This window comes from Paenibacillus sp. PDC88, assembly GCF_900106725.1.
GTDB lineage: Bacteria > Bacillota > Bacilli > Paenibacillales > Paenibacillaceae > Paenibacillus > Paenibacillus shunpengii.
Genome location: NZ_FNNT01000019.1, coordinates 1 through 48,370, shown reverse-complemented (window position 1 = coordinate 48,370; position 48,370 = coordinate 1). Strand labels below are relative to the sequence as shown.

The window sequence follows — 48,370 nt, the reverse complement described above, 5'->3', positions numbered from 1 at the left end:
CTAAGCTAGGTGAAACAAGTTTCACCTTACTCCGCTCGACTTGCATGTATTAGGCACGCCGCCAGCGTTCGTCCTGAGCCAGGATCAAACTCTCCGAAAAAGAGAGCGATTAAGCTCATTTAGAAAAACTGACGAGAACGTAATGTTCTCTTTATTTTGCTCAACCATTCATACGGTCTTGCGACACGTACCGAATGATCTCGCTAAACATTTTCTTCGAAAATGCTGCTCACTCGTTGTTCAGTTTTCAAAGATCAAATTTCTTTTTTGTTTAATCGCTTTGTTTCAGCGACCTTTATAATATATCATGTTCAGCACCTTGTCGTCAAGAGTTTTTTTAAATTATTTTTTTCGTGTGTTATGCACACGAATTAATTTAGTTAGCTCTTAAAAGGGCCGAGATATAATGTACCACATATCTTCAATTTAAGTCAACACTAAAATAAAGTAATTTTTAGTCCATACAGCAATGCCACTCCCGGCAGTCCAAGCACCGTAACCGTACCTATTGTAGCAGGGTTTATCGGAATACTCACCTCACCAACTAATCCAGAGTAGTTAACTACATATATACCTAGAGCTGCAAGCACTAAATGAACCCCAAAGGTACTGATCCATTTAAAACCGATTCTTCTTCTAAATAGAATGACGAGAATTAGCAGCAAGGATACGGTAAGCACTCCCCATAGAATGATACTCTTCATTATACCCCTCCTACTTCTTTGGTAAGACTTATTGCATTCATCTCTTTCACAGCATAATGACTTTTTCCATTCAAACCGGCCTGCTTCGCTCTTTTTAAGTGCATCTGGTATTTTCTCTCCGCAGCCTCAAGTGTAAAAATCGCATAATCGATCTGATCCTGCCCTACCGCCTCTTCAAACATATGATGCGCCTGCATCCATTCTTCATGTGCAGTCCGTATATCATCCAAAATTTCCGTGCCTGCCCGCTTCTCTTGCAATACCATTTTGCTATCCTTTGCACCGAATGCTTTGATCCAACCCGTCACCATTATGTATCCCCTCCCGAAAATTAGCTCTTAACCTCTTTTGAATCCAGAAAGAACCATTTGAAACAGCTCAGTTTATTTAATAGGTAACTCAAAGGCTTGCAAAAAAAGCACAAGCACAGCTGAGCCGTCAGTGCAGTAAATCTTCTGCCTTCTGACTCTGCGCGGTCCATATTAAACTCACTGCGTTATTTCATACATATCGCGAGAGGGACAAACTTAGAACATACAAAAAAAGAAGCCCTGAGAGACTCAGAGCTTCTTACATTTGTACAGTTCGCTTATAAAATGATCTAGTGCAATTGCCGGCGGCCTTCCAGCGCCTTAGATAACGTTACTTCATCCGCATATTCGAGATCCCCGCCTACAGGCAGACCATGGGCAATCCGGCTCACAACCATCTCAAATGGTTTAACCAGTCTCGAGATATACATTGCCGTTGCTTCTCCTTCAATATTCGGATTCGTCGCCAGTATAAGCTCCTTCACCCGCTCATCACTCAAGCGAGTAAGCAGCTCCTTCAGCCGAATATCATCCGGTCCAATTCCTTCCATAGGAGAAATCGCACCTTGGAGAACATGATAATAGCCGTTGAATTCTTTGGTTCGCTCCATAGCCACGAGGTCCTTAGGATCCTGTACAACACAGATCACGGATGCATCCCTCGTCTTATCCTGACAAATGCGGCACGGATCTGTATCTGTAATGTTACAGCACACCGAACAATAGTGAAGATTTCGTTTCACACTTACCAGCGCTTTGGCAAAATCAATCACATCATCTTCTTTCATGTTCAGTACATGGAAGGCAAGGCGAGCGGCCGTTTTGGGACCGATGCCGGGCAGACGTGTGAAAGCATCTATAAGCTTCGCAATCGGTTCCGGATAATACAAGTTAAGAATTCTCCTTCTATTGGCTTAGAACAAGCCAGGGATTTTCATGCCATTCGTAAATTTACCCATGTCCTGGTTCGCCAGTTCATCAGCTTTGCTCATCGCATCGTTCACTGCAGTCATAACAAGATCTTGCAGCATTTCAACATCTTCAGGATCTACCGCTTCAGGCTTAATTGTAATGGAAATCAGTTTCTTGTGACCATTCACTTCAGCCGTTACAACACCGCCGCCAGAAGAACCTTCTACAGTCTTCGTGCCAAGCTCCTCTTGTGCCTTGAGCATTTGCTCCTGCATTTTTTTGACCTGCTTCATCATTTGATTCATATTGTTCATCTGTGTCATCTCCTTAAATTAATATAATGTTAATGTTAAACACGCTTATTCCTTAATGATAACCAAATTCTCGCCAAAAAGCTCGATTGCCTCATCAATCCAAGGCTCCTTCTGATTCCCATCCTGCTCAGGCTCCAGCTTGAACTCCTCTTCCTTCTTCGTCTCCTGCGTACCTTCTATTGCAGTTAACCAATCCCGCTGAAGCATCGTCACCAGTCTTACCGGTCTGCCGAGCTGCTGCTCTAGCACACCCTCAATCACTTCTCTGTTTGCCGGTTTCTCTGTCGTTTCACGGTGAATACTGTTCTTAAAGGCGACAAGCACAGCATCCTCTAAGGCAGATACAGGTTCTCCATCAACAAACCAGGCATGTACCGTCACTTTCTCTTCCTTGACTCGTTGAAGGATCTGTCCCCATTTGCTCGCAATATCGGTAAATTCCTTGCTACCCCTCCGATTAACGTATTGCTCCATGTTAGGAGGGAGCTTGGCAGGTCCAGATATTCTTGGCGCAGCTGTACGCTGATTAGACCTTGCAGAACCACTACCTGAGCCCTGACCTGCACTCGCAGCCCCAACACCGCCGTTCTTCATTGCCTTTTCCAGCTTTTTCTCAAGATCAGCAATTTGACGTTTCATCGCTGCGATCTCAGAGGAGTCAACACTGGACCCTTGGCCCTCGGAAGCTATTGCGGCAGCACCGCCCTGAGGTAGACTGCACAATTTGAGCAATGCGACTTCGAATAAGGTTTGGGGCTGAGCCGCATATTTCATTTCACTTTGATATCGATTGAGCGTATCAATTACGTAAAACAACTGCTCTTTGGAGAAGGCGTCTGCAATTGGCTTAAATGACGCAGGATCAAGGACCCGATCCGTCATCCGATCTGCATTCGGCACCATCTTGATCAGAAGCAGATCACGGAAGTAGTACAGCAGATTCTCCATACTCTTATCCGCACTCTTGCCTTCCTGCATGAATTCTTCAACCGTCTGCAGGACCTCGCCCACTTCTCCTTTAAGGAGGAATCCAGCCAGCTTGCCAAACTTCTCTGACGGAAGCCCGCCTGTCATATCCAATGTCTGCTGATAGGAGACATGTCCTCCTGTAAAGGAAGAGACTTGATCAAGAATGCTCAGCGCATCCCTCATCCCTCCATCAGACAAACGCGCAATATATTGAAGAGCTTCGTCTTCTGCTGTAATACCTTCTTCTTTACAAATCGCTGCAAGCCGTCCTGTCTGCTCTTCCAGGGATACCCTGCGAAAATCAAACCGCTGGCAACGAGAAATAATCGTAGCAGGAAGCCGATGCGGCTCTGTTGTTGCGAGTATAAACATTACGTGCGGCGGCGGTTCTTCCAGTGTCTTCAGCAAGGCGTTAAACGCTTCTGTCGTCAGCATGTGAACTTCATCAATGATGTACACTTTATGACGGACTTCGGTAGGGGCATACTTCACTTTTTCGCGTAAATCCCGAATCTCTTCTACCCCGCGATTGGATGCAGCATCAATCTCCTGGACATCCATAACCGAACCAGACGTAATACGCCGGCATGCTTCACACTCGTTGCAAGGCTCTACCTGAGGACCCCGTTCACAGTTGACAGCCTTCGCAAGTATCTTGGCAGCGCTTGTCTTCCCTGTTCCACGCGGACCACTAAACAGATACGCATGCGAAATCCGCTCTTCACGTATGGCATTCTGCAAAGTCTGAATGATATGCTGTTGCCCAACCATGTCTTGAAACGACTGAGGCCGCCAAGCACGGTACAACGCAATATGTTCCACTGTGCTTTACCCTCTTTCCACATGTCTCATGACCTTTGTTTGTGGCTTCATTATACTATATTCCCTCTTGAATCAAAACTTTAAAAGTACATGAGCCGTATTTTCATCCCTATTTATGATTGAGTTCCATTTTGTGAGGTCAAAAGAAATATCCTGTTGAATTGTTCTGTTTTGACCGAGATATAACCAAAGGATCGTTACTTCTGAATTTGATCCTAAAAACCTCTTTAAAACCTCTCGTAAATACAAAAAAATCTTTGCATTTCTAATGCAAAGATATCTGTATGTCATCTATTTATTTAGAGTAAGAACCGTGCACCTGTTATTGATAATTGCGATCCAAGCGGCACCCCTGCATAACAACTCGGGTTAGGCCACCCTCCGGCACAAGAGTGGTCTTGCTTATGGCTGCTTCCTTCCGGACCTGACCAGATTCACAAGTACTCATTGCGGAGGACCCAACCGTCAACATTGCATGCAGGGACCAGCCTCACATCGACAAAACCTCTAACAGGAATTCAACCTCGCTATAGCGGATTGCGAGTTACAGGGCACCGCTACCTCCCCATCTAGCACGGTGAAAATAAGTATATCGCATGCAGTATTAAAATGCAACCGGACTGCAATACTTTCCAGCTGCACCTGTTTAACTAGCTATTCGGATCCACATTTAATTCAAGAACGTCCTGCAAAAAAATAAAACCCTCTGCCACTCAGGCAGAAGGTCAAAAACAAATGAAGCTGACGAAAGCTCGTCAGCTTCATATAAATTACATTCCGTATTTTTTCTTAAATCTATCAACACGGCCACCAGCATCCAGGAATTTCTGTTTACCAGTGAAGAACGGGTGACATGCAGAGCATACCTCTACACGCAGAGATTCTTTAACAGAACCCGTTTCGAACGTGTTACCACATGCACAAGTCGCTGTAGTTACGTGATATTTTGGTTGAATCGCTTCATTCATGACTTTCACCTCTTCTTGCCCTGAGCCGGCTAATGGACCCAGAGTTATTAAGAACACAAAGTTGATTATAACACGCTCTTCTACTCTGCGCAATGCCTATGCAAATAAATGGTAGCCGCAGAAATGAGGAGACTTGTGTTGTTTATAACCTGCTTTTTATACAGATTAGCATTCCAATTCACAATAAGCTGTGATTAGGTTGTCGTAGCGGACGCCGCTGAAGTTCTGTTCGTACGTCTTGCAGGCGCAGAGCTTGAGCCTGATCCAGAAGTACTGCCAGATTGTGTCTGACCCGTATTGCCTGCCACATCCAGTGATGCGAGGAACTCCGCATTCGTCTTGGTATTGCGCAGCTTCTTAAGGAAGCCTTCCACAAAGTCATGACTTTCATTCATATTCTTACGCACAGCCCATATCGCATCCAGTTCATCCTTCGTAAGCAGCACTTCCTCACGACGTGTACCGGAACGGCGAATATCGATGGCTGGGAAGATCCGGCGTTCAGCAAGCTTACGATCAAGATGTAATTCCATATTGCCTGTGCCCTTGAACTCCTCGTATATGATGTCATCCATCCGCGAGCCGGTATCAATAAGTGCTGTAGCTAGAATCGTTAAGCTGCCTCCCTCTTCCACATTCCGGGCCGAGCCAAAGAAACGCTTCGGACGATGAAATGCAGCCGGGTCAATACCACCGCTGAGTGTCCGGCCAGATGGCGGAATTACCAGGTTATATGCACGCGCAAGACGCGTAATGCTGTCCAGCAAAATAACAACATCCTTCTTCGCCTCGACTAGACGAAGCGCACGCTCAAGAACAAGCTCAGCTACTTTAATATGATTTTCCGGAAGCTCATCAAATGTTGAGGCAACAACTTCCCCTTTTACAGAACGCTGCATATCCGTCACTTCCTCAGGACGTTCGTCAATCAGCAGTACAAACAATTCAATCTCCGGATTGTTGGTTGAAATGCTATTTGCTATCTCTTTCAGAAGGAGTGTCTTACCCGCCTTGGGAGGTGCAACAATGAGTCCGCGCTGTCCCAATCCTACGGGAGCAAGCACATCCATAATACGGGTTGATAAATGCGCTGGGGATGTTTCAAGTACTAGCTTTTTCTGTGGGTATAGGGGAGTTAAGGCTGGAAAATGGAGTCTTTCAGCTGCAAGCTCAGGGCTTTGACCATTAACGGCATTGACCTGAAGCAGTCCGAAATATCTTTCATTCTCTTTAGGGGTACGGCACTTGCCGGATACGAGATCCCCAGTCCTTAAATCAAACTTACGAATTTGTGAGGAAGATATATAAATATCTTCTTTACTCGGCAAATAGTTAATGGGGCGGAGAAAGCCATAACCCTCTGGGAGGATTTCGAGTACACCTTCCATGAACATAAGGCCGCTTTGTTCTGCCTGTGCTCGAAGAATGGCAAAGATTAGTTCCCTCTTCTTCAGCTGGCCGTAATAAGGGATCTGGTACTTCTTAGCCAACTTGTATAAGTCAGTCAGCTTCATTTCTTCCAGATCAGATATTTGTAGATCCATGCAATAACCACCTATTCAATTAATAAGTCCGTAAAAATGGGAAGACTGACGGTCCAGTCGTATGTGTGCAAACTAAGTAATGATTATCTTCAATAACACTGCTTAGCATCCATTGTACGGAATTTACCTGTCTGAATGCAAATCGCAGTATATTGGCAGTATGATTGCCGTTGTTATGCAAGAAATCAGTATTAGAATAGGTTTACCCATTTTTCGAAGAGATATTCATATAAATTATAGATCGGATCAAAAGAACTATTCTTTAATATGTTTATCTCTTCGAATATAAAAGTATTATTTCTCTACAGTGTCTGACGCCAAACATCGGCACCCAGCTCGCGCAGATTGGTGACTAAGTTGTCGTATCCACGATCAATAAACTCTACACCACCAACCTCAGTGACCCCTTCTTCCACCGTTAATCCAGCGATGACAAGAGCTGCACCTGCTCGCAGGTCGGCCGCCTTTACCTTGGCCGCATTCAGCGAATGACCCTCGATAATTGCCGATCTTCCTTCTACCCGAATCTTAGCACCCATTCGGATGAGTTCAGGCACATGCTTAAAGCGGTTGCTATACACAAAATCGCTTAGTACACTCACGCCTTGTGCCTGGGTCAGCAAGCTGGTCATTGGAGACTGCAGGTCGGTGGCAAAGCCCGGATATACCAATGCTTTGACATCGACATGTTCATAGCTTGGTTTGCCGATCACTCGAATGCTCTCATCAAGCTCCTCAATGCCAACACCCATTTCAATCAGCTTAGCTGTCAATGCCTCTAAATGCTTGGGAATGACATTATCAATGAGTACATTACCGCGAGTTGCAGCAGCTGCAATCATATATGTACCTGCTTGAATGCGATCGGGAATAATGGAATGTCGGCAGCCATGAAGCTCCGATTTGCCCTCGATACGAATCGTTTCGGTGCCTGCACCTTTTATCGATGCTCCCATGGAATTCAAAAGTGTTGCTACATCTATAATCTCAGGCTCTTTGGCCGCATTTTCAATAATCGTAGAGCCCTTGGCTCTTGTCGCCGCCAGCATAATGTTTATGGTTGCTCCTACACTGACAACATCCAGATAAATTTTGGCACCCTTGAGCTCTTTGGCATGAAGATGGATGGCACCATGCTCATTTGTCACCGTTGCTCCAAGAGCTTCAAAACCCTTGATGTGCTGATCAATAGGCCGAGGTTCAAAGTTGCAGCCCCCTGGCAGTCCAATGGTCGCTTCTTTGAAGCGCCCTAGCAAAGCACCCATCATATAATAAGATGCGCGAAGCTTCTTCACTGGTCCGTTAGGCATAGGCAATGAAATAATATGAGAAGGATCAATCCTCATCGAATTTCCATCCCAAGATACCGTAGCTCCAAGTTCCTCTAGAATTTCGGAATAAACAGCAACATCGCTGAGTAAAGGTAGATTATCAAGAATAACTTCCGACTCGGCAAGAATTGCCGCCGGAATGAGCGCTATGGCACTGTTCTTAGCTCCGCTAATGGTAACCGTGCCTTGGAGTGGCCTTCCACCACTGATCATTAATTTTTCCATAAGGTAAGAGGTCCTCCTAGAAATCACTTCTAGCCGAATTGAATAATTCTTATGGCAATGCATCACTACGGATTTACGGATTATATTATAACGATACTTTCAACTTTAAAATACTTATTATGAAATGGAAAAACACCGACTAAGCGGTGTGATTCCCATTTCATCTATTAAATTGAATCGGTTGTCAAAAAACTTACGCTTGGTTGCTGGAACCAAACTCACGGATTTTGCCGATAACTGTTGCTTTGATCGCGTCACGACCTGGAACGATATATTTACGTGGATCGTATTCATTTGGTTTAGCTGCAAGCACTTCACGAACAGTCTTCGTGAAGGAGATTTGGTTCTCTGTATTCACGTTGATCTTGGAAGTACCCAGGGAGATTGCTTTCTTGATGTCATGAGTCGGGATACCTGTACCACCATGAAGAACAAGTGGAAGTGTAGTTGCGTTACGGATCTCTTCCATTTCTGCAAAACCAAGGTTAGGCTCGCCTTTGTAAGGACCATGAACGGAACCAAGAGCTGGAGCAAGTGTATCGATACCTGTTTCGTTAACGATACGAACACAATCGTCAAGCTTAGCATACATTACTTCACCGACAACATCATCCTCTTGTCCGCCCACGATACCAACTTCAGCTTCAACGGAAACGCCTTTGGAATGTGCGTACTCAACCACTTTTTTAGTGATTTCGATGTTCTCGTCGATTGCATGGTGGGAACCGTCGATCATAACGGAAGTGAAGCCTGCATCAATTGCTTCTTTACATTTATCAAAGCTGGAACCATGATCAAGATGGATGGCTACAGGCACGGTAATTTTCATATCGTGGATGAGGCCCTCAGTCATTTTCACTACAGTGTAGAAGCCGCCCATGTGACGAGCTGCGCCTTCGGATACTCCAAGAATGACTGGAGATTTCTCTTCTTCTGCTGCAGCAAGAATAGCTTGAGTCCACTCAAGGTTGTTGATGTTGAATTGACCAACTGCATACTGACCTTTAAGCGCTTTGTTTAACATGTCTGTCATTGATACTAATGGCATGGTTTAAATCCTCCTAGTGTCTTTGTTTGTCTATGGTTATTAGCCGACATCACATACAGCCATTATTATACCACATCCGATGTTAAATACTAAACAAGGGTTTGAAAAATAAATAAGCTGCGGAAACGTCCTGCCATCTCGAATTCTAGCAGAAGACAAGGCACTGGCAAAGTGATGTCATTTACAAAAGGCTACAAAAAATCCTGCCCGTTAAGACAGGACCCTATACATCCTATATTTCGTTCTTTACCCCGCCAAGCTGCATATTAACCGCGATCCGCATCTCATCAATGTCAAATGGTTTGGTGAAGTGCATTAGCGCTCCCAGCTCGGTAGCTTCTTTTATCATGTCAAGCTCGCCATATGCGGTCATCATAATGACCTTGATTTCAGAGTTCATCTCTTTGATATGCTTCAGTATTTCCAGACCATCCATTCCTGGAATCTTCATATCCAGCAATACAAGATCCGGGGAATGCTTCTGAACAATCTCCAGTGCTATTTTGCCGTTAGCCGCCTGGTATGTTGTATACCCTTCACTGCTGAACACTTCCATAAGCAAAATACGAATTCCATTCTGATCATCAACTATAAGTACTTTTTTGTTATTCAAAGTCTTACCTCCCGCAAATCAATCTACGCAAGCCGCACATGATTATACCTAATCCAGCGATTTTTAGGTTGTTAGATATAAGATTCTACTTCGCTCAGTTAAATCCTGCTTACTCAAACCATATTACATATAAATGTAACACCATCCAATTTTAATATGATAAAAAAGATCCCGAGAACGGGATCTTAAGGTTATATAAATTTGAAGTTACATATTCTCTGAATGAGTAAGGGACGCCTTCACAAATTCACGGAACAATGGCTGTGGACGGTTCGGACGAGAAATGAATTCCGGATGGAATTGAACGGACAGGAACCAAGGATGTCCTGGAAGCTCAACAATTTCCACCAAACGTCCATCTGGAGAAGTACCCGAGATAAGCAGGCCCGCCTTCTCAATCACTTCACGGTACTCGTTATTAAATTCATACCGGTGGCGATGTCTCTCGTAGACCAGCTCATCCTGATAGCAAGCTGCTGCAAGGGAGCCTTCCTGCAATTTACAAGGATACAACCCAAGACGCATCGTACCGCCAAGATCCTCGATATCCTTTTGCTCTGGAAGCAGATCAATGACTGGATATTCGGTAGAAGGGTTAATCTCCGAGCTGTTAGCACCTGTGAGACCAACGATAGAACGAGCATACTCAATGACAGATACCTGCATGCCCAAGCAAATGCCGAAGAACGGAATGTTGTTCTCACGCGCATAGCGAATAGCCGATACTTTACCTTCAATACCGCGATCGCCAAAACCGCCAGGTACCAGAATTCCGCCGATTCCGTGCAGCAGCTCATCTACGTTCTCATCCGTGATCTCTTCAGCATTTACCCAGCGGAGCTTCACTTCTGCATTGGCAGCAAAGCCTGCATGAGACAGCGATTCAACCACACTAAGGTAAGCATCATGAAGCGCAACATATTTACCAACAATGGCGATTTCCACTGTTCTCTCCAGCTTGCTGATCCGATCAACAAGACCTTCCCACTCGGTCATGTCCGGCGCAGGTGTTGTCAGCTTCAAATGATTCACTACAATCTCATCCAAGCCTTCATCACGAAGGTTGAGTGGTACCTCATAAAGTGTGCTTGCATCACGGCATTCTACCACAGCATGCGGGTCAATATCACAGAACAGGGCCAGCTTAGCCTTCATATCAGCAGAGAGCTCTTGCTCTGTACGGCACACGATCACATTCGGCTGGATACCGATTCCGCGCAGTTCCTTAACGCTGTGCTGCGTCGGCTTCGTCTTCACTTCACCCGCTGCTTTGATGTAAGGAATCAACGTAACATGAATGTACATTACATTATCCCGGCCTACATCGCTCTTGATCTGACGAATCGCTTCAAGATATGGCAAGCTCTCGATATCACCTACCGTGCCACCAATCTCCGTAATAACAACATCAGACCCGGTTTCACGACCGGCGCGGAATACGCGTTCTTTAATCTCGTTCGTAATATGAGGAATAACCTGAACCGTACCGCCCAAATATTCTCCGCGGCGCTCTTTGCTAATAACCGTAGAGTACACTTTGCCTGTAGTCACATTGCTGTTCTTGGAAAGGTTAATATCAATAAAACGCTCATAATGCCCAAGGTCAAGGTCTGTTTCCGCTCCGTCATCTGTTACAAACACTTCACCATGCTGGTAAGGACTCATCGTTCCTGGATCCACATTAATGTATGGATCGAATTTCTGAATCGTCACCTTAAGCCCTCTGTTCTTCAGCAGTCTTCCCAGAGATGCAGCTGTAATCCCTTTGCCCAGGGAAGACACAACCCCGCCCGTCACGAAAATATACTTTGTTGTCACTTTATAATACCCTCCTACATAAAAGTCCGTAAAATTCAGGCGACATTATGATGTTATCCTAACCCATTTTTCAGGTTATCATCGTCTAAAAAGGGAATAAGCAAAATTTGCTTGTCAAAAAAAACATCCCGCCTCACAGATCAAGGCGGTACATGTTATTTCTATCTATAGTTCCCTATAAAAAAGAAAAAAGCACACCCGAAAAAACGGGGCACTTTTTTATATAAAACACGTGTAATATTCATCGCTCAATCATAAGCCCAAGCAATAGTTTACCTGCTTCAATGAGCTTTTGTCAAGGATGTTCATCGACTTTATACAACCAGTTTTGGACTAGATTTCCTCGTCCTCATCTTCGTCGTCTGACAGCTCATCGTCATCGTCTTCTACGTCTTCTTCATCATCCAGCTCTTCATCACCGATAATCTCATCATCGACATCATCCTCGTCTTCTTCCGAGTCATCATCGAAGAGATCATCATCCTCGTCCTCATCACCAGAATGATCGAAATCTTCATCCTCGTGTTCTTCATCAATGTACTCTTCATCCTCATCATCGTCATCGTTGATGATTCTTGGACGCTTCGTGCCAGTGACAGAATCTTCGGCTTTATCGATCGGATACCAGCGCTTGAGTCCCCACAGATTGGTTCCCACATAGGCAAACCGGCCGTCGATATTAATTTCAGTATATAGCTGTGCAATGACATCGTTGATCTCTTCGTCGCTAAGGCCACGCAGCTTCGCTACTTCATTCATCAGGTCACGATAGTAATAAGGCGTGTTGGCAGCTTTAAGCACCATAAAAGCCAAATCGACCATCGGCATTTCACGGATCCTTTCTGGATCCAATTTTAAATTGAGTGAGGTACTCACTAACGGACACTTCCTCTCACACATTAATTCGCATAACGGTTTATAGAATGACCTAAACACTCCGCTTTAGCTCAATCTATATAACGCTTTAACTATAACTAACATATCCATTAACAAACCTAAGTAAAACCTATTTAGCCTCAAAATGCAAGTTTTATGTGCATAAGTAACGAGATAAATCGAGCAGAAAAATTCCAATCTCTATCTATATAACCCACGATGATGTTCTCTTCAATATGTATTCCCTCAGTATTCCCTCTTCGGCTATAACTCTTCCGTAGCGCTTTCACTTACATTCAGCTGAAAAAATTTAAAAAAGACGGGGGTCCCTCCCCCGCCTTCTGACTGTATCCGCCCTGAAGGATTGCTCCTTCGACGGGTCCCCGCAAGAGCCATGGAGCTCTCTATGTATATTATGAATTTCTACCCCATTTGACACGATTTATCGGGCCTATTTGCAATAAAAAAGGGCTGGTTTCTCATGCCGTATCACCTGCACGTACATACAATACCTCAAGCATGGCATCCAGAGGGGGACTGCCCAAAAATGGATTACTCCGTATTCTTATCCCTGCTGAATGATGAGATGAATCAAGCTTCCCAGACATCCAGCGGACACCAGATCATTCGTTTCGCAAAACCGCAGCAGTATTATGAGTGTTTGCTTGCACTTGCCAAGCTCAAGCCAACCTTAAAAAATCTCCGGCATGTCAGAGCATCCCGCCTGATCAGGGCACTGATCGTTCCTCTAACTCCATCTGCCAGACTTCACAGTTTGAGTAATCCATCCTTAACCATTGAGAACGACAGTAAAATAAAGGTTCACTCCACGATAAAAAACATCAAAACGCCCCCTTCAGGAGGCGGTCACGGCATCCCATGGGGGGTGAGAAAGATTCGTGCTCATAAGGCTTGGTCCAATTCTACAGGACATCGAATAAAAATTGCTGTCATTGACACAGGCGCCGATTATCAGCACCCCGACCTCCGTCATTCCCTCGCCAGAGGCATTAATCTTCTCAACCGAAACATGCTTCCCTTCGATGATAATGGTCATGGCACCCATATTGCAGGCACCATTGCCGCGGCAAACAGCACAGAAGGCATTATTGGCGTTGCCCCTAGATCCATCATATACCCTGTAAAAGCATTCGATCATCAAGGATCAGCCTATGTCTCAGATATCATCCTTGGCATTGATTGGTGTGTCCGGAACCGGGTAGATATCATCAACATGAGCTTCGGCATGCGCACCAAGAGTAAGGCTCTTCTTGATGTCGTCAATAAAGCAAGCAGGGAAGGCATCGTCATCGTCGCCTCTTCAGGAAATGACGGCAAGCGGCGCAGCATTGATTATCCGGCCAGATACGCACAGACCATCTCTGTGGGTGCAACCGATGAGAACAGACGCATCGCTGAGTTCAGCAATCGCGGCCCTTATGTAGATGTGTATGCTCCAGGCAAAAATATATACTCCTGCTGGACTCATGGAAAATATCATGAGATGAGCGGTACCTCTATGGCTACCTCTCATGTCAGTGGTGCGATTGCATTATTGCTGTCAGAACGCCCTGGTTTATCCCCTGAGGAGATCAAGACGCTAATCAAGAAAAGCGCAACCCCCCTTCGTTCCGGAAAGTCAGCCCGTTCCAGCGATCAAGGCGGGGAGCTTCATGCACTGCGATTGCTTCAGGAGGGAACCAAGTCTAGTTAGACATGCGGTGGTCTCTCTAGTATCGAAAGATCTAGACCTTATTTGTATTTGGGATCTTATCTGAGTAAAGAAGCCTCCCGAGATTATCTTGGGAGGCTTCTGCATTATTTAAGGACAGCCGATTATTCGGCAGCTGCTATGACAAATTACATTTTTTCGGGTGCACTCACGCCGACAAGTCTGAGGCTGGTAGCAATGACTGTGCGAACCGCACCAAGAAGAGCCAGTCTCGCTTGAGTCTGCTCCGCATCATCGGTAATGACACGCTCAGCCTTATAGTAGCTGTGGAACAATGCCGACAGCTCATACACATAACGGATAATACGGTGCGGTGCGTATCCATTCGCTGCGGCTGCAACCTCTTCAGGGAACTCGCCCAGCTTGCGCAGAATGTCATATTCATGCTCTGCTGTCAGCTTGGACAGGTTCACATCACGTACAGGATAGATGACGATCCCTTGCTCTTCTGCCTGACGGTATACACTGCATACCCGGGCATGTGCATACTGTACGTAGAACACCGGGTTCTCGTTGCTTGTAGAGATGGCAAGATCCATATCAAAATCAAGATGAGAATCCATGCTGCGCATCGTGAAGAAGTATCGAATCGCGTCTACGCCAACTTCGTCCATCAGATCTTCCATCGTAATGGCTTTGCCCGTACGCTTGGACATCTTCACCTTCTCGCCGTTCTGGAACAAGCTTACCATTTGGGCAATGAGTACAACCAGTTTGTCAGGATCGTTGCCGAGCGCTTCCATAGCAGCCTTCATTCTTGGAATGTAGCCATGGTGGTCTGCACCCCAAATATTGATCATCGTATCGTAGCCGCGGGCATACTTGTCGCGATGGTATGCAATATCCGGTGTCAGATAGGTGTATGTGCCGTCATTTTTAATGAGAACACGGTCCTTATCGTCACCATATTTCGAAGTATGCAGCCAGGTCGCCCCGTCCTTCTCGAAGATCTCGTTTCTTTCCCGCAGCTCGTCAAGCGCGTTCAGAACCGCTCCGTTATCATAAAGTGAGGTTTCACTGAACCAATTATCGAATTCAACACGGAAGCGTCCAAGGTCACGTTTGATCTTATCAAGCTCTTTCTCAAGACCGTAATCTCTAAAGAAGGCTGCACGGTCACCCGGATTGAGCTCAAGCAGGGAGTTCCCCTTCTCAGCAACCAGTTCTCTGGCAAAGCCGCGAATATCCTCGCCATGATAGCCATCCTCCGGCATGTCTACTTCCTGTCCCAGCTCCTGAAGATAACGTGCCTCAATGGATTTACTCAGGTTAAACACTTGATTGCCGGCATCATTAATATAGTACTCACGCGTTACTTCATACCCTGCAAAATCAAGCACGTTGCATAATGCATCGCCAACAGCTGCTCCCCGGGCATGTCCAAGATGAAGGCTTCCGGTCGGGTTCGCACTGACAAACTCCATCTGGATTTTGCGTCCCTCACCCATATTCACACGTCCGTAGTCCTCACCCTGCTCGTGAATGAGTTCAATTACGGGGTACAGATAGCTCTTACTCAGACGGAAATTAATAAAACCTGGGCCTGCGATCTCAGCGGACTCAATTCCAGCCTTCGATAAATCGAGATGTTCAATCATTTGTTCAGCGATCATGCGCGGATTCTTCTTAGCAATCCGAGTCAGCTGCATTGCAGCATTCGTCGCGAGATCCCCGTGACTCTTATCCTTCGGTACTTCCAGCACGATTGCCGGTATCTCTTCCTCAGCCACAATACCTGCTGATATTACAGCTTCTTTAATTGCTGCAGTCACTTGCTCATTAATAAGCTCTAATGGATTGCGTGTCATGAATTAATGTTCCTCCTGTATTTCCATACTGATATCAAAACGTCCTGATTTCTCTTCAAACATATATAGATCATAGCGAAAAGCAAGCTTGGCCGACATTCCTGCGGTGCTAATCTCAAGCTTCTTCGTGTCCGTAGACAAAGCAAACGAAGTGTAGGGTGATTTATAGAATCCGGGCAGCCGTTGGCCCAGCTCAAAATTCTGCTCTGATTCCACTCCGCCATGGCGGATCAGCTTCAAGCTGTGCTCTGTGACCTTAATGGTATTTCGAATCCTGCTCCCCCCGGGAACCTGCTCTTCTTCTTCATATCGTACATAGAGGGCGCTGCCTTTCCTGATCGCCTCTCCGGTAAATGTCTGTATAACCTTCTCGCCGTCAGCCATACTGTAAATATGAACCTTGACGGGATTCCATCCTGACATGATTCTATCGTCCCCTATCTACCTTAAAAAAGCGTTCCTTTCGCTTCTTTCCTTAGTTCATTCTATAGATTTTGGTTCTATTGTTCAAATCAAAATCCTGCCTGTCTATCTAAATGATGCCGTAAAACGGCAGCTCGCATACAAAAGCACCCCAACAGCCCTGATCATATCTTCTTCAATCAGGGGATGAAAGGGTGCTTCACAAACCATAAGCTTGTAATATTGTACAAATCTACTTGACGAAGCCAAGCAGCATTTCACGGATCAGCTTGGATGCAACGATTGGCGTCTGCTGGGTTGGGTCATAGATCGGCGCCACTTCAACGACGTCAAATCCCACGACATTCACACTCGATCTTGCAATCGCATGAACAGCCTCAAGCAATTCCTTCGACGTAATTCCGCCGGCTTCTGCAGTTCCTGTGCCTGGAGCTGCGGAAGGGTCAAGCACGTCGATATCAATCGTCACGTAAACCGGACGGCTGCCCATGGACGGCAATGCTTCCTTCATGGGAGCTGCCACTTCAAATGGATAGAAGTTAATGTTCTCGCGTGCATAGGCAAACTCTTCTCTCGAACCGGAACGGATACCGAATTGATAAATGTTCTTGCCTCCCATCAATTCTGCCGCTTTGCGGATTGGAGTCGAATGGGACAGAGGCTCACCCTCATACTGCTCACGAAGATCGGCATGAGCATCAATATGAATAATCGCAAGATCAGGATATTTCTTGTACATTGCTTCAAGTACTGGCCAAGTGACCAGATGCTCTCCGCCAAGACCAACTGGAATCTTACCGTCAGCCAAGAGACCTTCCACATACTCCCGGATGATATCCAGGCTGCGGCCTGCATTACCGAATGGCAGCAGCAAATCGCCTGCATCGAAATACTTCAGATCCACGATGCTTCTATCCAGGTAAGGACTGTACTCTTCAAGTCCTACAGAAGCCTGGCGAATATGTGCCGGACCGAAACGCGAGCCCGGTCGGAAGCTGACGGTGTAATCCATCGGCATGCCGTAGATCACGGCTTTGGAATTCTCATAATCCTCGGAACTGCAAATAAACACATTTCCAGAGTATGCTTGATCAATTTTCATATTAAGCTAATTCTCCTTATTTAATCAGATCTTCCACGAATCTTGGCAGCACAAACGCTGCTTTGTGAAGACGCGGAGTATAATATTTAGTATCGATTTCTGGGATCGCTGTCTCATCAACTTCGAGCGGATCATACTTCTTGCTTCCCATGGTAAACGTCCACAGACCGCTTGGGTAGGTTGGAATATTCGCTCCATACACACGAACGATCGGGAACACTTCCTTCACGTCTTTGTTCACACTCTGAATCAGATCTGCCTTAAACCAAGGGTTGTCCGTTTGAGCAACAAAAATGCCGTCTTCTCTTAATGCTTCGTAAATTCCTTGGTAGAAGCCGCGTGTGAACAGATTGGCTGCAGGGCCTACCGGCTCAGTGGAATCTACCATGATGACATCATAAGCAGCCTTGTGATCATGAATGTGCATAAAGCCGTCACCTACGAGCACTTCGACCCGAGCATCCTCCAGCTTGCCTGCTATGCTTGGCAAATATTTTTTGGAATACTCGATTACCTTGCCGTCGATATCAACCAGAACCGCCTTTTTCACTTGAGGGTGCTTGAGCACTTCACGGATGACTCCGCCGTCACCGCCGCCAACCACAAGTACATGCTCAGGGTTAGGATGCGTATATAGTACCGGATGCGCAACCATCTCATGGTATACGAATTCGTCTTTTTCTGTCGTCATTACCATACCATCAAGGAGCAGCATATTGCCGAACTCCTCGGTTTTGACCATAGCCAGATCTTGAAATTCCGTCTGTTCATTCACATAAGTTTCGTGAATCTTCATTGTAATGCCGAAATTCTCGGTTTGTTTCTCCGTAAACCACAATTCCATCGTTATTACCTTCTCTCGATTAGAATAAGTGTTCCGCCGGCAGCTTTCACCTGGATTTCTATCTAAACAGCATATACAAGCGAAGAGGAGCTTCAGATTTTCCGTCTATATTGCACTAAACCCATGGCACAAATTGACGCACTTTTGCATTATACGTTAAATCTGAAATCGCTGTAAAGATACTGTTCTATTGCGTTATTTTCAGGATAGCTCACTCATGCTTGGTATGATTTCTATTCGGCTCCGGCTCAAGTGAATCTACAGAAATTTCCTCGTTCTCGGGGATATGTCGTTTCTTCCCTTTAAGAGCCTTTGCCAGTTCATCAAGCGAGCTCCCCTTCCATAATGGAACATCGGTACGATAAGCAGCACGACCATTCAAATGCCCTGCAACAGGAGCGGTCAAAAAAACAAACAGAATGCCAAGAAGCAGCCTTGCACTCACATAGCCGTCATACACGATAAAAAACAAGAAACTGCCGGACAGGATACATAAAATGCCAAGCGTATTACTCTTTGTTGCTGCGTGCGCTCGGAGGTATACATCCGGAAGCCGGATGAGTCCGTAGGCACTCAGCACACTCAGAATCGCACCAAACAAGACAAGGAGCCCAACGATTACACTAAAGATCATCGTCATTTTCGAGTACAAGCCCCCTTTCAATAAATCTGGCAAAGGCAACTGTACTGATAAACGCCAAGATGCCAATTAAGAGGATGATATCCACATAAGCCTGAGTATGAAGCAGCATAGACAATACAGCTACACTTCCAATCAAGTGAATACCAATCGTATCGAGTGCCGTGATGCGGTCAGCCATGGAAGGCCCCTTCAGGACCCGATACAGACACCCGAGAATGGCGATACCCAGCAGCAACAGCGACATGCTAAGAACAATGGTCAGCATTATCTCGTCACCTCCATAATCGCTTTCTCAAATGTATTTTTGATACCCTCTGCAATCTTCCCTTCGTCCGGGATATGGAACGCGTGAATGTATATGGTTCTCTTGTTTCTGGAAATCTCAAGGGGCATCGTGCCTGGCGTCAGTGAGATGAACAGAAACAGCAGCATAATCTCGAATTCGGAACGAAGATCCGTCTCATATTTAAAAATTCCGGGCGAAATGTCGAGCTTCGGCTTTACAATATGGGAAATAACTTCAAACGAGGAACGAAAGAGCTCTACAATAAGCAGCTTGATCAGCTTTAAGGTGGCCCATAGCTTTTTTAAATAGAAGGGCTCAGGGAAGAACCTACGGAATGCAAAAATGATCAGCAAACCAAGGGTGTACCCTACAAAGAAGCTGGCTCCGCTCCATGAATGATTGAGCATCATCCATAGAAAAGTGATGAGTAGATTGAGAATAATCTGCCTGGACATTCAATCACCACCCCTTTAATACCTTATTGACATACAGGCTGGGATCAATCAGTACATGTGCCGCCGTCGAAAAGGAAGGATACAGCACCTCTGCAAACAGCCCCATACCGATCACAATAACAAACAGCCCCCCTGCCGGAATGAGCATCCGGTTAATGGAGTAATGAGCTTCATCCGAATGGATGGTCTGCCCCTTTCCCCAGAAAGCATAAATGAAGATTCGCAGAAGCGAGTACAGCATCAGGAAGCTGGCAATTACCGCAATTGTGGTCAGCCCGTACAGCCCCGCGGCAATGCCCCCTTCAAAAAGCATCAGCTTACCCGGGAATCCGCTTAGCGGAGGAACACCTGCCAGAGCAAGTGCAGCTACGAAGAACATCCAGCCGAGCAGCGGGTAGCTGCGGATGAGCCCGCCCATATTGTTAAGACTTGCGGTCCCGGCAGCGGCAATTAATGCTCCGCCTAGCAGGAACAAGAGTGTTTTGATAATCATGTCGTGCAATAGATAGAACATAAGCCCTTCAAGCGCGAGCTTGTTATCTGCTGCCATCCCAAAGGCCACAAAGCCTACCCCTGCCACAACGTTGTACACCAAAATCTTATTTACGTTCTTATAGGCAATAGCACCGATTACCCCTAGTATCATGGTAGCGCCTGCCATCCAGCCAATGATCTGACGAGTAAACTCTGGATCGTGATAGAACACAAGTGTGAACATCCGCACAATGGCGTATAAACCCACCTTCGTCAGAAGACCGGCAAACAGTGCGGTTACGATGGCCGGCGGAGCAGCATAAGAACCGGATAGCCAGAAGAACAAGAACAGCCCGGCTTTGATGCTGAAGATAAGCAGGAATAGGACCGAGATGACTCCCAGAATACCATCCTGCCCTACCTCAGCCACCCTCACCGATAAGTGAGCCAGGTTGACGGTTCCTACAACGGAATACAGGTAACCTATGCCAACGACAAAGAAGGAGGAGGATACCATATTGATCAGCACATATTTTAACGACTCCATCAGCTGTCTTTCCGTATTCCCCAGCACCAACAGTGCATAAGAAGAAATAAGCATCAGCTCAAAGCAAACGAATAGATTGAACAGATCTCCGGTTAGGAAGGAGCCGTTGACGCCAGCCATCAGAAATTGAAAGAACACGTAAAAGTGGTATTTCTCTCTCTCCTCTGTGAGACTTCTAAATGCATAGAAGATACAAGCCACCGCAATAATGGAGGCTACGAGTACAAGCAGAGACGCAAGAGTATCCGCTACAAACACGATGCCATATGGTGCTGCCCATCCTCCCATATTGAGCAGCTGGAGGCCTGAAACGGATACTTGTGCGAACAACAGGATCGCTATGCCAAGAGCAATGACAGTACCAATTCCGCTGATCCAGCGCTGTATTCTGACCGACTTCATAAACAGAATAAGAAGAATCCCTGTGAGAACAGGGATGAAGATCGGCAGAACAACAAGGTTATTCATATTTCGGCCCCCTTACTTCCTCCATATCGTCGGTCTTCAGTTTGAGATACGAACGATAGGCAAGCACGAAGAAGAAGGACAGCAGTCCAAAGTTAATGACAATCGAAGTCAGGATCAGTGCTTGTGGAAGAGGGTCCACATATTGCTCGGCGTTCTCTCCCAGCAGCGGAGGTGCACCTGTCTTCAGACGAGCCATTGTCATAAGCAATAGATGCACTCCGTGTGACAAGATGGATATCCCCAGCACAAGCCGCAGCAAGCTTCGAGACAGTATCAGGTACACACCTACGGCAAATAGAATGCCCACGGTAACACTCATTATAATTTCCATCGTCATCGATCCTCCCCAATTTGCAAAATGATGGTCATCGTGACACCAACCACGGCCATGAACACGCCTGCTTCAAAGATGAGGGCGGTCGTCAGTTCAACCTCGCCCAGTATCGGAATATTGAAATAACCAAATGTCTGGCTCATAAACGGAACCCCAAACAGGAAAGATCCCGCAGCGGTTGCTAGTGATATAAGAAGGCCCCATGCAATGACATAACGGTAGTCGACCGGAAGTATTCTGCGCAGCGTATCTGTATTGAACGCGATCGCCATAAGTACGAGTGAGGCAGAGGTTACGAGACCGCTGATAAATCCGCCCCCCGGCTGATGATGTCCGGCGAAGAAGAGATACAGAGCAAAGATTAAGATAATAAACACAATGATCTTTGTACTCATCTGTAAGAAGACATCGTTACTTCGCAAAGGAACGGTGTTCCAATTATCCGGCTTGACCATTCGACTCTTATCCTTTGCTTGATCCTCCTCTTCCTTCTTCGGCAAAGCTTGATGCTTCGAGCCAAGATCTCTGCCCGTCAAATTGAGATTGATCATCGAATAGATCGCCAGGGCAGCAACACCAAGCACCATAATTTCAAGCAGCGTATCAAAACCACGGAAGTCAACCAGAAGCACGTTGACAATGTTCTTGCCCCCTGCCAGGTTATAGCTCTCCCTTGTAAAGAACTCGGAAACGGAAGCGAGCTGAGGTGTTCCGCTTGCTGCCAGAGCAATCAAGGTAACCATGACACCTACCCCGATAGCAATAACCAGGTTCAAAGCCTGATATTTCCTGCTTGATTTGGGCGTCAGCTCGGGAAGGTGATAGAAGCAGAGCAGGAAAAGTGCGACCGATACCGTTTCAACCACCATTTGAGTCAAGGCCAAATCTGGCGCTCTGAAGAGCACAAAGAACAAGGTAACAAGATAACCCACAGCCCCTGTTAGGATGACAGCAGACAATCTGTGTTTGGCTAATGGAATGCACAATGCCGTAATAATTAAGCCCGCGAGCAAAATATTTTCATAAGCCATGAACGATTCATAGCCGCTGAAATCCCACTGTATATCGCTGGCGCGCCAGAATGCATAGAAGATCAGGATCAGCATAAAGCCGAAGATGTAAATTAAATAGTTGCGCAGCGATCCGTTCATGTAGGTCTGAGTCCATCGCTTCGCAAACCGGTGCAGCCCTCTAAATGCCGTTGAATAAAAACGGTTGATGGTATATCTGGGGATGTAATCCTCATATTGAGTCTTCCATCTGGGCAGGAATTTGTAGATGACTCCACCGAGAACAACAACGCCTAAGGTCATCCACAGCTCGGGTGTGATTCCATGCCATAGATACAGATGCACATCGAAACGTTCTCCTTCAGCTAGAAGGGGAGACAGAACCGAGGCCATCGCCGGCTCAATCAGCCCGCCAGATAACAGATCCGGATATACTCCTGTGACCAGTACCATCAGCGCCAGAATAGATGGCGGAATTAACATTCCTATAGGTGCTTCATGAAGCTTATGTACAGGAATTTCAGTCTTGTTCGTTCCAAGAAATGTCCGAAATACGATAACCATGGAATAAATAAAAGTCATTACACTGGCAATCCAGGCCAAGATGGGAAATAGCATTCCCCAGGCTTCGAGATTGAATATGCCCAGTTCCGTCATTTCAAGCGTCGCCTTGAAGAACATCTCCTTACTAATGAATCCGTTGAAAGGCGGCAGACCTGCCATGGAGAACGTGCCAATGAGAGCAATCGAGAAGGTTATCGGCATGACGGATATAAGTCCGCCAAGCTTTCTAATATCCCGTGTGCCTGTCTCGTGATCTACAATCCCTGCCATCATAAATAGTGATCCCTTGAACAGCGCATGATTAAACAAATGTAATATGCCTGCCGTTGTTGCTGTTGTATATAATAAGGATTCCGACCCATATCCAAAATAAAGTGCAGCCGAGCCTAACCCAAACAGTGACATGATGAGCCCAAGCTGAGATATAGTTGAATACGCCAAAATGGCTTTGAGATCCGTCTTCTTAATCGCAATAAGTGAGCCGTAAGCCATCGTTATAATCCCTACAAGCGAGACAAGCCAGAACCATACAGCTTCACCACCAAAGACCGGTGTATAACGGGCTACAATATAAATGCCGGCTTTGACCATTGTGGCTGAATGCAAATAGGCACTTACTGGCGTCGGTGCTTCCATCGCATCGGGCAGCCAGATATGAAACGGGAACTGTGCGGATTTGGTAAAGGCCCCGATCAGAATGAGAATAAGCGCAGGGATGAACAGCGAATGATCGTCTATATTAGAGATAGACTCGATCGTTTCTCTTATGCTGTATGAGCCGCTGATCAAATACAACATGATGAACCCTGTCAGCATCGCGAATCCACCAAAGACCGTGACAAGAAATGACTTTTGTGCACCGCGGATCGACTCTACCTTACTATGATGAAAAGCAATCAACAGGAAAGAAGCGATACTCGTCAGCTCCCAAAAGCCGTATAGCACCATCATGTTGTCTGAGAGTACAACGCCAAGCATCGCTCCCATAAACAGGAGCAGATACAAGTAGAACTGATGCAATGCCTGACCACGTTCCATATAGTAAACAGAGTATAGAACAACCAGAGTGCCTATCCCTGTAATCAGCAGCGAGATTAGTAGGCTTAATCCGTCTAAGTAAATTGTAAAATAAATGCCAAGCGATGGAATCCACGGAATGGATTCATAGAATACAGCGTAGTTCCTCACATCAGGAATGAGGCTCAGAAAATAGGCAAACAGAATCAGCGGTACGAACAAAACCGCCCATCCCAGGTGAAAACGGTGTGACAAACCTTTCATAAATGCAATCCCAATCCCTGCTGCAATGGGAAGAAGAATAGAAGTATGAAGCAGATACACAAGTACACCCCCTAGTAGCACGAATTAGAGTTTATGTTAACCTTTACCCGTATCTGCTATGCACAGAATCTTTGATTGCTATGAATAATGAATAGGACCTAGTCCCATACTGGTACATAAGGTTATTTTTGGAATGAAGGGAGGGCTCCATTTGTCACAATCTGCAGAATCCACGAAAAAGAAAACAAGCCGCACCATGAAGGTTCTGAAAGTACTAGGCATTCTGGCGCTCACGGGCATTGTGCTAACTACAGTGCTTGTCATCTATCTATATGCTACGAGCCTCCCTCTCGCAGATAATGACCGAAATTCAAGGCTGTTTGATATCAACGGTGAGGTCATCGCTACATTTTCCTCCAGTGGGAAGGATTCGACTCCTGTGAAGCTGGATCAGATTGCACCTGAATTAAAAGAGGCTACCATTGCCGTCGAGGACCGCAAATTTTATGAGCATTATGGCTTTGATATTGTAGGCGTGGGACGAGCTATTCTCGTAAACATCAAGGAAATGAGCATGGCACAAGGTGCAAGTACATTGACACAGCAGCTTGCCAGAAATCTGTATTTAACCCATGAGAAGACATGGTCACGAAAAATAAAAGAGGCGGTCTATACAGCCCAGCTTGAAATGAATTTTACAAAAGACGAAATTCTACAAATGTATCTGAACGAAATCTACTATGGTCACGGAGCCTATGGAATTGAAGCCGCATCTCAGCTCTATTTCGGCAAGTCGGCGGCAGATCTTACGCTTGCGGAGAGCTCACTTCTCGCCGGTGTCCCCAAGGGTCCTACTTACTACTCGCCGTACAATAATATGAAGAAAGCAAAGGATCGGCAGAAGATTGTTCTCAGCGCTATGGTCGATACAGGTGATATTACACAGAGTGAGGCTGACACCGCATACAATGAAATGCTGGATATCAAGCCGCAAAGTGAACGGAAAACAAATGAAGAGGCTCCGTATTTCCGTGATTATATCCGTAATGTGGTCGTTAATGAGCTGGGCATTGACTCTTCACGTCTGGATCACGGAGGACTTAATATTTACTCGACCATTGATATGCGGATGCAACAAGCTGCTGAAGAGACAGTGGCCCGCATAATGGATCCAAAGAGTCAGCTTCAAGTCGGCCTGGTCTCCATTGACCCTCGCGATGGATATGTAAAAGCAATGGTGGGCGGCACCAATTATCTGACGAGTCAGTATAATCATGCACTGGCCAGTAATCGCCAGCCGGCCTCCTCCTTCAAGCCGATCATGTATCTAACGGCCATTGAATCCAAACAGCTCACCAGTGTTTCTCTATTCGAGAGCAAACCGACGGTATTCCATTACGATAATGACCGAAAGACCTATGAGCCCAGCAATTTTGGCGAGAAATATCTTGGCTGGATTGATATGCGCAAGGCGATTGCCGTTTCGGATAATATTTATGCAGTCACTACACTGATGCAAATCGGATATGAGCCGGTTATTGCCATGGCCCACAAATTAGGGATAACCAGCTCGCTCAGCGGAGTGCCTTCGCTTGCCCTCGGCACCTCCCCTGTGAGCGTGTTTGAAATGGCCTCAGCATACAGTGTGCTTGCCAATGAAGGACAGCGAAATGCCCCGATTGCCGTGCTTAAGATTACGGATGCGGCTGATCGCATCGTGTATAAAGTTCCGGAGCAGGCACCCGAACAGGTCGTTGACCCGGCCTCAGCTTATGTAATAACCAATCTGCTGGAGAGCGTATTTGATACGGGAGGTACAGCTCACCGGGTTGCGGGCAAGCTTGCAAGGCCTGTCGCGGGCAAGACAGGCACCACGAGCTCCGATGCCTGGATGGTGGGATATACACCGGAACTCGCGACCGCTGTGTGGGTTGGCTACGATGAAGGAAAAGAGATTACAACAACGGAGAGCCGCAGGGCTGCTCCGATCTTCGCCGAATACACAGAGAAGGCGCTTGAGAATGTGCCTCCAAAAGTATTTCCTGTGCCTGAAGGCGTGACCAGTGTTTATGTCGATCCGACAACTGGCAAGCTTGCCGGCAATTATTGTGAGAATCGCAGGCTCGAAGTATTCCTTCGCGGCACAGAGCCGGCCGAATATTGTACCGAGCATTATGCTGAGCCGGAACAAGACTCGACGGAGCAGGATATTGAGAGAGAACGAGATGATACTTGGTGGGATCACTTTAAGAATTGGTGGACCAAATAAGCCTGAAACCTGGGTTTTACGTACGTGCTTGGTGACTCCGTGCCCGGGCAACGGCACGATTAAACAGCAAAGAACCGCAGAGCTGATGAACTTCAGCCCTGCGGTTCTTTTAGATTTGAACAATATTATCAGCTCTCCAGCGCTTGCTTCAATTCTTCTGGAGAAGCATTCCACCAGTCCTCATTATGAGCTATAAGCAGCTTCTTCAATGCTGCTTTCTCTTCTGCTCCCAGCCCATCCAGCATGATCCGGCGCTTCATTGCATAATCCATCTTGTTCACATGATCGGCGAGAATCTTCCAGCCCCGTCTCGCTTCCGTATCAATCCACATTTCGCATGCGGTGGCGCCTGCATACAGCTGCCCTTCCGGAGTACGGTCCACTGCCACCCATACGAGCCACACCTGGCGGCCGTTCGGCACATCTGCCTTATCCGCAGAGAATTTAATCCCCCGCTCCACTTTGCTCTTCGCATGCATGGCGCCAATATCAATCTTCGCCTCTCCAGCATCAATAATGACAGGAGATAAGTTGTTCAGATCAATGGATCCTGCACCAAATCCTTTATGCTTGCTCTTACTGCTTACAATATTCAAGGCAATTTGTTTCTTGCCGCTTTGACCGTTTTGTTCCATTGATTATGGCCTCCAAAAGTTGATACCAATATTTTAACTAATATTTGTCCCGTTGCAAACATATACATGCCTTAGATGCTTGTCAACGGGAGGTATATAATGTATGACCCCAGTTCGCGCGAAAGTTATTCTATCTTCTATTATTGCTGTCTGTGTCCTTGGCGGCACACTGCTGCTCAGTCTAAGCGGCTCCCCGGATGCTCTACCTGCTCTCGCACCAAATACGGCCAAGCCTGGGGCTAATCCAGCACCTGCACCGGTACAGGAAAGCGTTCAAACTCCTCGAGCTGAAGTGCTGAGCGACCGCATTGTCGAATATCACATTGACGTGCAGCTGACCGAAGAGAACACTTTAAAAGGCACCTCCATCATGACCTGGACTCATCCGGGAACCAAAACCGTAAATGAATTATATTTTCATCTATATCCCAATGCTTTCTCCTCTGATCAGACAACCTTTATGAAGGAGTCCGGCGGAAAGCTTCGAGGTGATGTTATGCCGAAGGACGGCTATGGCTCCATGAAGCTTACCGAGATCAAAACGATAGAAGGATTGTCCCTATTACACCGCATTCAGTATGTTCAGCCGGACGATGGCAATATGAACGACCGCAGTCTTGTGAAGGTTCGTCTGCCCAAGCCTGTCAAAGGAGGCGAAAGCATTACATTGAACATAGCCTTTGAAGTCGAGCTGCCTAAAATTTTTGCCCGGATGGGTACAGCAGATGAATTTGTCATGGCAGGTCAGTGGTTTCCTAAAATAAGTGTCTACGAGCCTGCTGGCAGACGTAATCGGACAACCGAAGGATGGAACCTCCACCAATATCACGGGAACTCAGAATTCTATTCCGACTTCGGAATTTACAGTGTACGGATAAAGGTCCCCGAAGATTATATCGTGGCTGCAACCGGATTCCCGACCAAGCCTTATACGAAGCAGGATGGCCAGAGGGTTTACCAGTTCTATGCTGATGATGTTCATGATTTTGCCTGGGCGGCTTCACCGAACTTTATCGTAGCTGAGGAGCCATTCTCCTCACCAAATGTTCCGGGAGTACGCATTAAGCTGTATCTTGATCCGGCTCATGCGGATCTGAAGGATCGCTATTTTTACGCAGCCAAATCTGCACTTTCTAATTACAGCGACTGGTACGGAAGGTACCCTTACTCTACCCTGTCCATCGTTGTTCCTCCTATAGAAGCGAATGGCGCGGGAGGAATGGAATATCCGACACTGATTACTGCCTTTGGCGCGGATGACACCTCTCCTGGTTATGAGCTCGAGAGAACCGTCATTCACGAGATTGGCCATCAATATTTCTATGGCATGATCGCGAGCAATGAATTTGAAGAAGCTTGGCTGGATGAAGCATTCACCTCCTATGCAGAAGATCGCCTAATGGAACAGGAATATGGTCTAACTCCCAATCTGCCGCTGCAATCTGCATCGATGAGCTCGCCTGCTCCACTTACACAGGAAGCCTGGAAGTATGACTCTCATAATCACTATGCAGAGAATGTATACACAAGAGGCAAACTCGTCCTCCTGGGTATAGAACAGCAGGTTGGTACCAAGAAGATGGATCAGATTATGGCTACCTATGCAGCCAAGTATCGGTTCAAGCATCCGACGACTGCTCAATTCCAAAAGGTTGTAGAGCAGGTTACCCGCAGATCGTGGGACACCTATTTTGACCAATATATTTATGGCAGCCAAATGGCTGATTTCTCCGTAGATTCCATCGCCATCAAGGAACAGGGGACATCCGAGGAGCCAAGCTATATTTCCTCGATCAGAGTGGCGAAGAATGCAGGCGATTACTCAGAGATTCCTATCGTATTTACTTTTGCAGACGGGCATATGATTCGCAAGGTATGGGACGGTAAAGGTGGAGAAATCATCTACAACCTGACTTACAAATCTCCGCTGGATTGGGCAATGGTTGATCCTGAGTACTCCATCACACTTGAGAACAAGCATATGAACAACTACTTAAAAGCTGAAGGAGATGAAGTATTGGAGACCCGGTTTAATATCAGTATTACCAAAGTGTTGGAGCTCTTGCTCGGAAGTCTGTCATGGTGAGGTGTATAGTGGATGAAATCTTATCTCTCCGAAGGTTTTAAGTTAGTGAAGCGTCATTTTCTAATCGTCATCTTCTTGTTTCTGTACCAGCTGCTATGGGGTGTTCTTCTGTACAAAGTCGTGTCCTCTGCGGTCATCCCCTTGCTTATGCGCTATCCAGATCCCCCTCCTCATGAGCTCAGCCAGATCTTGTTCTGGTTAGAGGGGCAGATCAGCTTGAGCACCAGCTCCACAGTCCATGAATATGTATGGCTGCTTGTCCTCATGTTCATTTTAAGGATGCTCATTACTCCACTGATTCGGGCGGGTCTGTTCCACAGCCTTCATGAAGAGTCAAGCACCAAAGGCTTCTCCTTTTTTCGAGGGACACTTAAGCACTGGAAAAAGACATCGTTACTCTATCTCATTGAGATCATATTGCTGCTGCTGCCTGCCTACTGGATCCTTCCAAAGGTGCTCCCCATTCTCATGAATGCAGTCTACAATCAGAATCTTCTTCTGCAGGCGGCTCCTTACGTCATCTTATGGATCGTTTATGCCTACATCATCAAGCAGCTGCTCCTATATGTCCAGTTTGGACTGACAGGCAATCGAAGCGGCCTTGGTGCTGTATGGATCTGCCTCCGTCATGCACTTCCTGTCACTGGAGTTGCCCTGACACTTAGCACACTTGCCATTCTGCTGTTCAGTGCTTTCACGGCCGTATCTCTCATATGGACAGGACTTTTAGCCCTGATTCTTCAGCAGTCTTATCATCTCGTTCGATCACTCATCAATGTATGGAAGATTAGTTCTCAATTCAGTATTTGGCGATCCAATAGCGAAGATGCCTGAATTTATTGTCTCAATTAATATCCTACCTCTCTTGTCCAAACCGCACTCCAGCGCGAATACAACGCTTTCATAGCAGAAATTAAGTCCGACTGCTTAACGTCAAAAAAGTTCACAAGTCTCGCTCTTTTCCTAGAGTGAGGCTTGTTTTTTGTAATATTTTATCTAAAAAACGATTGCCAAATTTACACAATCTCTGTTACAATAGGCCCAGAACTTCTAGTAACAACTTTGTAATAATTGTTGTAACTTTTACTAACTAACTAAGTACATAGTCTTACAAGAGTGAGCGACTTTCACAGGTGCACATCATTAGAACAGCCAAATTCCTGGCATCTGGGAAGCGGGGGAACCACTTTTATGGGTGAATTGATCTCGCAACGTAAGTGATCATAGGGGAACCTTCTACCGAATCCTTAAGCTAACCTCGCAGGCATTGGAAGGGGATTATTTTTTCTTGAAAAAGTCACTAACTGCTGCAGCACTGAGTCTTGCTATTGCATTCTCCATCGGAACAGGAAGTGCATTCGCCGATTCCAAAATGGACAAGGTCATTGATAACGCTAAGGGAACCGAATATAAATATGGCGGTACGACTTTAAACGGATTTGATTGCTCTGGTTTTACCATGTATGTATTTGATAAACTCGGCATCGATCTGCCTCATCAATCTGGTTCTCAATACAAAATGGGCAAGTCTGTATCCCGTTCTGAGATGAGACCTGGCGACCTTGTATTTTTTAACACAAGCGGAAATGGTGTATCCCATGTCGGCATCTTCGTAGGTGACGGTAAATTTGCACATGCTTCCTCCTCCAAAGGAGTTATTATCAGCAAGCTGGACGAGAGCTACTATGAGAAACGTTACATTGGTGCAAAACGTATCATGAGTACGGAAGAATACGAAACTGCTGCATTAGATTAAGCAACATTGTGCTGGAACGACCCTATAGCTCGAAGATTAGATTACTAAATAGTAATCCATCTTCGGGCTTTTTATATTATATTAGGGATGACTATTGGATGAGGGATGGCAAAGGAGACGATGACATGACGCAGAAAGGAACGACCTTTCATGCCCTTCCTATGAGTGAAGAGCATGCAGCTGAGATCTGCACTTGGCAGTACGAACCTCCTTATAACATATACGGCTGGCTGCCCTGGGAGCAGATGAAGGCACTTGAGATTGAATTCGGCGACCCTAAGCTCCGAGATACACAGTATTTATCCATTGTAAATGATACTGGTGAGCTATATGGCTTCGCACAATTATTTCCTCTAGCCGGTGTGACCCGGCTTGGTCTAGGCTTGAGACCTGACCTGTGTGGGCAGGGGTTAGGGGCTCCCTTTGTAAGCACCATTGTACAGGAGGCTGCTTCCCGGCAGCCGCAGAATGAGATTGATCTTGAAGTTCTCACCTGGAATAAAAGAGCGATCCGCACTTATGAAAAAGCGGGATTTACCATTCATGATACCTATGAGCGTCTTACACCGGAGGGTCCTAAGTTGTTCTTCTGTATGGTGTATACCGGAGTAAAACTCAAATAGACATGATTGTCTCTCCTAACTTTTGTTTAAATATTTACCATAAAATACTATGAAGCAGGTTCATGATCCTTTATAATAAATGAAGGATTGTACATAGTAGGAGGACACAACGAATGAAGAAATGGATCATGAGTGGGTTATTTTTCTTCGCTTGCGCTTTTGCCCTCGTGTTAATGTTTACGGTTCCAGGAAGAGAACATGTGGCTGAAGAGGAACAGCCTCCGGCAATGCCCGAGGTAACGCTAGACGCTGCGGCTGCTGAGGAGAAGGCGAAGGCAAGCTGTATTACTTGTCACGGTAACCAACTGGAAGGCGGTATGGGACCGTCACTGCAAACCATTGGTGCAGAGCATGATGCCAATAAGCTGTACCAGATTATTAGTGAAGGCACAAGCGGCGGGATGCCGGCGTTTGAAGGTCAGCTCACAGAAGAAGAGATTGCGAACCTTGCTTTGTGGCTGGCCGAGAAGAAGTAGAATCATATAACTTAAATAAAACACGCCTGCAAGAGTTTGTATCTGTCATCAGAACGCACTCCTACAGGCGTGTTTTGTTAATTCCATTGCAGCTTAATTTTGCATCATTCTATCGTAAGCTTCATTATATTGTTGTGCTTCTTTAATATCGATCGCTGTTATTCCTCCATCATCCCATGAAGTGAGCCGCAGTGTGACCACTTTATGATCGATGGTGATAAAAGGGTGATGATTGAATGCTTCGGATATTAATCCGACTTCATCAACAAAGGCAATCCCCTTCATGAAGCTGGTAAACGTGAACTTACGGACAATCCAGCGCCCCTCTTCGTATTCCCAGCCCTCAAGTTTATCTAGATGAGCTTCTACTTCCTCTTGTGTAAAGACCATCGCTTCAATCTAACCTCCTTGATAAGACGTACTTACATTCAGCAGACCCGGTGCCTCACGTAAATACAGGCACTGCAATAAATGCAGTAAAAGAATGCTAAGCATATCAGCAAGCTTAGGTGCAATTCTATCTCTATATTTACTGATATCTTACAATAAGGAACCGTTTGCTATCTGGTAAACGGCTTATCGTGTTCCATCTTATCATGTAAGCGATCCTAATTCCAGCGCCCCATTAGCCCTAAATCAGGGTTACAAAGTCCAGTTCATCCTCGCCTATCAATATATTCAGACGATGATTTTCCTTATCGTGAATCACGACCCCACTTCCAACCGTGATCATGGATTCGCTTCCCAGCGCGTAGAACAAATCTTCTGCAAGCGCTTCATCCACCTCGCGTCGGTCTGCGGCTCCAAGCCGCTCCCAGTCCTCTTCTTCCATCTCGAAGAAAGTATATCGATCCGGAATTTTTGCAATAGCCTTTATCAAATCTTCTAATATGTCGCTATACTCACGTCCATGTTTTACGCCCATATGTGTGTTCACTCCATTTTTAGTATCGTGTTTCTATTATACCGGAAAATTAACCCTTCACAAAAATGAATAACGTGTCGATAAATATTATAAATCAAAGGGATATCTTGAAAGGATTCAGATTAAATCTCATGGATGAGGTGTATGATGGAAATTTCAACAATTATTGGACTGATACTAGGGTTAGTGTCCCTAGTTGTAGGTATGATCTTTAAGGGTGCACCACTTATTAATTTGGTGAACAACCCTGCAGCTTACCTGATTATTTTCGGTGGTACGATAGCTACCATTTTTATGGCCTTCCCCATGTCAGAGGTCAAAAAAATACCCAAGCTGTTTAAGATTGTCTTCATGAAGCAGAAGATGATTGATAAGGTATCACTGATCAGCATGTTCTCGGAGTGGGCATCCATTACACGTCGCGAAGGACTCCTCGCACTCGAGGCAAAAGTAGACGAAATTGACGATAATTTCCTGCGCAGCGGGATGCGTATGATTATAGACGGCAATGATCAGGAATTTGTCAGTGACGTCTTGATGGAGGACATTCACGCAACAGAGGAACGACACAAGACAGGTGCATTGATCTTTTCTCAAATGGGTATGTATGCTCCTACGCTTGGTGTTCTTGGCGCGGTTGTCGGTCTTATCGCCGCCCTTGGCGATCTGAGTGATATGGACAAGCTGGCTCATGCCATCGCTGCTGCCTTTATTGCGACCCTGTTAGGTATATTTACAGGATATGTGCTCTGGCACCCTATTGCGAATAAGCTCAAGCGTATTTCCAAAAAAGAAGCCGAGCTTAAATTAATGATGGTCGAAGGTCTGTTGTCCATCCAATCCGGTGTATCCACCATTGCGATCAATCAGAAGTTGTCCGTATTCCTGACCCCGAGCGAACGTGCAGAGCTTGCAAGCAAGGAGGGAAGTACAGGTGAAAAAGACTAAGAAAAGACATGAAGAGCATGAAGAGCATGTAGACGAAAGCTGGCTGCTGCCCTACTCTGACCTCATGACATTGCTTCTTGCCTTGTTTATCACTTTGTTCTCCATGAGCTCCATTGACGCTCAGAAGTTTGAACAAATGGCGAGTGCTCTAAGCAGTGCACTTAATGGCGGTACAGGCGTTCTGGATAACAAGTCTGCCTTCCCCACCGATCCCAGCATGGACTTAGGCAATGAATCGACTCCGCCCAAAAATCCGGAGACTTCTCAAGAGGCTCAGCTCGCGAAGCAAGAGCAGGAAGAGCTGGAGAAGCTGAAGAAGCAGCTCGATCAATATATAAGCAAGAATGGTCTCACTGATCAGCTGGATACCAAGCTCAATCAATCACAGCTTATGATCACCATCGCGGACAATGCTGTCTTTGCTTCAGGGCAAGCGATAGTGAAGCCCGAGGCAAGAGTTCTAGCTAAGAATATATCCCGCATGCTTCAGCAATTTCCTGACTATGATGTCATTGTTACCGGTCACACGGATAATATGCCTATCAACAATGCACAATACAATGACAACTGGGATCTTAGCAGCGACCGGGCATTAAATTTCTTGAAAATTATGCTGCTGAACACGAATTTGGATCCTTCGAAATTTACACCTAGCGGTTATGGTGAATATCACCCTGTCGCTTCTAATGATACACCAGAAGGGCGAGCCCAGAATCGACGTGTCGAAATTTCAATTATTCGAAAATACACAGGCAGCTCTAACACGATGAGTGTGGAGTAATTAATCAACCGAACAGCGAATAGGTCAAATAAATGAGAAAGCCTCCACTCTTGATGGAGGCTTTCTTATATGGTCATTGCTCATACTTGTTTAGAACAGCTTGTAATTCAATAGCTTCCCTAACTCCGATTTCTCCTGCTCGCTTAATTCTCTCCAGGTACCTGTCGCCTGCGACCCGAGATGAATGTTCATGATTCGAATTCTCTTCAGTTTACGCACTTCATATCCAAACGCACTGCACATCCGCCGGATTTGCCGATTCTTTCCTTCCGTCAGAATGATGCGAAAGGTCTTCTCGGAGATGCGAGTCACCGTACAAGACAGTGTTCTCTCACCTAGAATCTTCACACCGCTGGACATTCCTCTCAGGAAAGACTCTGTCACCGGCCTGTTCACAGTCACGATATATTCCTTCTCATGCTTTCCTTCAGCGCGCAGAATTTTATTCACGATGTCTCCATCATTCGTCATTAAGATCAGACCCTCTGAATCCTTGTCCAACCGTCCAATAGGAAAAATGCGTTCTTTATGACCTACAAAATCGACGATATTCCCTTCAATGTGCTGCTCTGTTGTACTAGTAATGCCGACAGGCTTGTTTAATGCAATATATACGGTGTTGCCTTTGGCACGCAGCGGCTTCCCATCAACCAGCACTTCGTCCCCTTCCTCTGCCTGACTGCCCAGCACAGCCACAACTCCGTTAATTGTTACTTTACCGCTGTCTACCAGCTTGTCTGCCTCTCTTCGGGAACAATAACCCGTCTCACTAATAAATTTATTAATTCGCATTGATTCACTCACCTAACATTAAAAATCTGGATACTTACATGACAACATCAGAAAGGTCGGTATCACCATCTTCGACCTCGGGTAAAAGAATCGTTACCGTTGTTCCTTTGCCCTTCTCACTTTCAATTTCCATCGTGCCTTTATGAGCCTGAATTAGTCGCTGACAGACCATAAGTCCGAGTCCGGTTCCTGTTTCCTTATTCGTAAAGAACGGCTCCCCAAGCTTATGCATAATTTCCTCCGGAATCCCGATGCCTTGGTCCGTTATTTGAATTCTAATCTGCTCATCCGGAGTCTTGGAGATCGCAATACGAATGGTTCCTCCATTCGGCATAGCTTCCATTCCATTTTTTAATATATTGATGAACACCTGCTTTAATTGATTCTCTCCGCAATGCACAATCGATGGTCCTTCTGCCTCAATATCGAATTCAATGCCGTGCATATGAGCCTGGCTGTCGAGCAGAGAAATGACATCTCCCATAATAAACCGGATGTCCTTCTGCTGGAAATTAACCGCCTGAGGCTTAGCCAATATGAGGAACTCACCGACAATCAAATTAATCCGATCCAGCTCTGACAGCATAAGGTCAATATGCCTCGGATTCAGCTTCTTGGTCTGCTGCTGCAGCTGAATGAAGCCACGAAGTGTTGTCAGGGGATTACGAATTTCATGGGCTACACCTGCTGCCAGCTGTCCAACGGTCGTCAGCTTCTCTGACCTGCGGAGCATTTCCTCCATCTGCTTGCGTCCCGTAATATCTCTGGAAATACTAATAAATCCGGTAATTCTGCCTTCGTTGTCCCTGATTGGTGCTGTGCTCACACTGACTTCAATTCTACTGCCATCCTTGGCTAAACGATAGGATTCGATATAAGGAACGGTTCGGCCCTCATGAAGCTTCTGTATCCGTTCCTTTTCTTCGACGATTAATTCATCAGGTACATTGGTCAGCGGTTTGCCGACAATCTCCTGACTAGTCCAGCCATATAATTGTTCAAAAGCCCGGTTTACCTGAATTACATTGCTGTTCTCATCTGTAATATGAATGGCATCTGCCGTCTGGTTAATAACCGATTCAAGATGCTCCTTCACTGCTCGATTTTCCTCATACATCTGCTTAAGACGATTCGTGTAATGACCGAGATTGCGAATCATCGCATTAATGCCGTTAGACAGCTGACCGAGCTCATCATGACGCTTCAGCTGCAATCCAATATTGAAGTGTCCGTCTGCCACCTCATTTACCTTAGAGAGTACAATTTGAATAGGTTTTGTATATGCAGAGGCCAATAAATAGCTGCCAAATATGACAATCTCCAATAACACGAGTGAAACGGCAATATGACTAACCAGCTGCTCTGTTATAACACCCTGGATCTCCTGATAATCAGTAATAATACTTATGATGTAAGAGCCGCCTTCTGGGTTCGGTATCGGAATCATATTCTTTAATACTTTCTTATTATCCACGTTCGCTACATAAGACACATTATTACCGGTTTCCATCGCTTTATGAATCGCTGTGCCATCTTCCTTGATCTGCCCATACTCATACGAGCCGAACATAATTGGCCGAGTCCCAAATTTATAGTTGAGCTCATCTGTCCCATCAGGTGCCATAGAGGGCTGTCCAAATGTGGACGGATTAATCCCTGCAATGGATAGAATGGATGGATTCACATCCTTTACCTTCTCAATCATTCCATCCGGACTTGAGAACACAACATAGTCTTCCACCTCAGACGCATTTAGAAAAGGGTTAATGATATAATTGCGTTCTCCGTCGTGATAATATCCCCAAATATTGATGTTATCCGGGTCAGAAGTAGCATATTCGAATCCATCGGACCAGTAGTGGTCATAGGTAATTCCCTGAGGTATTGTTACTTGATTGAAGGCAAACAGCTGTTTAAAAGCCTCGTACCAATAGGTCATTTTCTTGGTAGATAGGCCAATCTCATTCGGGTCAGAGGATTTACTCACAATGATATCGTCCTCTGTTTGAATCATGAGAGAAATATCGGTAACTCCGGTTTCTTCACTTAACTGTTCTAGCTGCTCTATCGTGACGTTCTTGATATCGGGATCTAATTGATTGGCTGCTATAATGGAAGCCAGCCATATGTTTTTGGATATCTGCTTCTTAATGGACTCCGTGCTATTCTGATTCTGCTCCACCGCAAGTGCAATTTGCTTGGCAGCCGAAACGGCCCGCTTCTCACTATCCTGCTGTAAATTCTCCTGGGTTGTGTAATAGCTTAATGCAATGTTGAGCCCGAGTATAATGAGTACCGAGAATGACATTACTAAAGATAATTTTATTTTAATGGACAAGACTTCAGCTCACCTCTTGGCTCATATCCTGGCGAAATGTGACTTTATTTACTACTTCTTAGGACTTTATGTATTTATAAAACCATCATACCTTTAAGTGGTCTATTTGAAAAGGAATCTGATTCGTAACTATGCAGTAATTTATAGGAATTTTCTCTTTATTGATTTGATATATCCTGAGGTTAAATCTACAATTAATTAAATAGGCTCGAAACGCGATATGAAAAATAATACACATATTTGTGCACAAATCCACAGGCCTTTGGATAATATGTGTACAAACTTGTTAGCAACTACAAGGTTATCCACAGAGTTATGCACAACATGTTAACAATCGAATATTTGTTCGTTGGATAATTGGAATAAGGAAAGGCAGGAACCGCATAAATGAACGAATTTCAGTCCCAAATCGGTAAAGACGAGGATTTTTTATTCACAGATGAGTATTGGATGAGAGAAGCCATAAGTGAGGCAATAAAGGCAGAGGCATTAGGTGAAGTGCCTATTGGAGCGATTGTAGTTAAAGACAATGAGATCATTGGCCGGGGATACAATCTTAGAGAGCTTCAATACGATGCGACAGCACATGCTGAGATCATTGCCATTAAACAAGCAAGCGAGCATTTGAAAGCATGGAGATTGCTCGACTGTAAACTCTATGTCACGCTCGAACCATGCCCTATGTGCGCGGGTGCCATCGTACAATCTAGAATCCCTCATGTTGTGTATGGAACAACGGATCCGAAGGCCGGCTGCGCTGGTACGCTCATGAATTTGCTTCAGGAATCTCGATTTAATCATCAGACCGAGATTACAAGTGGAGTGTTACAGGAGGAATGTGCTGCGCTGCTTACGTCCTTCTTTAGAAAGCTTCGCCGAAAGCCACGTACGGAGGGTGAATAACAGGTGGATACAATTCTTCGAGATACACAACACGGAATCTATATCAGGCCTTATGCAATAGAAGATACGGAAGCGTTACAGGCTATGTATATGGCTAGCAGAGAGCATCACGCCCCCTTTGAACCCATTAGAGGAGATGAATTTTACACTCTGGAATCCTTGCGAAACAGAATCCGATCCAGGCAGCAGGAAGCGGAGCAGGACCAGGGCTACTATTTTGGAGTTTTTGAGGAAAATACCGATAAGCTGATTGGACAGGTCAGTCTCACCAATATCGCACGTGGAGTGGCTCAGTATGCAGATTTAGGTTATTTTACGCATATAGATTACATGGGTAAAGGCTATATGAGCGCCGCGGTTAAGCTGATCCTCTTATTTGCCTTCCGTTCACTTGAGCTTCACCGGATACAGGCATCCATTCTTCTTCACAATAAGGCGTCCCGCCGAGTCCTGGAGAAGAACGGCTTTGTAGCAGAGGGCATTGCCCGGGGATATCTGCTGATTGCTGGCCGCTGGCAGGATCACCAGATCTATTCTTTGTTAAATCCCAACGATGGACTTGACTAATGCCCCAATGAACTGCATGACCATCTGAGCAGCGCTAAAATCCATAATAAAAAACCCGTCGAGCTGACGGGTTTCCTTGTGTATAAAACCGATGAATCTCAATCGGATCATCATTTATAATAGCAATTTCATTATAACAATTCGGGATTAATAGCTGTAGTAAGACTCGTTCAATATCTCTTCGAACTCTTCCATGGTTACTACATCATCTCCCGCAGGAATACCAATGACGAATTCAGGCGTTTCGTTAATTTTGGAATAATGATTTGTGCCTGTCAGCGCAAGGTTAATAACCTCTTTTGTGTCGGGATCGTTGATCACGATATCCACAATTGCTTCTTGGTACGCAGGGATATTATCTTTATTAATCGCTGTATTGATGTTAAATGTGTTGATCGTCAGATAATTCTTCAGCTCTTCCAGATCTGCTGCCATTTGGCTTTGATCTGTAGCTGTAAGAGCTTCCTTCGCTTCTGCAATATCCTCATCTGTCAGCTGGAGCATCTCTTTGTATTCATCCTTGCTGATGATATCGAGTACTTTAGGCAGCGCGTTGTTTACCAAGACGGTAATGGCTTCCTTCACATTATCATTAGTAATCGCAAATTGTACGATTTGTTTGGCGTCTACATCCTCAGGAAGTGTAACTGCATCCGCCTCCAGGTTCTTGAAATACGTTTCCTGGTCGTATTCTGCAAGGACTGCCTCGCTAATCTCATTCGTCAGCGCCTGGGATTTAGCAACATCCATCGCTTCTGGATTCCACTCAACGCCTTCTTCCTCAGCAAGCTTCTTCATATCCAGCTCAATGTATTTACCAATTAGTGTTTCTGGCATTGGAAGCATAGGGATGTTCGGTACCTTAACGTATACCTTCTCCGTAGTCACAACCATTGGGATGTTATAGGTCATCTCCATGTCGCCCTTGATTGCAATGCCTAGTGTAAACTCTGCTTGCATCGGATCGTTCTGGAACACCCCATCAACCGTAAGCTCTGCATCCTTCAACATGGACATAATCATTGCCATATCATCGGAATTTTCTGCAGAGCTAAAGCTTAAGTTGTCAATTTTCACTTTGCTTGTCATTTCGTAAGAGGTCATTTCTGCCGCTTGTGTCGCCGCACTTTGTACCGCCTCTTTCGGTTCTTGCTTGGTTCCGCAGCCTGCCAGAATTAACACCATAGACAGCATTAATGCAAACAAGCCTTTCGTGAATCCTTTTCTCATTTGTTGTTTTTCCCCTTTCCAAAGCCACCATTTCCATAATCACACCATAACATAATAAACCATTAGCTCATAAGTATAAACACTTTTGGTCAATTTTGGTTCTATAGATTTATAAAAATCTAATTTAGTTAATTTCGTCTTTTTTCGACACCGTTTTATAAGCGTTTTCAAATTAAGGGTTACGACGATTTCTCTTGGCACCATGCGGATTTTCATCATTATGCAAAATAAAAAAGGCTCTGCTTTAAAAGCATGGCCTTTTCACAAAAATGCATTTATTATTACTCACTTACAAGCTACAAGCTATCCATAACTATCCTTCCGGATTGTTATGGTCCACATGATTGCGGTTCTTCACCTTTTTGGAGCCAGACAACGGCGCGGGACCCGAAGCATGATCACGCTTCTCTTTGCCTCCTTGTGAAGTCTGTGCTTCAGGGACAGGAACTGCTCTTGGCTTACCCATTCGTGAATTCCTCCTAAGGATTGGTTAGCTGCTGTACCGCTTGGGCACATTCATGGATATGACGAGTGTAATCCTGCGTCATCTGCTGTATTGCATCGGTGCGTTCATCAATATGAAGCCCGTCTTTTTCTACATCAATGAGATCTACCTTCACTTCACGGTTGTCCACATACGCACAGCGAAAATCAAATGAGTACAATTGACGTCCTGCCGCATCAATATGAATACGAATTGCTTGCTGATCCGCCTCATCGGCATGCACCTGAGCTTGATCTCCCTGATTCAGGATGACAGGCAGTCTTTCTTGCCAGGCATGAACAAGCTGATTTTGATCAATATCAAAACTTTGGCTCATTTATATTAGCACCTCCACACCTTATAAAGTGCGAAATACAGCTGCTTTTTATGCATTGCCCGTGTCATGAACCGATATAAAAACAAAAAAGCCATCTCTATAATAGAGAATGGCTTGATTATGTTATGTATGGCGGAGAGGATGGGATTCGAACCCATGTGGGCTTGCACCCTAACGGTTTTCAAGACCGCCCCGTTATGACCGCTTCGGTACCTCTCCAGGATAAAATAATGCTTTATTTGGCGTTACATTTATATAACGCGTAACAAAAATTATTTTATCACAGCTAGTACACAATTGCAAGTTGTTATTTATAATTTATATCCTAATCAGCAATATAGAAGACATCATCTTTACTTCTTAGATGTAATTTTCTCTACTCCACCCATATATGGAACGAGTACTTTTGGAATGATGACACTTCCATCTTCCTGCTGATAATTCTCCAGAATAGCCGCTACCGTTCTGCCTACCGCTAGTCCAGATCCGTTCAGTGTATGCAAAAATTCAGGCTTGGCCTTTGCTTCTCTGCGGAAACGAATATTTGCCCGTCTAGCTTGGAAATCCTCACAGTTAGAGCAAGAGGAGATCTCGCGGTACATCCCGCTCTCAGGCAGCCATACTTCAAGGTCATACGTCTTCGCTGACGTAAAGCCCATATCTGCCGTACAGAGCGCCATAACGCGATAAGGGAGCTCCAGAAGCTGTAGAACACGTTCTGCGTTGCGGGTCATCTCTTCGAGTTCTTCATAAGAGTTCTCAGGCAGCGAGAATTTCAGCATCTCTACTTTGTTGAATTGGTGCTGTCTGATCAGACCTCTTGTGTCACGCCCTGCCGATCCGGCTTCAGAACGGAAGCAGGAGCTGTAAGCAACAAATTTCTGAGGCAGTTCTTCTGCAGGAATAATTTCCTCGCGGTGATAGTTCGTTACCGGTACTTCTGCAGTTGGAATCAAGTAATACTCGGTATCCTTGATCTTGAACAGGTCCTCTTCGAATTTGGGCAGCTGCCCTGTACCATACAGACTATCCTGATTAACAATCATCGGAGGCAGAATCTCTTCATAACCATGATGATTACTATGAAGGTCCATCATGAAGTTAATCAATGCCCGCTCAAGACGTGCACCTAGACCTTTGTAGAAAGTAAATCTAGAGCCTGTTACTTTAGCAGCAGCTTCAAAATCAAGTATTCCCAGCTCCCCAGCCACATCCCAGTGCGCTTTCGGTGCGAAGCTGAACTCTCTTGCTTCAGACCAGCGGCGAACCTCAACATTGTCATCCTCAGAAGCACCTATTGGAACACTCTCATGAGGCAGGTTTGGAATTGCCATCGTCATATCATTGATATCGGATTCAAGCGTACGAATCTCTTCATCCATTTGCTTAATACGATCAGATACTTCGCGCATCTCCAGAATCAGCTCTTCTGCATCTTCTTTGTTCTTCTTACGCTTAGCCACTTCACCGGATACCGTATTCCGTCGATTCTTTAGGTGTTCCACCTCTTGCAGCAATTCGCGGCGACGCAGATCCAGTTTAGGGAATTCTGCAATAAGCTCCACTGATTTACCTCGGTTTTGAAGTGCTTGCTCTACTCGACCGAAGTCATTTCGTAATATTTTAACATCTAACACGAATAATCCCTCCTACGAAAACAACCTTGTCTGAAAAATAGCAAAAGCTTCTCCCGCATAGCTTATACAAGCCTGTGGGAGAAGTGTCCGTGCCTTACCCGGGCAAGATCGTTCAAAGTACACTTATCTCAAACGTTGCAGGCTGCCCTCTACCATCTGCACAAAATACTGATGTAATCGGTAATCATCCGTGAGCTCCGGATGGAAGGAGCATGCGAGCAAATGCCCTTGACGGGCTGTCACGATTTCATCTTGATACGTAGATAGAACCGTAACCTCATCTCCAATAGATTGAATGAGCGGAGCACGAATAAACACTGCACGTACCGTCTCTTCGATGCCAACCATCTGCAAGTCAGTCTCAAAGCTCTCACGCTGACGGCCAAAAGCATTTCTTGAAACCGTCATGTTCATCAGTCCGAGATGTGGTTCTTCACCGCCGGCAATCCGCTCAGCAAGCACAATCATACCAGCACAAGTGCCGAATATAGGCTTACCAGCAGCGGAAAAATGCCGAATTGCATCAATGAAGTTATACTTCCTCATCAGCTTACCGATGGTTGTACTCTCTCCACCAGGAATAATCAAACCATCTATTTCGTTTAATTGCTCCACCTTCTTAACAGAGACGCCTACACCACCAGCAAGCTCTACGCTTCGAATATGCTCAGCTACTGCACCTTGTAGCGCCAATACACCAATCTTCATCTCGGTTTCCCTTCTCTCTTACCATTCGCGATCGGATATACGTTCTGCTAGATATTTCAATCCCTTTCATAGGCGCACCGACTGCACGAATGTCTGAACTACCGCTCAAGAGCCATAACCGCAGTTGCACCTGATGAACTTTACCTGCTCTGCGTTTATGACGCCCATGATAACGCCGCCTTCTTGCATTTATGCCATGCCTCTTTTAACACGAGATGTTCTTTGTTTCCATATCCTTTTTTAGGCCCCCATAATATGCAACAGTTCTTCCACATAGGTCCCTATAAATAAGGTGTGTATACTTCGAAAAACATATTATATTTATCGACCATAAAATAGAATTCTAACTTGATATTTTACCTTAAACAACCTTATTATACAACAATTTTACTGGAATTGATGTTATAACCGATGATCACCTGGCCGTGAAAATGAACGTAGTGCATCTTGCTCTCATTGCCTGTCTAATTGTCATTATCTCCGCTGTGCACGATTTTATTTGACTTAAGTGATTTGGCTTGAGGTACCATCACTTAGAACAAATTTTTGATACTGTCGAACATATCACCGAAGAAGTCACCAATTGCACGGAACATTAGACTGAACCAGCCGGCTTTTTCTACAGGCCCTGAGGTTACCAGATTTACTGTTTGTACCTGTTCACTTGCCATTCCTTCAATTTTGTAAGTGTACGTGATCGTGCCTGCTTTGGCTCCAGCCTCTACAGGTGCAGTTAGTCCTTCTCCTTCAAAGCTTGTCTCAAAAGTTGGTGTCGGATTCTCTGTCCCTTTAGGTACGAGGAAATTCACTGCCTGTTCCGTTACGACTGGTGCTTCTTTCTCCTTACCTTTTAGCACTGGAGCTGTTTCTGCACCTGGAACGACGCTCTTGGCAGCTACGACCTGCTTCACCTCAAAATTATCGAAGCCGTAATCAAGCACCTTCTTCGTTTCAGTAAACCGGCTAGATTGTGAATCAGCACCCATAACGACACTAATCAGGCGCATCCCATCTCGTTCAGCCGTACCCGTAAAATTGTTGCCTGCTCTTGCCGTATGTCCTGTCTTTAATCCATCCAGACCCTCGTAAGCAAACTGCTTGAAGTTCGTAATGTCTTTGTTCGATTCAAGCATCCAGTTCCAGTTCACCATCGGCTCTTGATCCGTTTCGCGGAATTTTAGAGATGGAATCGCTGTATATTTCGCAAAATCGGGATGGTCAGTAATGATGTATTTAGCCAATATTGCTGCATCCATTGCTGACATCGTAATTTCCTGATCTTCAGCTGGACGGAATTCCTCAGGCATATCTGCACGGTCAAGGCCCGTCGAGTTGATGAAATGGGTTTTCGTTAATCCCATCCGCTTGGCTTCTTCATTCATGAGCTTAACAAACTCTTGTTCAGAGCCAGCGACATGCTCTGCAAGCGCCACGGTTGCGTCATTAGCTGATCCTACAGCCATCGCTATGTACAGCTCTTCTACTGTATGCGTGTCCCCTTCTGCCAGGAAGATCCGTGAGCCCTCACTGCTGGCTGCGTTTTTCTTGACCGTAACTTCTGTATCCCACGAAAGCTCCCCTTGTTTGACCTTCTCAGCTACAATGTACTCCGTCATCATCTTGGTCATACTCGCAGGTGCCAAAGCCTCGTCCGCATTGACAGATAGAAGCACCTCTCCTGTAGTTGGCTCCAACAATACTGCTGCCTTCACGTTAAGATTAACCGAGTCTGGAGACGGAACCTTAGCTGTTGCTGCTGTTGTTGCCGCAGTCGTTTCAGCTGTCGTATCTGTATTTGTTGTCGTTGCTGTGGCTACCGGAACGGAAGCTCCAAACACAGCTGCTGGAAGCACCGCCATGGAGAGCATGTTTATGACCATAACCGTAGCAATCCTCTTCTTCATTTTCGCCTTCTTTCCCTTAGTGGAATGCTCTAATAATTGGTTGTATTTCTTCAATGGAATAAATCCTCCTCTAATTTCTCAATCAATGTTGTGCAAAACCCAATGAAACAATCTAGTTACTTCGTATGCATGAATGCAATCGTGCCGAGATTAAGAATCTATATTCTATAACGCAGTCATCCCAAGCCACAGGAGATGCATTGAATGGTAGGCAGATTTATCACACTGTTGAAATGAGTTTAAAATAAGAGTTTCAACAGCGATTCATATAGCAGAACAAGCACTGTTTCATTTTAACACACGATATTGTGCAAAAAAAGACAGGTCAGGTTAATTTCAACCTGCCTGTCTATATTCATAAGATTCTATATGATGAAGAAATCATCCGTATAGAAAATTATATTCTACAAAGCGTAGTTAGGCGCTTCCTTCGTAATTTGTACGTCATGCGGATGGCTCTCGCGCAAGCCTGCATTCGTGATCCGAATGAACTGCGTGTCGTTACGAAGCTGATCCAGATTTTCTGTTCCGCAATAACCCATACCTGCACGAAGACCACCCATAAGCTGATGAACCGTGTCGCTTAGTGGACCTTTGTAAGCTACGCGTCCCTCAATTCCTTCCGGTACAAGCTTCTTGCTCTGATCATTATCTTGGAAGTAACGGTCTGCACTACCTTTCTTCATAGCGCTGATCGAGCCCATACCCCGATATCCTTTGAAACGACGGCCTTGGTAAATTTCAAACTCACCAGGGCTTTCTTCCGTACCTGCAAACAAGCTTCCCAGCATAACAGCATGGGCTCCAGCAGCAAGTGCCTTCGTAATTTCTCCGGAGTACTTAATACCTCCATCTGCAATGATAGGAACGTTATATTCTCGTGCAACAGAAGCACAATCGTATATCGCAGTAACTTGAGGTACGCCGATACCCGCTACGACACGAGTCGTACAAATCGAACCTGGACCAATACCGACCTTAACAACAGATGCGCCGGCTTCGATAAGCTCACGAGTCGCTTCGCCTGTCGCCACGTTACCTGCAATGATCGTCAGTTCCGGGTATAGACCACGTAGTTTGCGAACTGCATCAATAATGTTTTTGCTGTGTCCATGTGCTGAATCGATGGAGATCAAGTCTACTCCGGCCTTAACCAGAGCTTCTGTACGCTCGTACAGATCTTGAGAGATACCAACCGCTGCACCCACCACAAGACGTCCTTGTGCATCTTTGGCTGCGTGAGGGAACTGGATTGCTTTTTCAATATCTTTGATCGTAATAAGCCCTTTGAGTGTATTCGTTTCATCAACCAAAGGAAGTTTCTCAATTTTATGCTTTTGCAGGATCTCTTCAGCCTGATCCAAAGTTGTACCCACCGGTGCAGTAACCAAGTTCTCGCTTGTCATTACTTCGGAGATTTTGATGTTGTAATCATGGATGAAACGCAAATCGCGGTTAGTAAGGATACCAACAAGCTTCTGCTGATCATCCACGATAGGAACACCAGAGATACGATATTTAGCCATAACTCCTTCGGCATCGGATACCAAATGATCTCTAGTCAATGAAAAAGGATTTGTAATGACGCCACTCTCGGAACGCTTAACACGATCCACTTCCTCTGCTTGCTGCTCTGCTGTCATATTCTTATGAATAATACCAATACCGCCTTCTCTTGCGATGGCAATAGCCAAAGGAGCTTCTGTAACAGTGTCCATTGCAGCACTAATGAGTGGAATATTAAGCTTGATATTCTCGCTCAAACGAACCGATACATCAACTTGTTTAGGCAAAACCTCAGATTTACGAGGCACCAACAATACATCATCAAACGTTAAACCTTCTTTACCGAACTTATCTTCCCACACCAGGATGTTCCTCCTTTATTTATATAGCCTTAAAGATCCGAAAATCAGCCCCATTTGAGAACTTTCGACCGTTTTCTGAAAATATATTATTGCCATCTTAGCAAAGGCCCATTTGGACTGTCAAGGAAAAGTAACCTGCTATGAAAGAGTGTATTGCACTAGAAAAACAAGTGTATCTGACATGCGGACAAAACCTAATTTAATCCAGTACTGACACTCTTACTTCGAAGAATTGTATTTCAATGAACTTACACCATCTATGATATAGAATGCATCTTTTTCAAGTAATTTATCGCTAAAAAAATAAAAAAACCACCGTCGTAATCGACAGTGGTTCTTTGCTTGGCGACGTCCTACTCTCCCAGGACCCTGCGGTCCAAGTACCATCGGCGCTGGAGGGCTTAACGGTCGTGTTCGGGATGGGTACGTGTGGAACCCCTCCGCTATCGCCACCAAACATGATTTTTGCGCTGTGATATCTTCGGCGAATCATCACCAGCAAAATATCAATCCTTAAAAAGGACATGCAGCTTCAAATCTTTACAAGGATTTACTCCCTGAAAACTAGATACGAAACAATGTGCGATGTTAGAATCTTTGTTTACCCGGTTTTGTTCCGGGCCCCGAGAAAGTATTCGGATTCACCTTCGAAGCATTCGCTTCACTTTCTTGGGTAT

45 protein-coding genes, 1 tRNA gene, 2 rRNA genes, 1 other RNA gene and 1 riboswitch are annotated in these 48,370 nt (G+C 45.4%); of the genes, 11 read left to right on the top strand and 38 right to left on the bottom strand.

Features of this window, described 5'->3' with window-relative positions; genetic code table 11:
• The 14 genes from BLW49_RS27505 to rpoE form a co-directional block, all read right to left on the bottom strand.
• Positions 1-100: ribosomal RNA gene (locus tag BLW49_RS27505) — 16S ribosomal RNA — on the bottom strand; the annotation flags it as partial.
• A 337-nt stretch (positions 101-437) separates the two neighbouring features.
• Positions 438-704, bottom strand: coding sequence for a pro-sigmaK processing inhibitor BofA family protein (locus BLW49_RS27500; protein ID WP_090728083.1), 267 nt, complete (start codon positions 702-704; stop codon positions 438-440).
• Entirely contained in the window at positions 704-970 is a 267-nt protein-coding gene (locus BLW49_RS27495; protein ID WP_083656275.1) for a DUF2508 family protein, read from the bottom strand. Before BLW49_RS27495 ends, BLW49_RS27500 begins: the two co-directional genes overlap by 1 nt.
• 335 nt (positions 971-1,305) lie before the next feature.
• A complete protein-coding gene (gene recR / locus BLW49_RS27490) occupies positions 1,306-1,905 on the bottom strand; it encodes a recombination mediator RecR (protein ID WP_076315721.1) in 600 nt (199 codons plus the stop codon).
• A 24-nt stretch (positions 1,906-1,929) separates the two neighbouring features.
• The gene (locus BLW49_RS27485; protein WP_047914323.1) at positions 1,930-2,241 is read right to left on the bottom strand and encodes a YbaB/EbfC family nucleoid-associated protein; all 312 of its coding nucleotides are present in this window, start codon (positions 2,239-2,241) and stop codon (positions 1,930-1,932) included.
• 45 nt (positions 2,242-2,286) lie between these two features.
• Positions 2,287-4,032 carry a DNA polymerase III subunit gamma/tau gene (gene dnaX, locus BLW49_RS27480; protein ID WP_090728082.1) on the bottom strand — a complete coding sequence of 582 codons (1,746 nt, stop codon included), beginning with the start codon at positions 4,030-4,032 and terminating at the stop codon, positions 2,287-2,289.
• Positions 4,033-4,343: 311 nt separating this feature from the next.
• Positions 4,344-4,610: signal recognition particle sRNA large type (gene ffs, locus BLW49_RS27475), an RNA gene on the bottom strand.
• Between the two features lie 192 nt (positions 4,611-4,802).
• On the bottom strand, positions 4,803-5,000 hold the full coding sequence (gene rpmE, locus BLW49_RS27470) for a 50S ribosomal protein L31 (RefSeq protein ID WP_076315723.1): 198 nt from the start codon (positions 4,998-5,000) through the stop codon (positions 4,803-4,805).
• A 194-nt stretch (positions 5,001-5,194) separates the two neighbouring features.
• On the bottom strand, positions 5,195-6,544 hold the full coding sequence (gene rho / locus BLW49_RS27465; RefSeq protein ID WP_076315724.1) for a transcription termination factor Rho: 1,350 nt from the start codon (positions 6,542-6,544) through the stop codon (positions 5,195-5,197).
• A gap of 302 nt (positions 6,545-6,846) precedes the next feature.
• Positions 6,847-8,100 carry a UDP-N-acetylglucosamine 1-carboxyvinyltransferase gene (locus BLW49_RS27460; protein WP_090728080.1) on the bottom strand — a complete coding sequence of 418 codons (1,254 nt, stop codon included), beginning with the start codon at positions 8,098-8,100 and terminating at the stop codon, positions 6,847-6,849.
• Between the two features lie 193 nt (positions 8,101-8,293).
• Complete coding sequence (fba, locus tag BLW49_RS27455; RefSeq protein ID WP_076315726.1) at positions 8,294-9,148, bottom strand: class II fructose-1,6-bisphosphate aldolase; 855 nt, start codon at positions 9,146-9,148, stop codon at positions 8,294-8,296.
• 232 nt (positions 9,149-9,380) lie between these two features.
• Positions 9,381-9,761 carry a response regulator gene (locus BLW49_RS27450; RefSeq protein WP_076315727.1) on the bottom strand — a complete coding sequence of 127 codons (381 nt, stop codon included), beginning with the start codon at positions 9,759-9,761 and terminating at the stop codon, positions 9,381-9,383.
• Positions 9,762-9,968: 207 nt separating this feature from the next.
• On the bottom strand, positions 9,969-11,579 hold the full coding sequence (locus tag BLW49_RS27445; protein WP_076315728.1) for a CTP synthase: 1,611 nt from the start codon (positions 11,577-11,579) through the stop codon (positions 9,969-9,971).
• Between the two features lie 333 nt (positions 11,580-11,912).
• Positions 11,913-12,455 carry a DNA-directed RNA polymerase subunit delta gene (rpoE, locus tag BLW49_RS27440; protein WP_076315729.1) on the bottom strand — a complete coding sequence of 181 codons (543 nt, stop codon included), beginning with the start codon at positions 12,453-12,455 and terminating at the stop codon, positions 11,913-11,915.
• A gap of 547 nt (positions 12,456-13,002) precedes the next feature.
• Here rpoE and BLW49_RS27435 point away from each other — a divergent pair.
• A complete protein-coding gene (locus tag BLW49_RS27435; protein WP_076315730.1) occupies positions 13,003-14,169 on the top strand; it encodes a S8 family peptidase in 1,167 nt (388 codons plus the stop codon).
• Positions 14,170-14,315: 146 nt separating this feature from the next.
• Here BLW49_RS27435 and argS read toward each other — a convergent pair whose 3' ends face one another.
• From argS to BLW49_RS27385, 10 genes are all read right to left on the bottom strand, one after another.
• Entirely contained in the window at positions 14,316-15,995 is a 1,680-nt protein-coding gene (gene argS / locus BLW49_RS27430) for an arginine--tRNA ligase (protein WP_076315731.1), read from the bottom strand.
• 3 nt (positions 15,996-15,998) lie between these two features.
• A complete protein-coding gene (locus BLW49_RS27425; protein ID WP_076315732.1) occupies positions 15,999-16,418 on the bottom strand; it encodes a YwiB family protein in 420 nt (139 codons plus the stop codon).
• Between the two features lie 232 nt (positions 16,419-16,650).
• Positions 16,651-17,520, bottom strand: coding sequence for an agmatinase (gene speB, locus BLW49_RS27420; RefSeq protein WP_076315733.1), 870 nt, complete (start codon positions 17,518-17,520; stop codon positions 16,651-16,653).
• Between the two features lie 16 nt (positions 17,521-17,536).
• The gene (speE, locus tag BLW49_RS27415; protein ID WP_076315734.1) at positions 17,537-18,364 is read right to left on the bottom strand and encodes a polyamine aminopropyltransferase; all 828 of its coding nucleotides are present in this window, start codon (positions 18,362-18,364) and stop codon (positions 17,537-17,539) included.
• Between the two features lie 211 nt (positions 18,365-18,575).
• Positions 18,576-19,004, bottom strand: coding sequence for a monovalent cation/H(+) antiporter subunit G (mnhG, locus tag BLW49_RS27410; RefSeq protein WP_076315735.1), 429 nt, complete (start codon positions 19,002-19,004; stop codon positions 18,576-18,578).
• Positions 18,988-19,272: a Na(+)/H(+) antiporter subunit F1 gene (locus BLW49_RS27405; protein ID WP_083656271.1), complete on the bottom strand. Its 285-nt coding sequence runs from the start codon at positions 19,270-19,272 to the stop codon at positions 18,988-18,990. Before BLW49_RS27405 ends, mnhG begins: the two co-directional genes overlap by 17 nt.
• Positions 19,272-19,748: a Na+/H+ antiporter subunit E gene (locus tag BLW49_RS27400; protein WP_076315736.1), complete on the bottom strand. Its 477-nt coding sequence runs from the start codon at positions 19,746-19,748 to the stop codon at positions 19,272-19,274. The genes BLW49_RS27405 and BLW49_RS27400 overlap by 1 nt, the downstream gene beginning before the upstream one ends.
• 4 nt (positions 19,749-19,752) lie before the next feature.
• Positions 19,753-21,237 (bottom strand): Na+/H+ antiporter subunit D, encoded by a 1,485-nt coding sequence (locus tag BLW49_RS27395; RefSeq protein ID WP_076315737.1) that lies wholly within the window; start codon positions 21,235-21,237, stop codon positions 19,753-19,755.
• Positions 21,230-21,568 (bottom strand): Na(+)/H(+) antiporter subunit C, encoded by a 339-nt coding sequence (locus BLW49_RS27390; RefSeq protein ID WP_047914341.1) that lies wholly within the window; start codon positions 21,566-21,568, stop codon positions 21,230-21,232. Before BLW49_RS27390 ends, BLW49_RS27395 begins: the two co-directional genes overlap by 8 nt.
• A gap of 2 nt (positions 21,569-21,570) precedes the next feature.
• On the bottom strand, positions 21,571-24,486 hold the full coding sequence (locus tag BLW49_RS27385) for a Na+/H+ antiporter subunit A (protein WP_090728078.1): 2,916 nt from the start codon (positions 24,484-24,486) through the stop codon (positions 21,571-21,573).
• Between the two features lie 196 nt (positions 24,487-24,682).
• Here BLW49_RS27385 and BLW49_RS27380 point away from each other — a divergent pair, with 196 nt between their 5' ends.
• Positions 24,683-26,695 (top strand): transglycosylase domain-containing protein, encoded by a 2,013-nt coding sequence (locus BLW49_RS27380; RefSeq protein ID WP_090728087.1) that lies wholly within the window; start codon positions 24,683-24,685, stop codon positions 26,693-26,695.
• Positions 26,696-26,823: 128 nt separating this feature from the next.
• On the opposite strand, the gene BLW49_RS27375 is transcribed toward BLW49_RS27380, so the two are convergent.
• Positions 26,824-27,330 (bottom strand): YwhD family protein, encoded by a 507-nt coding sequence (locus BLW49_RS27375; RefSeq protein WP_076315739.1) that lies wholly within the window; start codon positions 27,328-27,330, stop codon positions 26,824-26,826.
• Between the two features lie 103 nt (positions 27,331-27,433).
• Here BLW49_RS27375 and BLW49_RS27370 point away from each other — a divergent pair, with 103 nt between their 5' ends.
• From BLW49_RS27370 to BLW49_RS27350, 5 genes are all read left to right on the top strand, one after another.
• Positions 27,434-29,416 carry a M1 family metallopeptidase gene (locus tag BLW49_RS27370; protein WP_090728077.1) on the top strand — a complete coding sequence of 661 codons (1,983 nt, stop codon included), beginning with the start codon at positions 27,434-27,436 and terminating at the stop codon, positions 29,414-29,416.
• Between the two features lie 12 nt (positions 29,417-29,428).
• Entirely contained in the window at positions 29,429-30,250 is an 822-nt protein-coding gene (locus tag BLW49_RS27365) for a hypothetical protein (RefSeq protein WP_076315741.1), read from the top strand.
• Positions 30,251-30,556: 306 nt separating this feature from the next.
• A riboswitch (cyclic di-AMP (ydaO/yuaA leader) is annotated at positions 30,557-30,698 on the top strand.
• Between the two features lie 6 nt (positions 30,699-30,704).
• The gene (locus BLW49_RS27360) at positions 30,705-31,172 is read left to right on the top strand and encodes a C40 family peptidase (RefSeq protein WP_076315742.1); all 468 of its coding nucleotides are present in this window, start codon (positions 30,705-30,707) and stop codon (positions 31,170-31,172) included.
• 125 nt (positions 31,173-31,297) lie between these two features.
• Entirely contained in the window at positions 31,298-31,795 is a 498-nt protein-coding gene (locus BLW49_RS27355) for a GNAT family N-acetyltransferase (RefSeq protein ID WP_076315755.1), read from the top strand.
• A gap of 113 nt (positions 31,796-31,908) precedes the next feature.
• Positions 31,909-32,271 carry a c-type cytochrome gene (locus BLW49_RS27350; protein ID WP_047914349.1) on the top strand — a complete coding sequence of 121 codons (363 nt, stop codon included), beginning with the start codon at positions 31,909-31,911 and terminating at the stop codon, positions 32,269-32,271.
• A gap of 93 nt (positions 32,272-32,364) precedes the next feature.
• Here the strand turns inward: BLW49_RS27350 and BLW49_RS27345 are convergent, their stop codons facing one another.
• Both BLW49_RS27345 and BLW49_RS27340 read right to left on the bottom strand, forming a co-directional pair.
• Positions 32,365-32,661 (bottom strand): 4a-hydroxytetrahydrobiopterin dehydratase, encoded by a 297-nt coding sequence (locus BLW49_RS27345; RefSeq protein ID WP_047914350.1) that lies wholly within the window; start codon positions 32,659-32,661, stop codon positions 32,365-32,367.
• Positions 32,662-32,902: 241 nt separating this feature from the next.
• Positions 32,903-33,196: a hypothetical protein gene (locus tag BLW49_RS27340; protein WP_076315743.1), complete on the bottom strand. Its 294-nt coding sequence runs from the start codon at positions 33,194-33,196 to the stop codon at positions 32,903-32,905.
• 147 nt (positions 33,197-33,343) lie between these two features.
• Here BLW49_RS27340 and motA point away from each other — a divergent pair, with 147 nt between their 5' ends.
• Positions 33,344-34,144, top strand: coding sequence for a flagellar motor stator protein MotA (gene motA, locus BLW49_RS27335; protein ID WP_090728075.1), 801 nt, complete (start codon positions 33,344-33,346; stop codon positions 34,142-34,144).
• Positions 34,131-34,925 carry a flagellar motor protein MotB gene (gene motB, locus BLW49_RS27330; protein ID WP_076315744.1) on the top strand — a complete coding sequence of 265 codons (795 nt, stop codon included), beginning with the start codon at positions 34,131-34,133 and terminating at the stop codon, positions 34,923-34,925. Before motA ends, motB begins: the two co-directional genes overlap by 14 nt.
• A gap of 90 nt (positions 34,926-35,015) precedes the next feature.
• Here the strand turns inward: motB and BLW49_RS27325 are convergent, their stop codons facing one another.
• Positions 35,016-35,717: a pseudouridine synthase gene (locus tag BLW49_RS27325; protein ID WP_090728073.1), complete on the bottom strand. Its 702-nt coding sequence runs from the start codon at positions 35,715-35,717 to the stop codon at positions 35,016-35,018.
• A 34-nt stretch (positions 35,718-35,751) separates the two neighbouring features.
• The gene (locus tag BLW49_RS27320; RefSeq protein WP_076315746.1) at positions 35,752-38,055 is read right to left on the bottom strand and encodes a PAS domain S-box protein; all 2,304 of its coding nucleotides are present in this window, start codon (positions 38,053-38,055) and stop codon (positions 35,752-35,754) included.
• A gap of 387 nt (positions 38,056-38,442) precedes the next feature.
• On the opposite strand from BLW49_RS27320, the gene tadA reads away from it, so the two are divergent.
• Both tadA and BLW49_RS27310 read left to right on the top strand, forming a co-directional pair.
• A complete protein-coding gene (gene tadA, locus BLW49_RS27315; RefSeq protein ID WP_090728072.1) occupies positions 38,443-38,958 on the top strand; it encodes a tRNA adenosine(34) deaminase TadA in 516 nt (171 codons plus the stop codon).
• Between the two features lie 3 nt (positions 38,959-38,961).
• A complete protein-coding gene (locus BLW49_RS27310) occupies positions 38,962-39,525 on the top strand; it encodes a GNAT family N-acetyltransferase (protein WP_090728070.1) in 564 nt (187 codons plus the stop codon).
• A 147-nt stretch (positions 39,526-39,672) separates the two neighbouring features.
• Here the strand turns inward: BLW49_RS27310 and BLW49_RS27305 are convergent, their stop codons facing one another.
• The 9 genes from BLW49_RS27305 to rrf form a co-directional block, all read right to left on the bottom strand.
• Complete coding sequence (locus tag BLW49_RS27305) at positions 39,673-40,755, bottom strand: hypothetical protein (RefSeq protein WP_076315748.1); 1,083 nt, start codon at positions 40,753-40,755, stop codon at positions 39,673-39,675.
• A gap of 313 nt (positions 40,756-41,068) precedes the next feature.
• Positions 41,069-41,221 carry a small acid-soluble spore protein P gene (locus BLW49_RS27300; protein WP_047914358.1) on the bottom strand — a complete coding sequence of 51 codons (153 nt, stop codon included), beginning with the start codon at positions 41,219-41,221 and terminating at the stop codon, positions 41,069-41,071.
• Between the two features lie 13 nt (positions 41,222-41,234).
• Positions 41,235-41,576: a hypothetical protein gene (locus BLW49_RS27295; protein WP_076315749.1), complete on the bottom strand. Its 342-nt coding sequence runs from the start codon at positions 41,574-41,576 to the stop codon at positions 41,235-41,237.
• Positions 41,577-41,706: 130 nt separating this feature from the next.
• A tRNA-Ser gene (locus BLW49_RS27290) sits at positions 41,707-41,795 on the bottom strand.
• 134 nt (positions 41,796-41,929) lie between these two features.
• Positions 41,930-43,213: a serine--tRNA ligase gene (serS, locus tag BLW49_RS27285; protein WP_076315750.1), complete on the bottom strand. Its 1,284-nt coding sequence runs from the start codon at positions 43,211-43,213 to the stop codon at positions 41,930-41,932.
• 123 nt (positions 43,214-43,336) lie between these two features.
• Positions 43,337-43,921 (bottom strand): pyridoxal 5'-phosphate synthase glutaminase subunit PdxT, encoded by a 585-nt coding sequence (pdxT, locus tag BLW49_RS27280; RefSeq protein ID WP_076315751.1) that lies wholly within the window; start codon positions 43,919-43,921, stop codon positions 43,337-43,339.
• A gap of 533 nt (positions 43,922-44,454) precedes the next feature.
• On the bottom strand, positions 44,455-45,879 hold the full coding sequence (locus BLW49_RS27275; protein ID WP_371264633.1) for a D-alanyl-D-alanine carboxypeptidase family protein: 1,425 nt from the start codon (positions 45,877-45,879) through the stop codon (positions 44,455-44,457).
• Between the two features lie 350 nt (positions 45,880-46,229).
• The gene (gene guaB, locus BLW49_RS27270; protein WP_076315752.1) at positions 46,230-47,693 is read right to left on the bottom strand and encodes an IMP dehydrogenase; all 1,464 of its coding nucleotides are present in this window, start codon (positions 47,691-47,693) and stop codon (positions 46,230-46,232) included.
• A 340-nt stretch (positions 47,694-48,033) separates the two neighbouring features.
• Positions 48,034-48,150 (bottom strand): 5S ribosomal RNA (rrf, locus tag BLW49_RS27265).
• Positions 48,151-48,370 lie beyond the last annotated feature (220 nt).

What these genes read in the sequence shown, in the direction of transcription:
- BLW49_RS27500 (WP_090728083.1), bottom strand. Translation starts at nt 704, where the DNA reads ATGAAGAGTATCATTCTATGGGGAGTGCTTACCGTATCCTTGCTGCTA.
- BLW49_RS27495 (WP_083656275.1), bottom strand. Translation starts at nt 970, where the DNA reads ATGGTATTGCAAGAGAAGCGGGCAGGCACGGAAATTTTGGATGATATA.
- BLW49_RS27485 (WP_047914323.1), bottom strand. Translation starts at nt 2,241, where the DNA reads ATGAACAATATGAATCAAATGATGAAGCAGGTCAAAAAAATGCAGGAG.
- rpmE (WP_076315723.1), bottom strand. Translation starts at nt 5,000, where the DNA reads ATGAATGAAGCGATTCAACCAAAATATCACGTAACTACAGCGACTTGT.
- rho (WP_076315724.1), bottom strand. Translation starts at nt 6,544, where the DNA reads ATGGATCTACAAATATCTGATCTGGAAGAAATGAAGCTGACTGACTTA.
- BLW49_RS27460 (WP_090728080.1), bottom strand. Translation starts at nt 8,100, where the DNA reads ATGGAAAAATTAATGATCAGTGGTGGAAGGCCACTCCAAGGCACGGTT.
- fba (WP_076315726.1), bottom strand. Translation starts at nt 9,148, where the DNA reads ATGCCATTAGTATCAATGACAGACATGTTAAACAAAGCGCTTAAAGGT.
- BLW49_RS27435 (WP_076315730.1), top strand. Translation starts at nt 13,003, where the DNA reads ATGGATTACTCCGTATTCTTATCCCTGCTGAATGATGAGATGAATCAA.
- argS (WP_076315731.1), bottom strand. Translation starts at nt 15,995, where the DNA reads ATGACACGCAATCCATTAGAGCTTATTAATGAGCAAGTGACTGCAGCA.
- BLW49_RS27425 (WP_076315732.1), bottom strand. Translation starts at nt 16,418, where the DNA reads ATGTCAGGATGGAATCCCGTCAAGGTTCATATTTACAGTATGGCTGAC.
- speB (WP_076315733.1), bottom strand. Translation starts at nt 17,520, where the DNA reads ATGAAAATTGATCAAGCATACTCTGGAAATGTGTTTATTTGCAGTTCC.
- speE (WP_076315734.1), bottom strand. Translation starts at nt 18,364, where the DNA reads ATGGAATTGTGGTTTACGGAGAAACAAACCGAGAATTTCGGCATTACA.
- mnhG (WP_076315735.1), bottom strand. Translation starts at nt 19,004, where the DNA reads ATGACGATGATCTTTAGTGTAATCGTTGGGCTCCTTGTCTTGTTTGGT.
- BLW49_RS27405 (WP_083656271.1), bottom strand. Translation starts at nt 19,272, where the DNA reads ATGCTGACCATTGTTCTTAGCATGTCGCTGTTGCTGCTGGGTATCGCC.
- BLW49_RS27400 (WP_076315736.1), bottom strand. Translation starts at nt 19,748, where the DNA reads ATGTCCAGGCAGATTATTCTCAATCTACTCATCACTTTTCTATGGATG.
- BLW49_RS27395 (WP_076315737.1), bottom strand. Translation starts at nt 21,237, where the DNA reads ATGAATAACCTTGTTGTTCTGCCGATCTTCATCCCTGTTCTCACAGGG.
- BLW49_RS27390 (WP_047914341.1), bottom strand. Translation starts at nt 21,568, where the DNA reads ATGGAAATTATAATGAGTGTTACCGTGGGCATTCTATTTGCCGTAGGT.
- BLW49_RS27380 (WP_090728087.1), top strand. Translation starts at nt 24,683, where the DNA reads ATGAAGGTTCTGAAAGTACTAGGCATTCTGGCGCTCACGGGCATTGTG.
- BLW49_RS27375 (WP_076315739.1), bottom strand. Translation starts at nt 27,330, where the DNA reads ATGGAACAAAACGGTCAAAGCGGCAAGAAACAAATTGCCTTGAATATT.
- BLW49_RS27370 (WP_090728077.1), top strand. Translation starts at nt 27,434, where the DNA reads ATGACCCCAGTTCGCGCGAAAGTTATTCTATCTTCTATTATTGCTGTC.
- BLW49_RS27365 (WP_076315741.1), top strand. Translation starts at nt 29,429, where the DNA reads ATGAAATCTTATCTCTCCGAAGGTTTTAAGTTAGTGAAGCGTCATTTT.
- BLW49_RS27355 (WP_076315755.1), top strand. Translation starts at nt 31,298, where the DNA reads ATGACGCAGAAAGGAACGACCTTTCATGCCCTTCCTATGAGTGAAGAG.
- BLW49_RS27350 (WP_047914349.1), top strand. Translation starts at nt 31,909, where the DNA reads ATGAAGAAATGGATCATGAGTGGGTTATTTTTCTTCGCTTGCGCTTTT.
- BLW49_RS27345 (WP_047914350.1), bottom strand. Translation starts at nt 32,661, where the DNA reads ATGGTCTTTACACAAGAGGAAGTAGAAGCTCATCTAGATAAACTTGAG.
- BLW49_RS27340 (WP_076315743.1), bottom strand. Translation starts at nt 33,196, where the DNA reads ATGGGCGTAAAACATGGACGTGAGTATAGCGACATATTAGAAGATTTG.
- motA (WP_090728075.1), top strand. Translation starts at nt 33,344, where the DNA reads ATGGAAATTTCAACAATTATTGGACTGATACTAGGGTTAGTGTCCCTA.
- BLW49_RS27325 (WP_090728073.1), bottom strand. Translation starts at nt 35,717, where the DNA reads ATGCGAATTAATAAATTTATTAGTGAGACGGGTTATTGTTCCCGAAGA.
- tadA (WP_090728072.1), top strand. Translation starts at nt 38,443, where the DNA reads ATGAACGAATTTCAGTCCCAAATCGGTAAAGACGAGGATTTTTTATTC.
- BLW49_RS27305 (WP_076315748.1), bottom strand. Translation starts at nt 40,755, where the DNA reads ATGAGAAAAGGATTCACGAAAGGCTTGTTTGCATTAATGCTGTCTATG.
- BLW49_RS27300 (WP_047914358.1), bottom strand. Translation starts at nt 41,221, where the DNA reads ATGGGTAAGCCAAGAGCAGTTCCTGTCCCTGAAGCACAGACTTCACAA.
- BLW49_RS27295 (WP_076315749.1), bottom strand. Translation starts at nt 41,576, where the DNA reads ATGAGCCAAAGTTTTGATATTGATCAAAATCAGCTTGTTCATGCCTGG.
- pdxT (WP_076315751.1), bottom strand. Translation starts at nt 43,921, where the DNA reads ATGAAGATTGGTGTATTGGCGCTACAAGGTGCAGTAGCTGAGCATATT.